We start from the raw sequence: 48,921 nt of genomic DNA, 5'->3' as shown, positions 1-48,921 counted from the left end.
CGCGCTGATCGTGCTGCGCCGCCGCGAGAACGACCCCGCCGCGCTGTCGCTGCTGGCGACGTCCGTGCTGCCGACGCTCATCGCGGCGGTGCTGCTGCCGAAGACGCAGGCGGTGCCGATCACGGCCGGGGCGGGCGTCCTGCTGCTCGCCGTCTGGGCGGCTCGCCGCTGGTGGCCCGGGTTCGCCGGGCAGGTGGCCGGCCTGGCCGGGCTGCTCGCCCTCTTGCAGGCGACGGTGACCCAGTTCGACGGCCCGGCTCGTGCCGGGGTGCTGCTCGGTGAGGCGCTGCTGCTGGTCGTGGCCGCGGTGGGCGGCCGCAACCGCGGCGCACTGGCCGCCGCGCTCGGGTTCGCGGCCATCGGCGGCCTGCTCGGCGTGGTCTTCGACGTCACGCCCGTGCTGTTGATCGTCCCCCGCGCCCACCCGGTCGCCGAGCTGACCGGCGCGCTCGCGGTCGCCGCGCTGATCCTCGCCGTGTCGATCGCGCTGCCGTGGGCCGCCGCGCGGCTGGCGGTGTTCCGCGGGCCGGCCGACGACCTGTCGATCTGGCTGCTCGCCGGGGTTTCGGCGCTGTACGGCGCCGCCGGCGTCGTGCTGTGCGGCGCCCTGCTCGCGGTCCCCGGGCGGACCGGGTTCCTCCTCGGCCACGCGCTGATCACGGTGTCCTGGACGATCGCCGCGCTCGTGCTGCTCCTGCGCGGGATCGACGTCGTCGCGCTGCGGGTGACCGGGCTGATCCTGGTCGGCGCCGCGGTGCTCAAGCTGGTGCTGTTCGACCTGTCGGCGCTCGACGGGCTGGCCAGGGTCGGCGCGTTCCTCGGCGCGGGCCTGGTCCTGCTGGCGGCCGGGACGCGGTACGCGCGGCGGGTCGCGTCGCGTTAAGTCCGGGAAGAAATTGTCGGTGCCCCGTGGTTCCCTGGAGCACAGACCGACGACCAGGGGGCACCGACATGGCAGCACCGAAACTCTCCGAACGCGCCGGCGAGCCGATCGCCTGGCTGACCACGGTCACCCCGAAGGGGCGGCCCGCACCGCGGCCCGTGTGGTTCGTCCTCGACGGCGAAGACATCGTGGTGTTCAGCGAGCCCGGCACCGCGAAGCTCCGGCACATCGAGGCGAACCCCGAGGTGAGCTTCCACTTCAACAGCAACCCCGGCGGCGGCTCGATCCTCGTGGTGAGCGGCAAAGCGCACGTCGAGCCGGGCAAGGCGTCCGAAGCGCCCGGATACCTCGACAAGTACGGCTCCCGCTACGAGGCGATCGGCCTGACCGCGGACGGGTTCGACGCCAAGTACTCCGTCCGCATCCGCGTGGTGCCCGAGCGCAGCTGGGGGTTCTGACTAGAAAACGACGTTCAGGCAGGCCAGCCGGGCACCCGCCGTGCCCGCGTGGCCCGGATCGCTGTGCGTGTGGGTCTCGTGGACGACCACGGACTTCGCCCGCCGGCCGGCGAACGTCCAGTCCACTGTGGACCGAGCGAAGCCGGTGCCGGCCCGGTCGGTGGTGAAATCGAGCCAGATCTCGTTGCGGGGATTGGCGTACGCCGGGTCGACCGACGGCTTCACCGGGTCCGGCACGTGCTGGAAGTGCGGTCCGGCGGCATCGCCGGTCGCGCCGCACGGCTGGGTGTGGGCGTGCGCGCCGTAGGCTCGTCCCGGCCGCAGCCCGGTCACGAAGAGCAGCGTGGTCGTGCCGGCGGCCGAAACGCCGAACACGTGCGCCTGGGCGCCGGCCGGGACGAGGTCGGGGCGGTACGTCACCGCGGGTGCGCCGGGGGCAGCCGCGGTGAACGTGCCGTGCGCGGTCGTGAACCGCACCGGCGACGGTGACGCGGCGGCGACGCCGGGAGCGAGCACGGCGACAGCGGCCGCGGCGGCGAAAGCGGGGAGAAGACGCATTTCCCCTCTTTAGCCAGCCGCCCGGGCCACCGCCATGATCATCACTCGAAAGTGTGACCGATTTGGTGGAAAAGTCACGGTTTTCCCAGTCGGTGGAGCGTCCTGCGCCCGGTTATGGTCGTCTGGTGCCCGAACACACCGGCGAAACCCGCAACGAGCAGCTCACCCGCAACGTCGGCGAGCTCCTCCAGGAACTGCGGGTCGCGCAGGCCGGGGTGCAGATCCTGTTCGGCTTCCTGCTGTCGGTCGTGTTCACCGACCGGTTCCACGACGCCAGCGGGTTCGAGAAGTCGCTGCACCTGTCCGCGGTGGCGCTCGCGGTGGCGGCCACGGCCCTGCTGACCGCGCCCGCGGCGTGGCACCGGCTGCTGTTCCGCACGGGCAGCCGCGAACGGATCCTGACCGTCGGCAACCGGCTGGTGCTGGTCGGGCTGGTCTGCCTGGCCCTCGCCATCACGTCGACGGTCGCGCTGATCGCCAAGGTCGTCTACGGCTGGATCGCCATGGTCATCATGGCCGTGCTGTGCCTGCTGATCTTCGGCGTCCTCTGGTTCGTGATGCCGATCCGGATGCACCCGGGCAACGGCGATCAGCCGACCGGCCCGCCCAAGTAGAGCGTGTCCTCCTGGACGAAGCAGAGCGGGTTGCCGAACGGGTCGTCGGCGTAGAAGGAGCGTTCGCCCCAGAACTGCGTCTCGATGGCGTCGTCGGCCCAGCGCGGCCCGGCGGCGCGCACCCGCTCGAAGGTCTTCTCGACGTCTTCGACCGCGAGGTAGACGATCCGCGGGTCCCGCTGCGGGCGTGGCTCACGGTGCTCGGGCGGCGCCTCGACGCAGGCGAGCACCACGCCGCCGCAGGTGAAGTAGTGCCGGTTGAGCGCGATCCGCTCACCGGGGTCGCCGAACACGGCCGCGTAGAACGCGACGGCGACCTCGATGTCGTCGACGGGCTGGATCAACCGGAACACCCGCGGGCCGCTCATGCGGGCACAGTACCGCTGTTCATCCCGTGTTCGGCAGCAGTTGCCGGGGTGGTCGGAAGCCGCCCGTAGCTTCCCGCCCGTGACTGACACTTCTCGCCGGACCTTCCTCCTCGGCGCCCCGGCCGTCGCTGCCGCGGCGACCCTGCCGAACGTCCTCGGCGCGCCCGCCGCCCAAGCCACCGGCCGGCACCGCCCGGACGCCGAAGATCCGCGCTTCACGCTCGTGGTCATGCCCGACACGCAGTACCTGTTCGACGAGGACCGCGGCGACGCGGCCCCGCTGGACGCCTCGCTGCGGTACGTCCTCGAAGAGCAGGACGACAACGTTGTCTTCCTCGCCCACCTCGGCGATCTCACCCAGAACGGCCGGGCGGACGAGTTCGCCAGGATCAGCCGGTCGTTCCAGGCGCTCGACCGCCGCCGGTTCCCGTACAGCACCCTCGCGGGCAACCACGACATCGACGGCTCGAAGGACGACCAGCGCGGCCCGTCGCCGTACCTCGACGCGTTCGGCCCGCAGCGCCAGCGCAACTCGCCGACCTTCAAGGGCGCGTCCAAGGACGGCTACAACACCTTCCACATCTTCCGCGGCGGCGGCCGGGAATGGCTGCTGCTGGCGCTGGACTGGCGGCCCTCGGCCGGCGGCCTGAACTGGGCGAAGCAGGTCCTCGCGCAGCACCCGACGCTGCCGGCCATCCTCACCATCCACGAGCTGGTCTGGGCCGACGACGACCACCAGGCCCAGTTCTCGACGTTCGGCGAGCTCGTCTGGAAGGAACTGGTGCAGGGCAAAGACCAGATCTTCCTCACGCTCAACGGCCACTACTGGCCGACCGGGCGGACCGTCCGGAAGAACGCCGCCGGCCACGACGTGCACGTCCACATCGCCAACTACCAGGACCGCTACTACGGCGGCAGCGCCATGGTCCGGCTCTACCAGTTCGACCTCGCGCGCGGCGTGATCGACGTCCGGACTTTCTCGCCGTGGCTCGCCGCGCAGGACCACCTGAGCGAGCTGCAGCAGATCGAGGTCGAGCGCAGCGGCTCGGCCGACTACTTCAGCCTGGAGATCGACTTCGCCGAGCGGTTCAAGGGCTTCGCGCCGGTGCCGGTCCCGCCCGCGCGGCCGGCGAAGCAGCTGCTGGTGCCCGGAACCGTCGCGTACTGGCGCTTCGAAGGCGGCCAGGACGGCAAGGCAGTGCCGGACAACGTCGTCGTGCGCGACCAGACCGGCCGTGGCAACGACCTCACGCGCGTCACCGCGCCGGGCAGCGGACCGGACGCGTTGAAGTACTCGAACGAGTTCTCGCCGCGGCAGCCGTCGCGGGCCAGCCTGCGGTTCGACGGCGGTCGCGACCCCAGCCGGGGCGCCTACCTGCGCACGGTCGACACGGCGCCGATCAACAAGCTCAAGTTCGAGCGCGGCTACACCGTCGAGGCGTTCTTCTGGCTGCCGGCGAACTTCAAGGACGGCCACCACGGCTGGTGCGGCCTGTTCGCCCGGCAGGGCAGCGGCGCGGCCGCGGGCAAGACCGGCGACGACCCGCAGGAGTCGGCGGCCACACTGTCCCTTTCGGACGGTGGCGAGCTGCAGTGGGCGGTGTACCCGCTGAACCAGAACCGGACGTCGACGAACTGGGGCCACGAGCTGCCGGTGGAGAAGTGGTGGCACGTGGCCGTGGTCAACGACGGCCGGCGCACGACCGTGTACGTCGACGGCTGCCCGGTGGTCCGGAACCCGGCCACGCCCGCGGTCGGGCTCGCCGACCCGGGCGGCCCGTGGCTGGTCGGCGCATCCTCCTACGGCGGGAAGGTCGACCGCAGTTTCGCGGGGCTGCTGGGTGACGTGCGGGTGGCCGACCGGCCGCTGAACCCGCGCGAATTCATGCTGGGCTGAGGCCCTTGACAGCGGGTGGACAATAAAAAATCGGCGTGCTCTCCGGAAACAATGGGAGCGATCGCCGAACCTGATAAGAGTCTAACCGCTGTGAGGGGAACTTGTCAAACCAGGGGTACGACGAGGAATTGCGGGAAGAACGGGCCTACGTCGCCGCGCTGTACGAGCGGCTCGACCGCGAGCGCGCGGCGGCGCAGGCCCGCTACCACGGCGCACTCGGGCAAACCGGGGTGACGCCGGGGGAACGGGAGACCGACGTCCGCTGCCGGTCGCGGGAGGCGGCCCGGCTGGACGTCGCCGACAACGGCCTGTGCTTCGGCCGGCTGGACGCCCTTTCGGGCGAAACCAGCTATATCGGCCGGCTCGGGTTGTTCGACGCGGAAAACGACTACGAACCGTTCCTGCTGGATTGGCGGGCGCCGGCGGCGCGGCCGTTCTACGTCGCCACGGCGGCACGGCCGGAAAACATGCGCCGCCGCCGCCAGTTCCACACGATGGGGCGCCGGGTCCTCGAATTCACCGACGAGGTCCTGGGCCGTCCCGGGGACACCGATCGCGGGGACGCGGCCCTGCTCGCGGCCGTCAACGCGCCCCGCGGCGAGGGCATGCGGGACATCGTTGCGACCATCCAGGCCGAGCAGGACGAGATCATCCGCCTCGGCCACGCGGGTGTGCTGGTGGTCGAGGGCGGTCCCGGCACCGGCAAGACGGCCGTCGCCCTGCACCGGGTGGCGTACCTGCTCTACACCCGGCGCGAGCGGATGTCCCGCAGCGGCGTGCTGGTGGTCGGGCCGAGCCCGCTGTTCCTCGACCACATCGGCCGGGTGCTGCCGTCGCTCGGCGAGTCCGACGTCGTCTTCCTGACCACCGGCGACCTGGTGCCCGGGCTGCGCGTCAGGGCCGAGGACCGGCCGGAGGTGGCGCGGCTCAAGGGATCGCTCGGGATCCTCGACGTGCTGGCCGCCGCGGTCGCGGACCGTCAGCACGTGCCCGCCGAGCCGGTGCCGGTCGACCTGGGTGACGTCGTCGTGGCGCTCGACGCCGAGCTCGTGTCCGAGGCTCGGCTCGCCGCGCGCGAGTCGGGGTTGCCGCACAACGAAGCCCGCGCGATCTTCCGGGAGCAGGCGGTGTCGCTCGTCGCCGAGCGGGTCGTGGCGAAGATCGGCGAAGGCTGGATGACGCGGGAGGACCGCGGGCTGTGGGCGGATCTGCGCGCCGACGTCCTGGAGGAGCTCGCGGAGCACGAAGCGCTCGGCTCCGCACTCGACGCGCTGTGGCCGTACCTGACGCCGGAGTCGCTGCTGGCGCCGCTGTACGCATCCCCGCGCCGCCTCGAGGCCGCCGGGGCCGACCCGGCGTTGTTTCGCGCCGACGGCACGGCCTGGACCGTCTCGGACGTGCCGCTGCTCGACGAGCTGGCCGACCTGCTCGGCCGGGACGACACCGCCGAACGCGCCGCCGCGCGCCGGCGGGCGGAAGCCGAGGTCGAGTACGCCTCCGGCGTCATGGACCTCATGAAGCTGGACGCCGAGGAACTCGACGAGGACGTCCAGCTGGTCGCCGAGGACCTGCTCGACGCCGAAGACCTGGCCGGGCGGTTCGTCGAGCGTGACGCGCGCGACCTCGCCGAGCGGGCGGCCGCCGACCGCGACTGGACGTACGGGCACGTCGTCGTCGACGAGGCCCAGGAACTGTCCGAAATGGACTGGCGGGTGCTGATGCGGCGGTGCCCGAGCCGGTCGTTCACGATCGTCGGCGACCTCGCCCAGCGCCGCTCGGCGGCCGGGGCGACGGCGTGGGGCCCGGTGCTCACGCCGTACGTCGGCGACCGCTGGCAGTACCGCGAGCTGACCGTGAACTACCGCACCCCGGCGGAGATCATGGCCGTCGCGGGCGCGCTGCTGGCGCAGTTCGCGCCGGACGCGCGACCGCCGGAATCGGTGCGTGCCTGCGGGGTCCGGCCGTGGTCGAGGCGAGTGGCGGACGACGAGCTCGCCGACGCCGTCGACGACTTCGTCCGCGACGAGGCCGGCCGCGAAGGCACCAGCGTCGTGATCGGGCCGCCCGGGGTGCCGGGAACGATCCCGGCCGCGGCGGCCAAAGGCCTGGAGTTCGACGCCGTCCTCGTCGTCGAACCGGAGCGGATCCTGGCCGCGGGCCCGCGCGGCGCGGCCGAGCTCTACGTCGCGCTCACGCGCGCCACGCAGCGCCTCGGGGTGCTGCACCGGGATCCGCTCCCGGCGGCGCTGACCGGCCTCGCCGAGGCCGGGGTGCCCGTGCGGTCCGGGCACCGGCGGTTCCTGTAGCGAACGGGGGGTGGCGGGTGGCGGTACCCGTCATCCCCGCACCGCTACGCCGTGAGCCGGCCCCAGGAGTAGTTCTGCTTGGCCAGCTTCAGGTACACGAACAGCTCCGTCCCGGACACGCCCGGGATCTTCCGGATCTCTTCGCCCAGCACGTCGAGCATGTGGTCGTCGTCCCGGCAGACCAGTTCGGCCAGCAGGTCGTAACGCCCGGCGCACAGCACGACGTAGTGCACGTTCGTCAGCTCGGACAGCTTGTCCGCGACCTCGCGGGGATCGACGCCGTCGACGTTGATGCCGACCATGGCCTGGCGCGTCAGGTCCACGTTGGCGGGGTCGGTCACCGCGACGATCTGCATCAGGTCGTCACGCAGCAGCCGCTGCACGCGCTGGCGGACCGCTCCCTCCGAAAGCCCGACCGCCTTGGCGAGCGCGGTGAACGAGGCCCGGCCGTCCTTCTGGAGCAGGTCGATCAGCGATCTGTCCGTGTTGTCCAGCGCGCGCGCACGTGTTTCGTCACCCATGCCGTCCCTCCCTGTGTTTCGGCATGTGATTTGTCAAGTGCGCAGCGTATCGAGACCTGCGGAGAAAGCGAGCCCTCCGCGCCAGCTTCGCGCGATTCGACGTGCACGTCGCGCTCAGCCGAGGAATCGGTGGTCAAGAGCGAAACTGACGAGGCTTTCCGAGGCGGTTTTGTGCGCCCGCGCACAGCTGGACGCGCTCCCGGGGCCGCGCCAGGTACCGTCTGGCGGCTCTCTCGTCCGCAGCAACCCCAGGAGGACCAACGCATGTCGGAGGCCGTGGCGCTCGGTGCCGCCCCCGCCGTTCCCGCGAAAGGGCTGCGCGGCGGCGCGCTGGGCATGGTGTCGTCGATGGTCATCGGGATGTCGTCGACGGCGCCGGCGTACTCGATCGCGGCCACGCTCGGGCTGATCGTGCTGGCCGGCACCGGGTTCAAAGCGGCCGCGTTCGTGCTGCTCTCGTTCGTGCCGGTGCTGTTCGTCGCCTTCGCCTTCCGCGAGCTGAACACCGCGGAACCCGACTGCGGCACCAACTTCACCTGGGCGGCGCGCGCGTTCGGCCCGCACGCCGGGTGGTTCACCGGCTGGGTCGTCACGGTCGCGCAGCTGCTGGTGATGAGCAGCCAGTCCGCGCTCACCGGCCGGTACACGCTGCTGCTGTTCGGCGCCTCGGACGCGGCGGGCAACCGGTGGGTGACGACCGCGATCGGCGCCGCCTGGCTGCTGGCGCTGTGCTGGCTCTGCTACCGCGGGATCGAGGTGTCCGCGCGGGCGCAGTGGATCCTGCTCGGCGTGGAACTCGCCGTCCTGGTGCTCTTCTCGGCCGTCGCGCTGGTCCGCGTCTTCGACGGCACGGCCGGTCCGCAGGCGTCGCTGCCGCGGCTGGACTGGCTGTGGCCGGGCGGGGTGTCGGCCGGCACCGCGGTTTCGGCGGTGCTGCTGGCCGTGTTCATCTACTGGGGCTGGGAAAGCTCGCTGTCGGTCAACGAGGAGTCCGCCGATCCGCGGCACGCACCGGGCCGCGCGGCCGTGCTGTCGACGGTGTTGCTGGTGCTGAACTACCTGCTCGTGACGGTCGCCGCGCTCGCCTTCGCCGGGGTGGGCGAAGACGGGATCGGCCTGGCGAACGAGGCCAACTCCGAGGACGTGCTGGCCGGCCTGGGTGGCGCGGTGTTCGGCGACGGCGGAGGCGGCAAGGTCCTGGGCGTGCTGCTGATCGTGTCCGTGCTGACCAGCGGCGCGGCGACCAGCCAGGCGACGATCATGCCGGCGGCGCGCACGACGTTGTCGATGGCCAGCCACGGCGCCCTCCCGCGCGTCTTCGGGCGCGTGCACCCGCGGTTCCGGACGCCGACCGTGGCGACCTGGGCGTTCGGGCTGGTGTCGCTGGCGGTGTACGTCCTCCTGGCGCTGATCAGCGACAACGTCCTGGCCGACTCGGTCGACGCGGTCGGGCTGACCATCGCGATCGAGTACACGATGACGGCGCTCGCCTGCGTCTGGGTGTTCCGCCGGACGCTCTTCGCGAGCGTCCGCAACTTCGTGCTGCGCGGGCTGCTGCCGTTCACCGGCGGCGTGTTCTTCCTGGCGGTGCTGGTGTTCGCGCTGATCGAGTACGCGCGGCCGGACGCGGGCGAGACGACGGTGTTCGGCATCGGCGGTGTCGCGGTGATCGGGGTCGTGTCGATCGTGCTCGGGGTACCGCTGATGTTCGCGGTCCACCGCGCCTGCCGCGACTTCTTCGCCGGCCGCCGCCTGCCGCGCGGGTTCGTGCCGCGCGGCGGCGACAGCATCGTCAGCCCAGATCACGCCGGCTGAGGTCCTCCTCGGTCTCGCGGCGCACGAGCAGCGTCGCGACGCCGCCCCGCACGCCGACCAGCGGCGGGCGGCCGATCTGGTTGTAGTTCGAGGCCAGCGAATGGTGGTAGGCGCCGGTGCACGGCACGGCCAGGAGGTCGCCGGCGTGCAGGTCGGCGGGCAGGCTGATGCCGTCGGCGAGGATGTCACCGGCTTCGCAGTGCCTGCCGACCACGGTCATCGGGACGCGCTGCGCTTTCGACCGCCGTCCCACCAAGCGCGTCGTGTAGCGGGCGCCGTAGAGGGACGGCCGCGCGTTGTCGCTCATGCCGCCGTCGACCGCGACGAACGTGCGGCTGCCGCGCTTGACCGCGCACACGCGGTAGACGGTGATCCCGGCCGGCCCGACGAGCGCCCGGCCGGGCTCGATCGTCAGGCGGGGCAGCGGGAAGCCGTGCGCGGCGCATTCGTAGGCCAGCGCCACGCGCAGTCGCCGCGAGTAGCCGCCGAGGTCGAACGCGGGCTCGCCGCCGACGTACGGCACCGCGTGCCCGCCTCCGAGGTCGAGCTCCCGCAGCGTGACGCCGTGGGTGTCGCGGATCCGGACGAGCACCTCGGCCATCCGCCGCGCGGCCGCCTCGTAGCGGTCGACGCGCGACACCTGCGAGCCGATGTGGCAGTGCAGGCCTTGGAGTCGCAACCCGGGTTGTCGCTTCACGGCTTCGACGGCGGCGTCGACGTTGTCCGGAACGCCGTCGAGCAGCGAGAAGCCGAACTTCTGGCCTTCGGCCCCGGTGCTGATGGCGGCGTGCGCCCCGGCCGCGACGCCCGGCGTCACCCGGATCATCACCTGCTGAGCGCCGTGGGCGAGCGCGCCGAGCTGCTCGATCTCGTCGAGCGAGTCGACGACGATCCGCCGGACGCCGTAGCCGAGCGCGGCCTTCAGGTCTTCGGGCGTCTTCGCGTTGCCGTGCAGCAGCATGCGTTCCGCGGGGAAGCCGACCGAACGCGCGACGGCGATCTCACCGGCGGAGCAGGTGTCGAGCGACAGCCCCTCTTCGGCGACCCAACGCAGTACGGCTCGCGTACAGAGCGCCTTGCTCGCGTACGCGACTTCGACGTCCGGCAGCGCTTCGCGGTACTCGCGCGCGGTGTCGCGGACCTGCTGTTCGTCGAGCAGGTAGGACGGCGTCCCGAAGCGGGCGGCGAGGTGGCTGACCTTGGCGCCGGCGAAGAGCAGCTCGCCGTCTTCGCCGAGTCGGGTGCTTCGCGGCCAGACTCCTGGCTCGAGGTGATCGGCGGCTTCGCAGCCGAGGCTGGGAAGAAGCTCGCTGAGCGTCACGGGTGCCTCCGGGCATCACGGCGGATCGGACCCCGCCAGGACACCGCCGCGAGCGGGCCCGGAGATCACCCGTGAATGCCGTCCTGACGCCTTTGGTTTGTCCGCTTACTCCTTATTAACGCGCCAGTAACTTGCGTCACCTACGACAGCCCCCACGACGACAGCAGCCCGAAGAGCTGCTCCCGCTCGGGTCCGGTGAGCAGCCGGCTCGGGGGCCGGACGTCGGGGCGGCACAGGCCCAGCTGCCCGAGGGCGTCTTTGACCACGCTGACGTTGTTCGCGTTCCCGTTGGCCGCCCGGAGCTCCTCGAACGGGCGGATCCGCTCCCAGACGGTCATCGCCGCCGGGTAGTCCCCTGTGGACAGTGCGTGGAACATCTCCAGCGAGATCGCCGGGTCGACGTTCACCAGGCCGGACGTGAAGCCGGTCGCGCCGACGGCGAAGTAACCGGGCGCCGAGAGCTCCGCCAGGCCCGCGATCCACACGAACCGGTCGAAGCCGGCATCGCGGGCGACCGAGCCGAAGCGCACCGGGTCCGGGACCGCGTACTTCACACCGATGACGTTCGGCGCCACCTCGCCGAGCGCGTGCAGCTGTTCGCCGGTGATCGCCGGGTTGCGGACGTAGAGCACGACGCCGAGTTCCGGCACCGCCGCGGCGATCGCCGCGTGGTAGTCGACCCAGCCGTCGCCGGAGATGTACGGGTGCACCGGCTGGTGGATCATGATCAGGTCCGCGCCGGCCTCGCGCGCGTGCACCGCCGCTCGCGTCGCCGACGCGACATCGTGCCCGATCCCGGCGAGCACGCTCGCCCGGCCGGCCGTGGCCTCGACGGTGACCTCCAGGCACTGCCGCGCTTCGTTCGCGTCGAGCGCGTAGAACTCGCCGGTGTTGCCGTTCGGCGTCACGACCTCGATGCCGCCGGTGATCAGCCGGTCCACCAGCTTCGCGTACGTCTGGCCGTCGACGGCGCCGTCGGCGTCGAACGGCGTGACCGGGATGGCCACCACCCCGGACAGCCGCCGCCTCTGCTCCTCGAACGTCATCGGGCCCCCTTCGGATCGCCGGTCTCGGTGGTGCGCTCGCCGGGCAGCCCGAAGGCGACCCGGTCGATGAAATCGGTGATGTGCTTGCGCAGCAGGTGTTCGGCCTGCCGGGCGTTGCCGCTCTCGGCGGCGTTCAGGATCGCCCGGTGTTCGGCCGCCTCGCCCTGCCAGGTGGGGCTGATGCCCCAGCCGGTGACGGTGATCAGCGCGGCCTGGTCGCGCAGCCCGTCGAGGACTTCGACCAGCAGCGGGTTCCCGCAACCGGCGTAGAGCGCGCGGTGGAACAGCCGGTTGGCCAGGCTCGCCTTCGCCCGATCGCCGGCCGCGGCGCCGGGCTCGACCCCGGCCAGCACCTGCCGCGCTTCCGCGAAGTCCGCGCCCTCTTCGACGGCCCGCCGGAGGGCTTCGGGCTCCAGCAGCGCGCGCAGGTCGTACACCGCGTACGCACTCTCGGCGTCCATAACGCGGACCGCAGCGCCCTTGTACGTGCTCATCGTGACCAAACCGGAACCGGCCAGGATCCGGAGTGCTTCGCGCACCGGCGTCTTCGACACCCCGAGCAGGGCGCCCACCTCGGCTTCGACGAGCGTTTCGCCCGGCCCGAACTCCCCGCTCAAGATCGCTTCCTTGATCGCGTCGCGCACGAAATCCGTCCGCGAGACGGGCGGCGGCGGCCTCCGGGCCGAAGAAGTGCTCGCCACTGGCATGTCCGATCTGATATACGATGCGACATACAACATTATCACGGACCTAGGGAGCAGCCATGCAGCGTTGCACCGGCTTCCGATTCCGACGAGTGTTGCTGGCGGTGAGCCTCGCCGCGGGCCTGGCGGCCTGCGGCGCGCCCGGTGGTGACGGCGGCCAGGCGGCCGATCCCCAGGCCGTGCCGGACAAGCCGGGCAAGCCGGTCGAGCTGAACATCCTCGACGTCGCGGGCAACCTGCAGCTGACCAAGCAGATGATCGAGAACTTCAAGGCCGCGCACCCGGAAGTCCTCGCGAAGGTCACCTATTCGACGGCGCCCGCCCCGAGCATGGCGGGCAAGCTCAAGGCCGAGCAGGACGGCGGCGTCGCCCAGACCCACCTGGTGCTCAGCGGCACCGACGGCCTTTCCGCCGGCATCGCGAACGGCACCCTGGCCAAGGTCTTGCCGGACTTCTCGAGCCGGTTTCCCAATCTGATGCAGAACTACCTCGAGCCCGCGGCCAAGATGCAGGAGCTGGCCAACGGCTACGGCATCGAGGTCGTGTACTACCCGTCGGGCCCGCTCCTGGAGTTCAACCCCGGCGCAGTGCCCGCCGCCCCGGCGTCCCCGCAGGAGCTGCTCGACTGGGCGAAGGCGCACCCGGAGAAGTTCCAGTACGCCCAGCCGTCGAACTCCGGCCCGGGCCGGACGTTCCTGATGGGCCTGCCGTACCTGCTGGGCGACAAGGACCCGAAGGACCCGGACAAGGGCTGGGACAAGACCTGGGCGTTCCTGCAGGAGCTCGGCAAGTACGTGAAGTACTACCCGTCGGGCACCACGGAGACGATGAAGAACCTCGCGTCCGGCTCGGTGGACATGATCATGTCGACGACCGGGTGGGACATCAACCCGCGCAAGCTCGGCACCGTGCCCAACATGGTCAAGACGGCGATCATGCAGCCGATGCACTGGGTCACCGACGCCCAGTACGCCCTGATCCCCAAGGGCCTCTCGCCCGACCAGGAGTCGGCGATCTTGCAGCTGGTCGCGTGGATGCTCAAGCCGGACCAGCAGGCGATCGCCTACGACGACGGCTATTTCTACCCCGGCCCGGCGGTCAAGGACGTCACCCTGCAGATGGCGCCCCAGAAGAGCCAGGACACGATCAAGCAGTTCGGGCGCCCGGAGTACGAGCAGTGGATCGCGCAGTACCCCAAGGAGACGTCGCTGCCGGCCGAGCAGCAGGTCAAGGCGTTCGACAAGTGGAACCAGCTGGTCGGCGGCTCGAAGGTCGGCAAGAAGTGACGTTCGGGCAGCTGCGGCTGGACGGCGTCTCGCGCAGCTTCGGCACCGCGAACGCCCTGCGCGGCCTCGACCTCGCGATTCCCAGGGGCGAGTTCGTGGCTCTGCTCGGCCCGTCCGGCTGCGGCAAGTCGACGGCGCTCAACTGCCTGGCCGGCCTGCTGCCCCTGACCGCGGGCAGCATCTGGCTCGACGACACCCGCATCGACGGGCAGCCGCCGGAGCAGCGCGGGTTCGGGATGGTGTTCCAGAACTACGCGCTGTTCCCGCACATGTCCGTGCGTGCCAACGTCGGCTTCGGCCTCAAGATGCGCAAGGTCGGCCGCGCCGAAGCCCGGCGGCGGGTCGACGAAGCGTTGCGCCTGGTGCAGCTGACCGAGCACGCGGCGAAGTTCCCCGCGCAGCTTTCCGGCGGCCAGCAGCAGCGCGTCGCCATCGCCCGCGCCGTGGTGCTGGAGCCACCGGTCGTCCTGATGGACGAGCCGCTGTCCAATTTGGACGCAAAGCTCCGCCTCGAGATGCGGATGGAGATCCGCCGCCTCCACCAGACGCTCGGCCTGACCACGGTGTACGTCACCCACGACCAGGAGGAGGCCCTGTCGCTGGCCGACCGCCTGGTGGTGCTGCGCGAGGGCGCGGTCCAGCAGGTCGGCACACCCGAGGAGGTGTACGCCCAGCCGGTGAACAGCTACGTCGCATCGTTCATGGGCTACCGCAACCTCCTCGACGTGACGGTGACGGGAGCGGCCGGCTCCTCGGTCACCGTGGAGGGCGCGGGCGTCCGCCTCACCGGCCGCGGTCCGCTCACGGAGGGCGCGGCGAAGGTGGCGATCCGCCCGGAGGACTTCGTGATCGGCGACGGCACCGAGAACGCCCTCGACGTCACGGTCGAGATCGTCGAGTACCACGGCCGCGAGCTGTCGATCTCCGCCCGGCTGGCGACGGGCGTGCCGGTCTACTTCCGGACCGACAAGCGCCTCGCGCCGGGCGACACGGCGAAGATCGGCGTCCCCGCCGAGCGGGTCCTGGTGTTCGCGCCGTGACCGCCGGGATCGCGACGAGGGTGGGCGCTCGGCGGTGCGGTGGTTTCGCCGCCGGCTCGCCGAGTGCCGATGTTGGCGGCGGCGCGGTGGTGGCCGCCGCGGGGAGTGGTGTCGCTCGCGGCGCGGTGGTGGTTGCCGCCGCGCGGGCAGTTGCTGCCCGCGGTGCAGTGCCGGCTGCCGCCGTGGTCGTCGGCACGATCTCGGCCTCCCGTGGTGGGGAGGTCGCGCCATGACCGCCGTTGCAAGTGCCCGTCCGGCGCTGCGGCACCGCCTCGCCGAACGCGGCATCGACCGCACCCTGCTGCTCCTGGTGCCCGGCCTCCTGGTGACCGCCTGCCTGTTCCTGTACCCCTTCCTCTACGGCCTCCAACTGTCGTTCGCGCCGCGCAAGGGCGGCGTCTTCGCGAACTACGCGCGGTTCTTCGGCGACCCCTACCTGCGCAACACCATCTGGACGACGCTCGGCATCGCCCTCCCGGCCACCTTCATCAACGTGCTCGCCAGCATCCCGATCGCCTACGTGATGCGCGGCCGCGTCCGCGGCAAGCGCCTCCTGACGACGATCCTCGTCGTGCCGATCACGCTCGGCACGGTGCTCACCGCGCAGGGCCTGATCATGTACGGCGGGCCGGCGGGCTGGCTGAACAAGGTGCTCACCGTCCTCGGCGTCACCGACCAGCCGCTGCCGCTGATCCACAACTACACCGGCGTGCTGCTCTCCCTGGTGATCACCGGCTTCCCGTTCTCCTTCCTGCTGACATTGTCCTATCTGTCGGGTATCGACCCCTCCCTGGAAAAGGCGGCCGCCACGCTCGGTGCGAACGGCGTCCAGCGCTTCCGGCGGATCACGCTGCCCCTGCTGGCACCCGGCCTGGCGATCACCTTCTGCCTTTCGTTCGTCATGGCGTTCTCGGTCTTCCCGAGCGCGCAGCTCGTCGGCGACCCCGCGAACGAGACCCGTGTCATCTCGATCGCCGCCTACCACGCCGCGTTCGAGGAGTACGACTACTCGATGGGCTCGGCCGTCGCGATGCTCATGGCGGTGGTCATGCTGATCGTGATCGGCCTGGTCATGGCGTGGCGCGGCACGCTGTACCGCGGAGCGACCGGAGGCAAGGGATGACCGGTTGGGTCGCGCGTCCCGGACGTTGGGTCGTCTGGACCGTCGTCGCGTTCTTCTTCGTCAACCTCGCGGGCGTGGTGTTCTCGGTGGTCGTCGACTCGTTCGGCACCCAGTGGTTCGGCACCTGGCTCCCGGACGGCTTCACCACTCACTGGTACGCCGACGCCTGGCGCGAGTTCGGCCTTTCCGACGTCCTCCTCACGACGGCGATCGTCGCGCTCGTGGTGATCGCCGTGTCGGTGGCCGTCGGCGTCCCGGCCGCCTACGCGCTGGCGCGCCGCTCGTTCCCCGGCAAGCGCCTGGTGATGCTGCTGTTCGTGCTGCCGATCCTCATCCCTCCCATCACCTACGGCATCCCGCTGGCCACCGTGCTGTACAAGTTCCACCTGGCCGGCACCATCACCGGCGTCATCCTCGCCAACCTCGTGCCCTCGGTGCCGTTCGTCGTGCTGACGATGACGCCGTTCATCGAGCAGATCGACCCGAAGATCGAGGCCGCGGCCCGCATGTCCGGCGCGCGGACCGTCTCGGTGTTCACCCGGATCCTCGGCCCGCTGCTGCTGCCGGGCATCCTGGCCGCGTCGATCCTGGTGCTGGTGCGCACGGTCGGCATGTTCGAGCTGACGTTCCTCACCGCCGGCCCGGACTCGACGACCCTCGTGGTGGCGCTCTACAACTCCGTGTTCGCCGCCGGCATCCGCGCCAACCAGTCCGTCGACGCCATGGCGACCATCTACACCGCGTCCATGCTCGTGCTCCTTCTCATTGCGTTGCGGTTCGTGAACCCGACCCAGCTGGTGACCCGGATCCGGGAGGAGGCCTGACTCGTTCGCTCATGCGTTCGACTGTACCGCGAAAAGTCGAACGCATGATCGACACGATCGAGCGAACCCGCAGGTCTTGCGCCTCCCCCGAGGGGAGCTGCCACGCTGGTGGCATGCGGTACTCCATCGGCGAACTCGCCCACCGGACGGGCCTCACGGTCAAGGCCGTCCGGTTCTACTCGGATCGCGGCCTCGTGCCGCCATCCGGGCGCAACACCGCGGGCCAGCGCCGTTACGACGACGCCGCGCTCGCCCGGCTCGACATCATCCGCGTCCTCCGCGATCTCGGCGTCGACCTCGCCACGATCCGGCAGGTGATCGACGGCGAGACCACCGTCGCGGAGGTGGCGGCGGAGCACGCCGCGGCAGTGGAGGTGCAGATCGGCGTGCTGCGCCGGCGAAGGGAGGTGCTGAACGCAGTGGCGAACCGTGGCTCGCGCTCCGAGGAAGCGAGTTTGGCGAACCGGGCGAACGGTGCCTCGCGCTCTGAGGAAGCGAGTCTCGTGCGCGAGGTAAGCCGTGGCTCGCGCCGCGAGGATGCGAACCTCGCGCACCAGGCGACGTCCCCCGTGGAAGCGAGTCTCGCGCACCAGCGGGCCGTGCTGTCCGAAGTGGAACGACGATGCCTGATCGGCGACTTCCTCGCCGAGGCCTTGGGTGACCGCCCCGAGCTGGCGGGGATCGCCCGGACCTTGACCCCCGACCTGCCCGAGCACCCCAGCCCCGAGCAGGCCGAGGCGTGGCTCGAGCTGGCCGCGCTGATGCGGGACACGGACTTCCGCGCGAACCTGCGCCGGTTCGCGGACAGTCACGAACCCGGGCTGCGTCGTGACCTGGCGGCCGAGGTGCGGGAGGCCGTCACCCCGGCCGTCGTGGCCGGGATCGTGCCGCAGTCGCCGGCGGCGAAGGCGATCGTCGACGGGCTGGGGCGCGATCCCGGCGAGCTCCGGGACTGGCTCGGCGTCGCCAATGATCCGCGCCGCGAGCGCTACCTACAACTTCTGGGGGTGATCAACGGCTGGGCGGCACCGGAAAGCCTGGCTCCCGCCTTCGACTGGCTGGCCGAGGCGATGGCAGCCTGACCGCCTCGACGATCGATGCCAGCGCGGCCTCCACCGGTCGGGCGTCGGCCCGGCTTCCGTCGCGCAACCGGACGGAAAGCTGGCCGGCGGCGACCTCCTGTGGCCCGATCACGGCTTGAAACGGCACCAGGCGACCGTCGCGGATCCGGGCGCTGAGACTGCCGTCCGCGGCGATCTCGGCCCGCAGGTCGTCGCAGCGGTCCAGGATCTCGCGCGCGTACGGCACTTCCGCGGCGGACACCGGCAGCAGCCGGAGCTGCACCGGTGCGAGCCAGGCCGGGAACGCGCCGCCGTGGACCTCGATCAGCTGGGCCACCGCGCGCTCGACGCTGCCGATGATGCTCCGGTGCACCATCACCGGGCGGTGCTTCGCGCCGTCCGCGCCGACGTACTCGAGGCCGAACTGCGCGGGCTGGTGGAAGTCGACCTGGACGGTGGACAGGGTCGATTCGCGGCCCGCGGCGTCCGCGATCTGGACGTCGATCTTCGGCCCGTAGAACGCCGCTTCACCTTCGCCCTCGTCGTACGGGAGGTCACCAAGAACCGAACGGAGGATGTCCACCGCGCCGGACCAGTCCCCGGGCACGTACTTCCCGCCGGGGCCGGGGAGCGAGAGCCGGTAGCGGGCCGGGCTGATGCCGAGCGCGTCGTACGCCTGCCGGATCAGGGCCAGTGCCGCGGCCGCCTCGGCTTCGACCTGGTCGAGGGTGCAGAACACGTGCGCGTCGTTGAGCTGGATCGCGCGTACCCGGGACAGACCGCCCAGCACGCCGGACGGCTCGCTGCGGTACATGCCGCCGATCTCCGCGAGCCGCAGTGGCAGCTCGCGGTGGCTGCGGCCGCGCGAACGGTAGATCAGCGCGTGGTGCGGGCACAGGCTCGGGCGCAGCACGAGCTGCTCACCGCCGACGTCCATCGGCGGGTACATGTCGTCGCGGTAGTGCGACCAGTGCCCGGAGATCTCGTACAGCTCGCGTTTGCCCAGCACCGGCGAATGGACGTGCCGGTAGTCCGCGCGCCGTTCGAGGGCGTGGACGTACTCCTCGAGGCGGTGGCGGACGATCGCGCCGTCGGGCAGCCAGTAGGGCAGGCCGGCGCCGATCAGCGGGTCGGTGCCGAACAGGCCGAGTTCGCGGCCGAGCTTGCGGTGGTCGGGCATGGTGGACTCCCTCGTGGACGGCGAGGCGGGGAGACCACAAGACGAAGCCCGGGGCACCCGCCCCGGGCTCGAAACGTCGTTCAGCGCGCCGGGACACTCCTCGGCGTCGTCGTCACTGCAGCGCGCTTCATATGGTCGACGGTAGCAGCCGCGGTCAATACTTTTGGTCCTCCGGCAGCCGGAACGTGTCGAACCGCGGTTTCCCGGCGGGGCGCAGCACGAGCACGTTCACGCCCGCGGCGGTCTGCCGGGTTTCGACGTGCTCGAACGCCTTGGGAACCACGCCGTCCGGGAAGAGCCGGCGGCCCTTGCCCAGCACGATCGGGTACAGCCACAGCCGGTACTCGTCCACCAGGTCGTGCGCGATCAGCGTCTGCAGGAGGTCGCCGCTGCCGTGGACCTGGAGTTCGCCGTCCAGCCGGGCCTTGAGGTCGCGGACGAACCCGGCGACGTCACCATCCACAATGGACGTGTTGGCCCACGACGGGTCCGCCAGGGTCCGCGACGCCACGTACTTCGGCAGGGTGTTGAGGCCGGACGCGACCGGGTCGGCGGGGTCGGTGACCTTCGGCCAGTGCGCGGCGAAGATCTCGTACGTCCGCCGTCCGAGCAGGAAGGCGTCCGCGCGGGTGAACCACTCCGCGACGAACCGGCCCATGTCCTCCTCGTAGTACGGCTTCACCCAGCCGCCCAGGTCGAAGCCGCCGGAAGTGTCCTCTTCCTCACCTCCCGGTGCCTGGTAGACGCCGTCGAGGGTGAGGAACGTCGTCACGGTGAGTGTGCCCATGGGTGTCTCCTTCGGGTCGGTCCTGCCTGTCCCGTCGGACGGGGCACCCTCGGATCGACAAACCGGCCGGAGAATTTCTCAGGAGCTCAGGAACAGCTCCAGCTGCTCGACGACGAACGCGTGGTCCTCGGCCTGCGGGAGCCCGGAGACGCCGACCGTGCCGACCGGCCCGACCCCGCGGACCAGCACCGGGAAGACGCCGCCGTGGGCCGCGTAGAGGTCCTGGTCGAGGCGGGAATGCTCCTCGAACGAGCCGCCCTTCGAGCGGAACTGCGTCCCGATGTAGAACGAGCTGTGGCCGTAGCGGTCGACGACGCGGCTCTTGCGGTCGATCCAGGCGTCGTTGTCGGCCGACGTCCCGGGCAGCGCGGCGTGGAAGAGGCGCTGGCCGTTGCGCCGGATCGAGATCGTCACCGGCAGCCCGCGGTCCCGGGCGGCCGTCAGGAGCTGCTGGCCGAGGGCGAGGGCGGTCTCGTTGTCGAACTTCGTGAACTGGAGGCGTTCCTCCTGCTCGGCGAACTGGGCGAGGCGGTCGGCTTCGTTCATGAGGCTATTAAATCAACACTGTTGTTTAATTACCAGCGAACTCGGTCAGCGACAGCACGTTGCCGTCCGGATCGGGGAACCAGGCGATCCGGCCGCCCGGCGTGGTCCAGATTTTGTCGGTGTCCTGTGGCAGCGTGGCGTAGGTGAGGAATTCGACGCCACGGCCGCGCAGCTCGGCCACCGCGGCCCGGATGTCGGCGACAGCCCAGCCGAGCACCGTGAACGGCTGCGGCGTGAACTCGGCGACGGCGGTGACACGCAGCATGGTCGCGCCACTGCGGAACACGCACGCGAAGGGGGTTTGCTCGATGAACTCGAGCCCGATGACATCCGTGTAGAAGGCACGTGAGCGATCGAGGTCGGTCGACGGTGCGAAGGCGACCAATTCCGCTGAGTTGAGCATGGCTTCACCTCTCTCGGTGGCGAACGTACCCCTCCGGCCGAGCCGCGACCGGGGGACGAGGAGGTGGGCATGGGCCGGATCCGTCGGCGCACGGTGCTGGGCGGCGCGGCCGCGGCCACCGTCGCCGGCACGCTGCCGGTCGCCTGCGCCCCGGCGCCGCGGACGGGCACGATCGACGACGTCCGCCACGTCGTCGTGCTCATGCAGGAGAACCGGTCGTTCGACCACTACTACGGCACGATGGCCGGCGTCCGCGGCTTCGGCGACCGCGCGGCCCTGCGCGACGTCTTCCACCAGCGTGGCGACAAGGGCGGCCCGGTGCTGCCGTTCCGGATCGACACGTCCGTTGTGGACGGTCAGGACCTCGGCGAGCTGCCGCACGACTGGAACAGCACGCACCGCGCGTGGAACGGCGGCGGCTACGACCGCTGGATCGCGGCGAAGAGCCCCATGACGATGGGGTACTTCACGCGCGACGACCTGCCGTTCCAGCACGCGCTGGCGAGCGCGTTCACCCTGTGCGACCACTACTTCTGCTCGATCCAGGGCCCGACGCACCCCAACCGGCTCTACCACTGGACAGGCACGATCGACCCGGACGGCCTCGCCGGCGGCCCCGCGACACACAACGCGCCCGACTACGAGCCCTCCTTCCGCTGGACGACCTACCCCGAACGCCTCGAGGCCGCGGGCATCACGTGGCGGATCTACGCGAACGACGAGGAGCGCGGCGTCCCCGAGCACTTCGTCGGCGACTACGGCGACAACCCGCTCTGGCTGTTCCAGAACTTCCACGACGCGCTGTACTCGATGGACCCCGTCAAACGCCGGCTGGCCGAGCGCGGGAACCTGCGCAAGAAGCTCCTGCCCGACTCGGGGAAGGGCAAGGACCTCGACCACGTGCTGGCCGAGTTCCTCGCCGACTGCGCGGCCGGCACGCTGCCTGCCGTGTCGTGGGTGGTGGCCCCGTACGGCTACTGCGAGCACCCGGCCGCGCGGCCGGTCGACGGCGCCGCCTACCTCCAGCGCATGCTGAAGGCGTTGTGGGACAAGCCGGAGCTGTGGGAATCGACCGTCGTCTTCATCAACTACGACGAAAACGACGGCTTCTTCGACCACGTCGTCCCGCCGACGCCGCCGCCCGGCACACCCGGTGAGTACCTGCCGGGCCACCGGCCGGAGAAGGGCGAGCCGTCCGGGCCGCCCGTCCCGATCGGGCTGGGCCCGCGGGTGCCGATGACCGTCGTTTCGCCGTGGAGCCGCGGCGGCTGGGTGAACTCGCAGGTCTTCGACCACACGTCGGTGCTGCGCTTCCTGGAGACCTGGACCGGCGTGCGCGAGCCGAACATCTCGGCCTGGCGCCGGGCCATCTGCGGCGACCTGACCAGCTGTTTCGACTTCCGCGCGCCCGACACGACCATCCCGCTGCTGCCGGACGCGGACGCGTTGCGCGCCGAAGCCGACCGCACGCAGCGACGCCTCCCGAAGCCGGGGCTGGGGCCGGCCGCGCTGGTGCAGGACCCCGGCACAGCGAAGGCGCGCCCGCTGCCGTACCAGCCGGTCGCCTGGGTGACGGCCGAGGCGAACGCCCTCAAACTGCACCTGACCAACCACGGGACGCAGGCGCTGCAGCTGGCCGCCTACGCCTACCACGCGGGCGGGACGTCGCAACGCTTCGACGTCGGCCCCGGCGCCTCCACGGCCGGCGAGGTCGCGCACGGCGGCACGTACGACGTCGCCATCCACGGCCCGAACGGCTTCGTCGTCGAGGCTTCGGGCGGCGTGGGCCTCGACGCGGCGGTCACGTTCCTCGACACGCCCGCGCTGCGGGTCACGGTGACCAACAGCGGGCCGGCGCCGGTCACGCTGAACGACGTCACCCTCCCGCCGGGCGGCACGCACGACTTCCCGGTGCCGGCGAGCAACGGCTGGTACGACGTCACGTTCGAGACGGCGGGGTGGCGCCGCCGCTTCGCCGGGCACCTGGAGGACGGCCGCCCGTCGCGGACCGGGCCCTAGCGGAGGGCGTCGAGCGCGAAGGCGGCGAGCATGGCGACGCCGTGGGGCATCGCGTCCTCGTCGAAGAGCACGCGGTTCGAGTGGTTCGCCGCCGCTTCGGCCGGGTCGACGCCGGGCGGGCACGCGCCGAGGAACGCGTACGCGCCGGGGACGCGTTGCAGGACGTAGGAAAAGTCCTCCGCACCCATCAGCGGGTCGGCGAGCAGTTCGACGTTCTCCGGCCCGAGCACCTCCGCGCCGAGTTCCAGGACCTCGGCGGCGATCCGGTCGTCGTTCACCGTCACCGGGTAGCCCGGCTCGACGTCGGCGACCACGCGGCAGCCGTAGGCCGCGCCGACCTGCTCGCACACCTTCGGCAGCTCGGCCCGGACCAGCGCGCGCGTCGGCTCGGACAGCGTGCGGATGGTGCCCTCGAGCTCGGCGGTCTCCGGGATGATGTTCGACGTCGTGCCGGCCTGGATGCGGGTCACCGAGAGCACCGCGGGGTCGAACACGCTGACCCGGCGGGTGATCATCGTGTGCAGCGCCCCGACCATCGCCGCGGCGGCCGGCACCGGGTCGATCGTGTGCTGCGGTGCCGAGCCGTGGCCGCCCTTGCCGGTGACGCGCACGTGGAACGAGTCCGCCGACGCCATCAGCGGGCCGGGCCGCAGCTGCAGCAGCCCGCTGCGCGCGTTGGCGAGGATGTGCACGCCGAACGCGCGCTGGACCCGCGTCCCGGCCGCGTCGAGCACGCCCTCGTGGATCATGAACCGGGCGCCGTGGTGCCCCTCCTCGCCCGGCTGGAACATGAACACGACCGACCCGGCCAGCTGGTCCCGGCGCTCCGCGAGCAGCCGCGCCGCCGAAGCCAGCATCGCGACGTGCGTGTCGTGCCCGCACGCGTGCATCGACTCCGGGTCCTCCGACGCGAACTCGAGGCCGGTCTCCTCGGTCAGCGGCAGCGCGTCCATGTCGCCGCGCAGCAGCACCGCCGGACCGGGCCGCGCGCCGCGCAGGACGGCCGTCAGCGACGTCGTGGCCCGGCCCTCGGTGATCTCGAGCGGCAGGCCGTCGAGGGCCTCGCGGATCGCCGCCTGCGTGCGCGGCAGGTGGAGGCCCTGTTCCGGGTGGCGGTGCACGGCCCGCCGGAGCGCGACCGTGCGGCCTTGCAGCGCCCGCGCGTCATCGAGGAGCCCGGCGAACGGCGTGCCGGGCAAGGTGGGCAGGTCAGTGGGGCCGGTCATGGTCCCGATAGTGCCCCATGCGGCGCTTCGGGCGCACCGTGCGTGCGCCGGATCGACCGGCGGAATACGGTGTGCGCATGGCGGTGGATGAGCCGGTCACGGGCTTCGCGGTGGCTGTGGTCCGGGAAGACGGTCGGTGGCGGTGCAGTGCGCTCGACCCGGGGGCGTTGACCGAGCTGGACGCAGCGATCACTGAACTGGGCAAACTACGTTCCACCGGCGCGAGCTTCGGGCTGCTGGCGGTCGACGACGAGTTCTTCGTGATCGTCCGGCCGAGCCCGCGGGGGCCGTCGTTGCTGCTTTCGGACGCGGCGGCGGCGCTGGACTACGACATCGCGGCGGACGTCCTCGACGTCCTGCGCGTCGACCCGCCGGACGAGGAGGACGACTCCGTCTGGCCCGAGGGTGACCTGGAGATCCTCGCCGATCTCGGGCTGCCCGGGCCGGAGCTGGAGGTCATCGTCGGCGAGGTCGACCTGTACCCGGACGAGCAGCTGCAGATGGTCGCGCAGCGCTGCGGGTTCGGCAGCGAGTTCGGCAAGCTCCTGGACGAGCTCTGAGACGCCCGTCCGACACCGAGGCCGTGGAGGCCGCGCTGGAAGCGGCGCGCGCCCCCGGCGCGGACGTGCCGATCGGGGCGGTCGTGTTCGGCCCCGACGGCGTGCCCTTGGCGGCGGCGCGCAACGCCCGCGTCGAGCTGGGCGACCCGACAGCGCACGCGGAGATCCTCGCCCTGCGCGCGGCGGCCCAGGTGGCAGGCGACGGCTGGCGGCTCGAGGGCTGCACGCTGGCGGTGACGCTGGAGCCGTGCACGATGTGCGCGGGCGCGCTGGTGCTGGCCCGTATCGCCCGGCTGGTGTTCGGGGCGTGGGAGCCCAAGACGGGCGCGGTGGGGTCGCTGTGGGACGTCGTGCGTGACCGTCGTCTCAACCACCGGCCTGAAGTGCACGGAGGCGTCCTGGTCGAGGAGTGCGCGGGGCTGCTGGAGACGTACTTCGCTACGCGCCGCTGAGTTTTGGGTACTCCTCCCGGTATGACGATGAAGCACCGGATCCAGCAGGCAGTGGGCAGCGCTCGCGAGAAGGCCGGCATGGCGACCGGCAACCGCCGTCTGGAGGCATCGGGCCGCGCCCAGCGGCGCTCGGCCCAGCTCCGCTCAACGGCGTCCGACGTCCGCCGCCGGGCCACGCGCGCGGTACGGGAGGCGCAGGTCAGGCTGCGCGGCGAGCGGCCGGTCGACCCCAGGTGAGACCGGCACCGGCCCTCGGGTATTGTTCTTCGCGGTGGCGTGTCCGAGCGGCCGAAGGAGCACGACTCGAAATCGTGTGACGGTTAATCCCGTCCGTGGGTTCAAATCCCACCGCCACCGCTCCTGAACGCCCGGTGCCTCTCGAAGGCGCCGGGCGTTTTGCTATGAAATGCGCATGACGCAGGTGTGGCTCGCGGTCCTGTCCCTGATCGGCGTGGTGCTCGGTGGTGGCCTTTCGTACCTGGTGCAGACCACCGTGCAACGGCGCAACGAGCGCAGTGAGCGGCGGCGGCTGGCCGCCGAGCGCGTCGAGAAGCGGCGTGAGGAGCAGGTGGAGCTGTTGCGCCAGTTCATCCGCGTCGCCCAGCAGGCCGAGCGGGCCGCCGAGGATCGCGAAGACGACGATGAATCGTGGAAGACGGCCGCTCTCGATGTCGTCGACGAGCTGTGGGTGTGCGAACGGATGATCCACGTCCTGTTCACCTCGAACCTGCACGGCCTGGCCCGCGCCTACGTGAAGGCGCTGGACCACGTCATCTGGCAGAAGGTCGACGACGGTTCGCTCTGGGACCACCTCAGGGGCCCGAAGGTCGCCTTCCTCGACGCGGCGCGGGATGAGCTGAGCCGTCCGCTTGACTTGAAGGGCTCTTGAAGTGTGACCGTGGCGGCATGACCATTCTCGTCACCGGGGCCACCGGCCACACCGGACGGCACGTCGTCGCCGGCCTCCGCGCCGCGGGCGTCACCACCAGAGTCCTCGTCCGGGATCCCGCGAAGGCGCCCCAGGGCGTCGACGTCGTCCAGGGTGACATCACCGATCCCACCGAAGCCGCCGAAGGCGTCGACGCCGTCTACCTGCTCTGGCCCTTCTTCACCGCCGACGGCATCGAACAGGCCGTGGAACCCTTCCGGGGCAAGAAAATCGTCTACCTCTCCGCCATGTCCGCCGAAGACGGCGGTGTCTGGGGAGACGTCGAAGCCGCCGTCGAAAAGGTCACCGACGACTGGACCTTCCTCCGCGTCACCGGCCTCGCCACCAACGCGCTCGCCTGGGCGCAGCAGGCCGGCACCGGCGTGGTCCGGGCGGCCTACGGGCAAGCGAAGCGGTCGGTCGTCCACGAACGCGACGTCGCCGACATGGCCGTCAAGGCGCTCACCGAGGACCACGCGAAGCAGATCTACCTCGTCACCGGCCCGGAAGCCGTCGCGCAGGCCGACCAGGCCCGGCTCATCGGTGCCGCGCTCGGAACGCCTGTCACGTGGGAAGAACAACCGCCGGAAGAGGCGAAAGCGCAGCTGAGTTCCTTCATGGGACCGGAATTCGCAGCCGGCGCGGTGGACCATTGGGCGTCACTCGTCGAGGACCCGGAACCCGTGTCGCTGGACGTCCCCCGCGTCACCGGGCACCCCGCGCGGCCCTTCGCGGACTGGGCCCGCGAGCACTTCAGCTGAGTTCGACGACCGGGGCCGTCAACGGCTCCAGTTCGGCCGCCAGCGCGGTCAGCGCCGCGATCTTCTCCTGCACGGCCCGGATCACCGCCGCGCACGTGGCGCTGACCTCGCTCACCACATCGGCCGAGCGGTCGCCGGCCAGGACCGCCGAAACGGGGGCCGCGGCGTCGGCCGCGAGCGCGCAGACCTCCTCGGCCGCGGCCAACGCCAGCTCGTCCAGCCGGTCGGCGAGGCGGGCGCCCAGCATCGCCGTCGAAGCGGCCGCCCGCGCCGCGGCGGCGTACTGACCGTCCACTGTGTCCGCCCAGGTACCGAAAGCCTCGGTGCTGCCGCCGTTTTCGGCACGCTCGACGCCGGCGCGGAACTCGGCCTGTGCCGCGGTCACGCCCAGCGCGCCGGTGTCGACCGCCGTCGCGGACGCGCGGATCGACGCCGGCGCGCAGTCGAGGTGCCGCAGCGCCGCCACCGGGTCCGCGACGCCGAGCCGGCCGGCCGCCGCGCGCAACGGGGCCAGCTGCGAAGCCGCCGACACCAGCGCCGGGTGTTCGAAGACCTCGACGGTCATGGTGCCACCGCTAACCGCCCCCGGAACCCGGTGCTCCGCGTGCTCACCGCCGCCATGCGCAGCCGGCCCGCCAGGTCCGACGTCGCGTCGCCGAGGACGCGCGCGTCGGCCTCGCGCGCCGCCAGCGCCGCGGTCCAGCGCGCCGCCAGCTCACGCGCCTGCGGCGAGATGCCGAACGGCGTCGAATCGACGCGCGCTTCGGCGAACCTGCCCGCGGCCTTGTCGTCGGCGGCGGCCGCCTGGTCGAGCAAATCGGCGGCGGCGCGCAGCCGATCACCGCTTTCCTGGGGATTCCGGGTGGCGAAGCCCCCGGCCCCGGGGCGCAGCCCCGGGTCGTCACTGATCCGCGAGCCTCTGCCTTCCGGCATGGGGACCTCCGTCATCAAGGGCGCTCACCCGATCGGGGAAGATCTTGCCTCATGCTCCCGAGCCGCCCGCATCGCGGTGACCTGCGGCGTTGCCAGCGTTCCACCAAGTGGACGTCTTGACCGCGCATCGGGAAGAAGGCGACCATGAACACATGCCCGCCACCTCGGAAAGCACGCCGATCCGGGCCCTCGCGCGGTCGATCGGGGAAGGCATCGCGGAGCTCCTGCTGCGCCGCGGCCGCCTGGGTTCGCCGCCCGCCTGACGCGAATCCGGCGTCCGATTTCCCCGAAAACCCTTGGAGCACAACCATGTCCGTAGATGTTCCTGCCCGGATTCAGCTGCGCGGGGCGGTCACGCCCGCGGATGGCATCGTCGAAGGCCCCCGAATTCTCCGGGAACCGCAGCGGAGGCCGTACGAGCTGTTCGCCCTCCGCCCGCTGGGCCGGGTGATCGGCGCCGAGGTCGACGGCGTCGACCTCGGCGCGCCGGTCGGCTCTGACCTGCGTGAAGAGCTCAACCACGCGCTGCTCGAGTGGAAGGTGCTCTTCTTCCGCGACCAGCGGATCACCTCGGCGCAGCAGCGCGCGTTCGCCGCGAACTGGGGCGAGCTGGAGACCAACCCGTTCATCGCGCGGGGCGAGGACGAAGCGGTCACGCGCTTCGAGCGCACCGCGAGCATGCCGGGGTACGAAAACATCTGGCACACCGACGTCACCTGGCGGCCCGAACCGGCGCTGGGCTCGGTGCTGCGGCTGATCGAGGTGCCGCCCGTCGGCGGCGACACGATGTGGGCCGACATGGCCGCGGCCTACGACAACCTGCCCGAAGACGTCCGCGCCCGCATCGACGGGCTCACCGCGGTGCACGACTACCTCCCCGGCTTCGACCGGTTCTCCGATCCCGCGCTGCTGGCGCGGTGGCAGGACCGCTTCCCGCCGGTGGAACACCCGGTGGTCCGGACGCACCCGGAGACCGGGCGGCGCACCCTGTTCGTCAACCAGGCGTTCACCACGCACATCGTGGGTCTGGACCGGGCCGAGAGCGACCGGCTGCTGCGGTACCTGTTCCTGCAGGCTCACACGCCCGAGTTCCAGGTCCGGTTCAGCTGGCGGCCGAACTCGGTCGCGTTCTGGGACAACCGCGCCACGCAGCACTACGCGGTCAACGACTACCACCCGCACGTCCGGATCGCGGAGCGCGTCGCGATCGCGGGCGACCGGCCCCGCTGAGCCGTAGCCTGAGGTCATGACCGATGAACCCAAGGTAGTGGTGACCGGTTTCCTGGAGGCCCTCGAGGACCTCGACGTCGACCGGGCGCTGACGTTCGTGGCGAGCGACATCGTGTACCAGAACGTGCCGTTGCCGCCCGCCCGCGGCGTCGCGGCGTTCGAAAAGCAACTGCGCGTCATGGCCAAGTACGGCTCCGGGTTCGAGGCGCGGACCCACCACATCGCCGCGGACGGCAACGTCGTGCTCACCGAGCGCACCGACGTGCTGCGCCGCGGCGCGTGGGAAGCCGAGTTCTGGGTGTGCGGCACGTTCGAGGTCGAGGCAGGCCGGATCGTGCTCTGGCGCGACTACTTCGACTGGACGACGGTGCTGGCCGCGAGCGCGAAGGGTGCCGGGCGGGTCGCCCTGGCCGGCGCGCGCACGCTCCTCGGCCGGTACAAGGCGAGGCAGCCGGTGCGCTAGACCCGGTGTTCGCCGCGGTCGTGGTCCCTGAGGTCCACGACCGCGGCTATCCCCAGCACCAGCACGAACACGCAGCTGAAAACAATCAGCCCCCACATGATCATTTTCCCTCCCCCCGTGTCGTGCCTACCGTGAGCTGTCGGGGAGTGGTCTTTGCCACTTTTCCGGCGGCTCACGCAGACCGTACCGCCGCTTCACGCAGGTTGTTCCGACCCTTGACCTTCATTTAAGGCAGATGCGCCGGATGGGTGACACGCCGGTGTCCGGCTGTCACAGAGCGGGCGCAATCCGTTACGCGCCAACGGATACCGATGCGATTCCGCTCTGGACGGTCACCGTGGAGGAACGCAGCGTCGACACCTCCGCGACGTACCGCAGCACCTGGTCCGCTTCATCCCCGCCGAGCGGCTCGCACTCGTTGGCGGCGTTCCGCCGGACCGGGATCAGCTCGAGCCGCGGTTCGTCGCCGAACACGCACCCGGCGAGCAGCCCGTCCGGCCGGTCGGCGGCGAGGTGGCCGAGGCCGTAGAGGATCGGACGGCCCCGGTGCACCTCGACGGCCTGGATCGTGGGCGAGCCGTGCCCGGCCACCAGGTCGGCGCCGGCGTCGATCGCCGCGCGCCCGTAGGTGACCTGGTACTCGGCGAGCTCCGCGCCCGGCAGGCCCCAGTGCATCGAGACGACGACGTGGTCGTGGTCGTTCTTGGCCCGCTTGACGTCCGCGACCAGCCGGTCCAGGTGCTCGGGCACCGGCGTGGTGCGGACGAGCGGCGGGCGGCCCGGGATCTCCGCGACGTGCGGATCAGGCTGGTACGCCGTCGTCGCAAACGCTTGCGCGACCACCGGGAGGTCCGGTTGCGCGGCGAAGGGGCGGCGAAGTGACGTGTACGCGAGAAATGCGACCTTTTCGCCGGATTGCTCGATCACCGCGGGGGTGTGTGCGGCGACGGGATCCGGCCCGGCGCCGCAATACGCGATTCCGGCGTGGTCGAGGACCGCCAGGCTCGCCGGCGGGTGGGGCGCGTCGTTGGCGACCGAGACGACGTCGATGCCGATCGACTTCAGCGCTTCGGCCGCCGCCGCGTCGACGGGGCCTTCGAGGTTGGCGAACCGGAGGTCGGCGCCCTTGAGCAGCGGTTCCAGCTGCTCGAAAGACGGCGTCGGCCGGCCGTGAAGAGTGACGTCTCCGCCCAGTACCAGCGTGATCACGAAACCTGCTCTGCCGAGTGAGTGACGACGAAAGTAGTTGTTACGAATCGTTGCATCTTTGTCTTCCTCCTCCTCACTTGTTCGGGGGACTATGCCACGACTGTTCAAGCACAAAGGGGACTCAGGGTGACCAAGACCCACAGATCCAAGGCGGCCTTCACGCTGGCCGTCGCGTCGGGCCTGGTGCTCGGCGGCGTGGCCGCACCGGCCGCGCTCGCCACACCGAGCGCCGACGCGGTCATCGCCGAGGTCTACGGCGGCGGTGGCAACTCGGGCGCAACGCTCGTCAGCGACTTCGTCGAGCTCGCCAACCGCGGCGCCGCCGCCGCGAGCCTCGCCGGATTCAGCGTCCAGTACCTGCCCGGTTCGGCGAGCCCGTCGAGCACCTGGCAGGTGACGCCGCTGGCCGGCAGCGTCGCGCCGGGCGGGCGTTACCTCGTCGCCGAGAGCAAGGGCTCCGGCGGCACCGTCGCGCTGCCGACGCCGGACGCGACCGGCGCGATCGCGATGTCGGCCACCGCCGGCACGATCGCCCTCGTCTCCGGAACCACCGCGCTGACCTGCAAGACCGCCGCCGACTGCGCCGCCGACGCGCGGATCAAGGACCTCGTCGGGTTCGGCACGGCGACCGTGCGCGAGGGCAACCCGACCGCGGCGCCGTCGAACACGACGTCCGTCGCGCGCGGCACGGCGCTGGCCGACACCGACGACAACGCCGCCGACTTCACCGCCGGCGAGCCGACCCCGACCAACACCGCGGGCGAGTCGACCGGCGGGGACCCCGGCCCGGCGCCGACCCCGGCGAAGATCCACGACATCCAGGGCACCACGCGCATTTCGCCCTTCAAGGACCAGAAGGTCTCCGGCGTCACCGGGGTCGTCACCGCGACCCGGACGTTCGGCTCCCAGCGCGGGTTCTGGCTGACCGACCCGAACCCGGACAGCGACCCGCGCACCAGCGAGGGCCTGTTCGTCTTCACCGGCTCGACGACCCCGGCGGTCGCGGCCGGCGACGCGGTGACCGCGACCGGCACCGTCCGCGAGTTCTACCCGGACGCGCCCGCGACGTCGAACTTCCAGTCGCTCACCGAGCTGAGCAGTGCACAGTGGACGGTCGACTCGCACGGGAACGCCCTCCCGGCGCCGACGGTGCTGAACCCGGACACCGTGCCGGCGACGTACGCGCCGTCGCCGGGCGGCAACATCGAGCCGCTCACCCTGGAACCGGCGAAGTACGCGCTGGACTTCTGGGAAGCGCACGAGAGCGAGATCGTTTCGGTCACCGACGCGCGGGTCGTCGGGCCGACGAACTCGTTCAACGAGTTGTACGTGACGTCGAAGCCGGACCAGCACAAGTCCGTCCGCGGCGGCAGCGTCTACCTGGGGTACGACCAGCTCAACAGCGGCGTGCTGAAGGTTTCGTCGCTGATCCCGTTCGCCGAGCGGCCGTTCCCGAAGCTCAACGTCGGCGACGTGCTGACCGGCGTCACGTCGGGCCCGGTCGAGTACGACGACTTCGGCGGCTACACGCTGTTCGCGAGCGTGCTCGGGACCGAAAAGGACAACGGGCTGCAGGGCGAGACCACGCGCAAGCAGCGGACCGGCGAGCTCGCCGTCGCGACGTACAACGTCGAGAACCTGGCGCCCGGCGACCCGCAGGCGAAGTACGACCGGCTCGGCGAGGCGATCGTGACGCACCTGGCGACGCCGGACATCGTGAACCTGGAGGAGATCCAGGACAACACGGGCGCGACCGACGACGGCACCGTCGCCGCCGACCAGACGCTGCAGAAGTTCACCGACGCGATCGTTGCCAAGGGCGGCCCGCGCTACCAGTGGCGCTCGATCGACCCGGTGAACGACCAGGACGGCGGCCAGCCGGGCGGCAACATCCGGGTGGCGTTCCTGTTCAACCCGGCTCGTGTGTCCTTTGTGGACCGTCCGGGTGGGACGTCGACGACGGCGGTCGGGGTCGTCCGGGAGCACGGCAAGGCGCACCTGACGGCGTCGCCGGGCCGCGTCGACCCCGCCAATGAAGCCTGGACGACCAGCCGCAAGCCCCTGGCCGGCGAGTTCGTCTTCAAGGGCCGCACGGTGTTCGTCATCGCCAACCACTTCAACTCGAAGGGCGGCGACCAGCCGACGCACGGCCGCTTCCAGCCGCCGACGCGCAGTTCCGAGATCCAGCGGGCGAAGCAGGCGACGGTGCTGCGCGGGTTCGTCGATTCGTTGCTGGCAGCCGATCGCAACGCGAACATCGTGGTGGCGGGCGACCTGAACGACTACCCGTTCTCGCCGGCGGTCCAGACGCTGACCGCGGGTGGCGCGCTGAAGGACTTGATCGCGTCGGTGCCGGAGGCCGAGCGGTACAGCTACGTGTTCGAGGGGCAATCCCAGGTGCTGGACCACATCCTGGCGTCGCGGGCGCCGCGCGGGGTGGACTACGACGTCGTCCACATCAACGCGGAATTCGCCGACCAGGCCAGCGACCACGACCCGCAGGTGATCCGGTTCCGGCCGGGCGCGGGCAACCCGTTGGAGGACGCGTTCTACGACTTCCTCGACTGGTTGGAGCAGGTTTTTGTGAAGTAGGTCTGTTCGCGACGAGGCCACCTCCGGGCGCATTGCCCGGAGGTGGCCTTTCTCGTTTTCGCCACTCCGATGGGTGACCACGGAACCGCGGAGCGTTGACGGCCGTCTTACGGTTGAAGGCACCACAAGGGGAGGGGTGGCGTGGACGGGTATGCGGTGAAGGTCGAGGAGCTGGGCAAGCTCATCGGCGACCTCGACACGGCGGCGGATCGCATGTCGAGCGCCAACAAGAAGCTGGGCGGCGGCGGAGCGTTCGGCGCACTGGGGACGGCGGAGCTGGACAAAGCCGGCGTCGAGTTCGAGGAGGCCTGGCGCTTCGGCATCGCCCGCCTCGGCGAGGCGGCTTCGGAGGTGACCGAGCGGCTGAAGACGGCGAAGCAGAAGTACGAGCAGATCGAGGCCCAGTTCGGCGGTGAGCTGGCCAAGTTCGGCTCGGCGGTGTTCGGAGGTGACCCCCCTGGTGGGGAGCTCACGGGTGGGGTGAAGGGAAAGCACCCGCGGATCGCGCAGCCGGCCGAGGGGCCGGTGGGCGGCGGGTACACCGGTGGAGTGCCGGGGATCGGCGACCTGGCCGAGGGACCGGCGGGTGGGATCGGCGATCTCCCGTCGAAGAGGGGCCGCGAGGGGCCGGCCGGGCGGACTGATTCGGTCACTGAGCCGGGTGAAGCGCCGGTCGGTGGCGGCGTGACGGGCATTGGTCGGCTGGCGGAGCCTGGTGGCCCGGCGGGGCGCGGTGACGGTCCGGTGGGTGGCGGCGTGACGGGCGGGGTGCCGGGGATCGATCGGCTGGCCGAGCTCGCTGACCCGGCGAAGCGCGGCGACCGCCCGCCCGGTGGCGGCGCGACCGGCGGCATCACCGACCTCCTGAACGGCCTCGACCGGTGAGCGCCCGCGACTTCCCGGCACTGGGCTTCGACCCGGCGCCCGGCGACCTCGACGGCAGCACCGACCTGGCCGGCAAGTACCGCGCGGTTGCCGACGACCTGACCGAGGCCGACGACTCGCTCCGCCGGATCGTCCGGAAGCAGGGCGTCTGGCAGGGCGAGGCGAGCGAGGCCTTCGCCCGGCGCGTCGGCCCGCTGCCGGAGTACCTCGACGGTGCCGCCAAGTCGATGAGCCGAGCCGCCGACGCGCTCGAAGGCTGGGCGCAAACCCTCGGCGACCTGCAGAAACGCGCAGCCGACCTGGAGGCCAGAGCGGAAGCGGCGGCCCGGGCGGCCGAGCAGACGCGGGCGAATCCGGACCTGGCCCTGGCGAACCGGACGTTCCCGGATCAGCAGTCTCTGCAGATCGCCCAGCGCCTCCTGGACAACGCCGGCCAGCAACTCCGGACGGCCATCGACGGCTGCCAGAACGTCCAAGACGCGGCGAAGCAGCTCCAGCAGGAACACCAGGACGCCGCGGCCCGGGTCGCGGAGCTGCTGCGGAAGGCCAAGGAGCTCGCCCCGGACGAGCCGGACCTCCTCGACAAACTCGGTGACGCGGTCGGCGGGGCACTTGTCGACTTGTCGAACACCCTCGCGGACGGGTTCGACGAGGCGTGGAACTTCGTCCAGGACCACGCGGAGCTGATCTCCAAGGTCTCGGACGTGACCGGAGACATCGGAAACGCACTCGGCTTCATCGGCGAGTTCCTCCCGTCGCCGGCTAAGGAGGTGGTGGGGGCCGTCGCGACCACCTTCGGGGAGGCAGCGATGGAAGGGCACGCCGTAGCCAAACTGGCGGGCGCCGATGTCGCTCCGGAAACCTTGATCTTCGACGGAATCGGAGCGGGGACCTCGTTCATCGGCAGCTTCTTGCCGACGGGAGGCGAAGCGGTGATGAAGGGCCTCGGGTACGGCGCCTTCGGCGCTCAGTTCCAGGCCGATGCCGGCGCGCGGATGATCGGCACGGACTTCGAGGGGCCGATCGGAGACCTCCTCAACTACTGGGTGCCGAAGGACGTGACCGAGGCTGCCGCTTCGCTCGTGTCGCCGGCCGGAGTGGCGTACTGGAACGCTGCCGAAGCCGGGATGCAGGCTGACAACGCGCCGGAGCGACGGCGTCAGCGTGCGGAAGACGAGGTGTGGAACTGATGCCTCTGGAAATCGACCTGCCGCCCGGGTTCGCCGGCATGCCGGTGGGCACTGACGACAGGCTCAACCGCAGCCACGCCTGGATGGTCGCCGAAAACGTGGCGTCCGGCACGAGCGTCGAGGAGTTCGGCAGCTACCTGATGGCGCTGGTCCCGACCATGCAGGCCAACGGCATCCGCGTGTTCGGCAAGTTCGCGGTCGGCCGGCGCAAGGGCGACGTCGCGACCCTGACGCTCGGCGTGGCGCAGTGGCCGGACACCGCACCCGGCAACCGGGACGCCGTCGTGGCGGCGTTGGCCGAGGAGTACCGCGGCCGCCACAAGCGGGCGGTCGTCCAGCCGGTCCGGCTCCCGATCGGCCCGGCCATCGTGGCGATCAGCGGTGGCGAGTTTCACGTTCCCGAACGGGACGTGCGCACCCAGGTCAAGGCCGAGTACCAGATCCCGCTACCGGACGGCCGGTCCGTGGTGATCCTGTCGGTGGTCGCGGAGTCCGAGGACGCCTGGCCCGCGGTGGCCGAGGCGACCGCGAAGGTGGCGTGGAGCCTGCGCAGCGGGGAAACGCCGTGATCACCGAGTTCGTCTTCACGCCGCACCAGCCGGGGGGACTCGCATGACCGACAACGCGCAGCTGATCGAGGAAATGCGCTGGCAGCTCCGCCGGATCGAAGATCGCAAGGCCGAAAACCAGCGCGTCCTGGCGGCCATCGCGGGGAGCGACCACGCCACTGTCACGTCAGCGGACCGGTCCGTCACCGTGCTCGCCGGGCCCGGCGGGGTCGTCAGCGAAGTACGGCTCGCGCCCGAAGCCATGCGGTTCGACGCCGTCACGCTGAGCCGGACCATCACCGCGGCCATCCGGGAAGCCGTTGCCGCCGGGCGGGGAGCCACCCCGGAACCGGCGGCCGCTCCGGTCCCGAAGGCAGCGCCGCGCAGGCCGGCTCCGGCGGACGACGACGATCCCTACGACACGGTGTTCGATGTCTAGCCCGGTGATGGTGCCGGCCGCGCGCTCGGGCAGCGCCACCGATCTGCTGCTCTGGCTGATGCTCACCGTCGTGCTCGTCGGCCTCATGGCCGCCAGCCTGACGTTACCCGTCAAGCGGGCGGCTCCCCGCGCTGCTTGGCCGCCGCCCGCTTGGCTCGCCAGCCCAGTGCCAACACCGCCTGCACCAGCTCCTGGTAGCTCGGCTTGACCTCCTCGAGGTACCGCTCCAGGTACGCCGCGCGGGCCGTCGACACCGGGCGCGGGTCGTCGCCCGGGGCGAGCCACGTCAAGCCCTGGATGTTGTGCAGCGCCATCTTCCACCAGCGCGTGGCGCGCTCGGCCGCCCTCGCTTCGCGCTCGGTGGCCACTTCGATCGCCGTCGTGGCCGCCTCGATCTCCGTCTCCAGGGCCTCGGCGCGCGCCAGTTCCCACTCGCGCAGGTTCTCCGCCGAACCGCGGGAGAGGGCGATGATCTCCTTGTACCGCATGGCCGCGGTGGCGTCGTCGGTCATCGGTCGTTCTCCGGACGCTGGAACGGGATGATCACTTCGGGTGCGCCGTGCGTCGTGCGGTCGAAGAACAACGCGCGGCCCGGCCGTGGCGACCAGTGCACGACCTGGCCCGCCGCGAACGGGGACAGCTCGTTGCCCTGGACGTCGAGCGCCGCCCAGGTGCCGATGTCGTCCGTGCCGCCGAAGCCCAGCGTGTCCTTGAGCCGGGCGATGCTGCGCCACCAGCCGATCGTGTGGATGCCGTGACCCGGCCCCTGTTTGAGCACCACCCGCAGGTGGTCGAGGCCGCTCTTCAACTGACCGACGGCTTTCGCTTCCAGCACCGGCAAAGCCGCGTCGACGCCGTACAGCAGCAGCACCTTCGCGCCGCCCGACATCGAGCCGGTCAGCGACTCCAGGACGCCGGTCAGGTCGTCCACCAGGGACGCCGCATGGTCCGCACGCAGGCGCTCGGTCAGCTCCATCGCCGCGTCGGCGCACGCTTCGATCGGGCAGCTCAGGATGAACTCGACTTCGCCGGGTTCGTACTGCCGGGCCAGCGACCGCGCCGCCGAGTCCATGATGGACAGTGCCTCGGCGGTCGCCGAGCCGAGCACCGCGACGTTGCGGCCCGGGGCCCGGGGGAGGTCGACGCCGCACGCCGTTTCGGTCACGTCGATCGACTGGCCGAGCAGGGCCCGCGGCTTCGTGCCGGGCTTGAGGTCCAGGTACGCCGGGAACCGTTCCAGGACCGGCTGGTGCGCGCCGTCGAACAGGCGCGGCCGCGGGAAGTGGCCCGCGTACTCCTCCCACAGCCGGTGCTGCAGGCGGACGAACACGTTCTTGCTGCTCGCGTCCGGGATGTGGGCCAGCTGGTTGCCGTGCGCGACACCGGAGTCGTGGTTGATCACCGCGTGCCACTTCGGCGCCGACACCGCCGCGTTGTTCGTCTCGGCCAGCACGCGCCGCGCCTTCGGCATCGCGATCCGCAGCGTGCACTGCTCGAACACCGCCGGCTTGCCCCAGAACGCCTCGATGCCGGCGACGTCCTGACTCGCCAGCACCAGGTGGATGCCCTGCGAGCGGCCGCGCCGCGCGATGTCCTCCAGCAGCTGCGTCGCCGTCGCCGTCACCTGGTCCCGGCCGGCGAACAGGTACTGGAACTCGTCGATCACCGCGACGATCCGCGGCCAGTGCCCGCCCGGATCGGCGTCGCGCAGGTCGGCCAGGTTGGTGACCTCGTGTTCCTTCGCGGCGGCGGACCGGCGGCGCAGCTCGTCGGCCAGGAACCGCAGCAGCGCCAGGCCGAACTCGCGGTCGGTGTTGACGTTGACGCCGACGAGCCGCGCGTGCGGCAGCCAGCTCGCGTCCTTGCGGCCCGGCGCCAGACCGGCGAACGAGACGCCTTCCTTGAAGTCCAGCAGGTACAGCGCCAGCTCGGCGGGCGTGTACCGCGCCGCGAGGCTGCCGAGCAGCGCGTACAGGAAGTTCGTCTTGCCCGAACCGGAGGGGCCGCCGATCAGGGCGTGCGGGCTCGCGTCGCCGATCACGACCTCGACCGGCTCGCCTTCGAAGAACCCGACAGGGGCGCGCAGCTCGCGTGCCGAGTTCTCTTGTCCGAGCTCCGCGGGCAGGAGGTCGTCGAACGACCGCGGCCCGCCCTGCTTGGCGATCAGTGCCTTGGCGATCTTGTCGACGGCCCGGATCACCTGCGCGGACGGCATCGCGGCTTCGAGGTCGACGACCAGGTCGGTGCCGGTCATGCTGCTGATCGCGTGCCTCTCGTCGAGCAGGCTCAGCGTCTCGACGGGTGCGCTCACCGCCGTCGGCACGTCGACCATGATCAGGCAGATGCCCGCGGCCAGCGCGCCGCTCGCGACGCGCTTGAGGTCGCGGGCGCGTTCCGGTTCGAGGGTCTCGCCGTTGCCGTAGAGGACGACGATGCGGTACGGCTCGCCCCGCTGCTGGTTGTGCTGCCGCATTTCCCGCAGCGACGTGAAGCCGGCGGACATGCAGCTGGCGTGGATGCGGCGGATGTGGCCGGCCAGCTCGTCGAGGAGGTCCTCCAGCCGGCCGGGGTCGTACAGCGAAAGCGCGCTGGTGTGGCTGAGCGGGTAGAGGTCCGGCAGGATCGCGGTGAGCTGCCCGATGTCCCACAAGTGCACGCGGACCGCGCCGGGCTCGAACGTCGAAAGCACGCGGACCAGCAGGTTCTGCACGATACCGTCGATCACCGGCCGGGTCTTCGGCGCCGACGTGATCGCCAGGTGCGACTCGTCGAGCAGCGGGACGGCGACGTCGAACGTGCGGGTCGCGTCCCCGCCGGCGGCGGTCGCCGAGCCGACGCGCCACAGCCCGGGCGACGTCAGGCCGGGGTTGTGCCCGACCGTGCCGAGCCAGTCGCCCGGAGGCAGCCCGGCTGGGCCGGGTGCGTTCTGCGCGACCAGTTCCCGCAGGGTCGCGGGGCCTTGGCTCCAGTCGGTGTAGAAAGCGCTTCGCACCGTCCCGAGCGCGCCGAACACTTCGTGCGCGGCGGGATGGCGTGACCACTCGTTCTGCTGCTCGGCACTGGCGTGGTTCATGCCGACCTTGACGATGTCCTGCTCGAGCTGGAGCTTGGCGAGGTCGGCCTCCGCGGCTTGGCGCGCGCCGGCCGCCGCGCCCAGCACCAATCCGATCTGGTGGCGGACCCGGTCGAGCGCGGTCTCGACCCGGTTGCGTTGCTCGGCTGACTTGTTGGCCATCGGCGTCCCCAAGAAAAGGTGTCCCCGGAAAAGGATTACAGGCGCGACCGGTATCCGCTCACCAGATCTTCGGCAGCGTGCAGGCGGACGAGGAGCTGGTCCAGCCCCTCGCCGGCCTGTGCGTACTGCAACGGAAGCCAGGGATCGGCCTTGGCCTGGGCATCCACGAGAGCTTGCCGGGCTTCTCCGAGCAGGCTTGTGGCCCGTTCGGAGTGGGCGCGCGCGTCGGCGAGCCCGGTCACGGCAGCGGTGAGCAGCTGGTGGAGTTCGGCGAGCGTCATCCGGCTTACAGACGCGCCGAGTAGGAGTCGGCGGAGGAAATGCTTGCTTGGACGGTGCTCTGCAAGCCGTTGATGCCTTGCAGGGCTTCCGCCAGGAGTCCGTGCGCCTGGCTCACTTCGTGCTGGCTGCTCCCCTGCGTCGCCTGTGCGAGCGACTGCTGGGCTTCTTCGAGAGACTGCGCTGCCTGCTGCAGGGCGGCGATGCTCGCGGACGCCTTCTCGTTGGCGAGCGCGATGCCAGCGCGGATCTCTTCGACTCCGGCCATCGGGCCTCTACTCCTCGAAATCTGGTGTCGTACGGGGGACGGATTCCATTGAAACAGATCCAGCGACTCAGCGTGATCATCAGACTTTGCCGAGTGATCGCGGGCCCGGAATCAGCAAGGCCCCGGACGTGGGAACGTCCGGGGCCGGGCCGATCACGGTCTGTGCGGGGGTCGTCCCGACGCCAGTACCGCACCTTGAAGTCGCTGGCCAGCGCTACCCCAGGTCAGAGCGGTTTCAGTGCCACTGCTGGCCTTTCTCGACAGGGGCGGGCGAGGTGCTGGTGAGACTAGCGCGACCGGAGTAACCGCTTGCGGTCAGCCCTGTTCGTAACTCCCCGTACAGGCGCAGAAATTCCCAGCACCGAAGGCATTTCACGTTCCGGTGGGCCGAAAGTGCCGCGCAACTGTGTCCCGGACATACCCACGGTGGGTCGCGCGAGCGGCCGACGGAGGCCGAGACGACGAAACGCCGGGCGGCCCGTGAAAGGCCGGCCCGGCGTCCGTCTGATCAACCGGCGGAGGATACAGGATTCGAACCTGCGAGGGCGTGAACCCAACACGCTTTCCAAGTCTGCACGCGGCCGTATGCGGGGGTTCGGTCAGTCGAAAGCAGCAGGTCGGAGCGTTGTCTGCTCCTCGGTGGACGCCTATGGACCGGCGTGAATGAGACTAGAAGTGAGACTGGCTCACGTGTCGGGCGGCTGAGCCGGCTGACGCGGATCAGCGCGGCCCGGGGCCGGGTGTCACGGCCACCTGTCACGCTATGATTTCAGATGGGTGCTCTAAGTAGCATGTGCAAGCGATCGACCGCATGAGGTGATGTGTACCTCATCCTCGGTGAAGCACAAATGCTCCTAAGATGCTCCTAACCGAGGAGGACGGGAGCGTGTAGTGGACGAGGCGCAGTTAGCCAGCCTCATATGGTACCTCCAGGGCTTTGGGGCCGAGGAGTCAGGAATCGAGGCTAAGCGTGCGGCAGACAAGCTTCCGACCAGCGTAGTTGACACGCTCAGCGCGTTCGCCAACACGCCCGGAGGCGGCACACTCCTCCTGGGTATTGACGAGGCCAACGGGTTCGCCGTGACCGGCGTAGCGGATCCCGGCAAGATGCAGGCAGACCTCGCGGCGATGGCTCGGACGCAGCTGACGCCGCCACTGCAGCCAGTGATCAGCTTGGCGAGCATCGACGGCAAGTCGGTCGTTGTTGCAGAAGTTAATGAGCTTCCGCGCGCCGAGAAGCCTTGCTACGTGACCGCCCGTGGCTTGAACCGAGGGAGCTACATACGGGTAGCTGATGGTGATCGTCGCCTTACAAGCGAGGAGATCCAGCAGCTGATGGCGGACCGAGGGCAGCCTCGGTTTGACCATGAAGTAGTCGCCGAGGCTTCTGTCGATGACCTTGAATCAAGCAGTGTTGAAACCCTTCTCGAACGCGCGCGTGACTCAAACCCCCGAATTTTCGGGGATACGGACGATGTATCTGTACTGAAGATGCTCGGAGTTCTCAAGGTTGACTCCGATGGTGAATTACATCCATCGCTAGCTGGCGTTTTGGCTCTAGGCCGGTACCCGCAACAATTTTACCCACAGTTGTGTCTCACGTTTGTCCATTACCCCCACAAGGTGGGCGACGTTGCGTCCGGAAGTACAAGGTTCCTGGATAACGTCAGAATTGACGGCCCCATTCCGTACATTGCACGCGAGGCGCTAGCGGTTGTTAGGCGAAACATGAGCCGACGCGCCCTGATTAGCGGCAGTGGCAGGGAGGATGTTTGGGAGTATCCGCCGGAAGCCCTGCGTGAGGCAATTGTAAACGCATTGGTTCATCGTGACCTGAGTCCCGGCTCTCGTGGGACGCAAGTCCAAGTGGAGATGTATCCGGATCGATTGCGTATCTTGAACCCTGGTGGCCTATATGGATCTGTTGATATCAGCCGTCTTGGCGAGGAGGGTGTCTCGTCCTCGCGAAATGGATTGCTTCTAAGAATCCTGGAGGACGTGCCGATTCCCGGCGAGAGTCGCACCATTTGCGAAAACCGTGGTTCAGGGATTCGTACGATGCGGCTCGAGTTGGCTCGCGCAAGCATGAGTCCGCCAGAATTCAAGGATAAGGTTACCTCTTTTGAGGTTGCAATGCCGAATCACACTCTATTTGACGATGACACCGTAAGGTGGCTTAGTCGAATCGGTCCGGAGGGGCTTCGGGATACGCAGCGAACTGCTCTTGCATTGATGAGGCGGGGCGGAATCCTTGATAACGCTCGCTACAGAGCGGCGACGGGTATCTCTGATAGTCGTGTTGCAACCGGTGAACTACAAGACTTAGTAGCACGGGAACTAGTGGACCAGCGCGGCGAGCGAGGTGCAGCAAAGTACTTTTTGAGCGAGTATGCGAAGTCTATCGGATCAACCGAGGAGCGGCGCCATCGCCCCAATCGCCGAAAGCAAATAAAGGACCTACTGGCGCTTCGCGGCGAGATGTCAAAGGCGGAGATTAGCGTTGCACTGAACATCAACCCAAAAACCGCCGAGCATTGGCTGGGCCGCCTCAAAAAAGAAGGCGAGATAGAGTTCACCGAAGCGGGACGTGGTACTAAGAATACAAAATACAGGCTCACTGCCAAAGGAAGTCAGCCTGAACTGTTCTCGGCTGCCGAACTAGATGATGTGGAATGAGGCCAAAATGGGCCGGTTCTGGAACCTGATCGATGGAATCTCGCGGAGTCTGACGACTGCGCGGGGTGTGGGACAGTGCGCCTCTCGCTGACGAGGGTATCCAGGCTTATCCTGTTATGAGGGTGTGGCCCGGTGAGATTCGAACTTCATACTGGACGGGTTTTGAGTGGATCTCTGATACCTGGCCTGGCCTGCTACGACGTGGTGTTCGGACCGTCCTGGGGGGCGATGGGGGAGTCCTGGGTCTGCTCGCCGCCGTCTGGCGACTCGGTCGCCGTGGTGCTGGCGGCTCGCCGGCGCGGTGGGCCGAGCGGTTCCTGTTGAATGCCAAGGAGCCAGAACAGATCGTCGAATCGGGTGAACCCAGAAATCTGTCGTACGCCAGTGGTGGATTTCGTGTACTCCATGAGGGCCGGAACTTCTGGCTGTGTCTCAAGAACCAGATCTCTGAGTCGCATGAGGTGCTCTTCTAGCTGGGGGCGGTCAATCTCAAACAATGCGTCGGTTATTTTCTGGAATCCGGACATTGCGTCGTCGATTGCTTCGGGAAGCGGTATGCGTTCTTCTGGGTGATCTTCTAAGTCTTGCTTAAGTATCTTGGGCATTTTTCCGGACTCCAGAAGCGGAGTCTTAGAGAGTGTGATCGTGGGAGTGATGACAACTTCGTTGGGTTGAGTTCCTCTGCTCTGTTGAATGTTTCCGGATATGGGCGGCATTGCCCGATGGGCGACGTAGTTGCGAAGGCCCTCGACCAATCTGTATCCGAAGTGCTCGTCGTATGCCTGCTTGGTTGCAAGAGTGAAGTTGCTGAGTTGTTGGGAGTCTTTTCCGAACCGGTCGGAGATATCATGCCGAGCTTGGTCAATGCACAGTCTCCAGATGAGAACAAAGGAGACAATTGATGCATTGAGCTCTTCAGCTGTCTCTCTGACTTCGTTCTCGCGAAGATATCCTCCTAGTTTTCCGACGATGTGGTCAAAAGTCATTTTTGCGCCCACGACTAGGCGAGTTGATAGCCTGGCTGCGTAAGATCGACAGTAACTGATGGCACCTCGAATTTCCCGCTCTTCATCCTCCAAGACGGGCCGCAAAATTCCGACGGACATGTCTGAGTTGCCAGTTCCGTGTCCTAGCTTTACTAGGGATAATGTCATTAGTTCCTTCTAGTTTGGTTGAGAAGAGTCTCGCGAAAGCGCCATGCTCGCTCTAGAATGCATGCGCCAGGGGATGCCATCGGTTCCTGTGTGAGTAGTCTCTTCACGCTCGCGTCTGTGAAGGGCACACCATCTGAGACCGTCGATGACTCTGAGGCTGTCACGAGCACACCCTCGGCGTTGACGTCGACGGCGCCGCCAAACAGTTCGTCAAAGACGTCATCGTTAATCACGGCAACGGTCAAGATGGTTGCTGTGAGGGTGAGAGTGTCGAGTCCTATCCCAAGGCAGTAGGCGGTAACACTGCCATTCTCCCGCGCGGCCTGCAGGTCGCGGTAAAGCGACCAGTTTTCATAGTCGAGCGGCTCGCCCTGGCTGCCGTCGCGCTCCGGCTCGCCGAGGATCTCCTCGGAGTACTCCCGGACCATGCTGCGCCACAGGTCGAAGTCGTTCTCCTTGTCCCATGCCGCCACCGAAGACGGCTGGAACTCGCCAGCCGGGATGAGGCCGTAGATGCCAGCGGCCGTCGCCACCTTCGCCGGGTCGCGCCAATGCAGGAGGAACGTCGCCTTGCCGGTGTCGCGCTGGCGGCGGAGCGTCAGGGTCTCGATCGCGGGCATGACCGGCCGACGCTCCAGGTCGAACGGGTCGCCGATCAGGCCGCGCAGCGGAAGTTCCGACCAGTCCGCGCGCGGCATCTTCCGGTTCGGTGCCTGTGCGACAGCCAGCTCGTGCGCGATGGCCTCGGACAAGTCGAGCTTGTCGAAGTACGTCGCCAGGCCGAACGTCATCCGCTCGTTCGACTGCGTCAGGTCGACGTCCAACAGTCGGTAGCTCGTGCGGTTCTCGAACAGCGACGGCGGGTCCAGGTACTTGATCGCCGACGTGTAGCGCTCGAAGCGCCGGCCAGGCGCGCGGAGCGGCAACGCCTTATCCGCCTCGGGTTCGGTGCCGGTGACCGTGATCGGGACCCGGTGGTCCGACCACTCAAGCTTGATGTCCTCCAGGCGCACCGGCGCCGGCGGCATCCACTCGCGCCGGGCGATCAGCGGTGCCTTTCCGATGCGCGCCTCCGGCCGGTACAGCGACGCGGCCGCCTCGGCGAGCTCGCGCCTCCGCGTGTTGAGCTCGCGCCGCATCCGACGCCACTCCTCCTGGCTCACTGCGACCGGGTCGACCTCGTTGACCAGCGCGGACGTCGACGGCGGAGCGACGGGCTGAAGCAGTTCCTTGGACAGCCCGAGGCGCGAGGGGGAGATGCTGAGCTGGTTGGCGACCCGCAGCAGCGTGTCCAGGTCTCGGACCTGCCGTTGACCGGTCTCGATCTTCGAGATGTACGACTGGTCCATGTTGAGGATCTGGGCCAGATCGGCCTGGTTGAGCCCGTTGGCCTTCCGGTACTCCTTCAGGACCTCGGCAAGCAGGCCGGTGTTCAGTTCGACCTCGGTTGTCGACCTCGGCGAGAGCCACGGCTGGTCTGCTTCCACTGGGGGCAAGTCCCTTCGTTTCGATCTTTCTCGGCTGCGATCGGACGGAATGGATGGTGCTTGACCTGCGGTTATGCCTGGCTGTCATGCGGGAGCGGCGTTAGGACTGTCCGGCCTTGGACTGTGGTGGTGCTCACGGGCGAAGCTAGCTCCATGATCACGAACCACGGACCGAACGGCCGGACATCACGACCGCTTCTCAAGCTCCTCTACCCGCCGGCGGAGGTCGGCAACCTCGGCTCGGAGAGCGGAGACGTCATCGGCGGGCGCGCTCTCATCCGGGAGGCTCCGGACGAACGTGCCTCGCCCGGCGGCGGACTCGAGGACGCCGGCGTGCTGCAGCTCGCGGATGGCGTTGTGGACGGTCAGCTCGGCGACTTTGTACGTGCCGGCCAACGCCTTGAGCGACGGAATCTTCTCGCCGAGCGCGAACTCGCCGGCCCGGATGCGTCGGACCAGGTCATCCCTGATCTGTGCGCCTAGCGGCTGCGCTCCCTGCTGATCGATAGGCATCTCGCCAGGGTACGCAGAAAACCAACATCACCCTAATGCGCCACACGTGCGACCTTGACTTACCTGAGAACCATAAGGTGCACTAAGGTGCAGCAAGGCACTCAAGCGAAAGGCTCCTCATGAAGTCCGCGCACATCACCAACCGCATTGTCCGTGCCGCTGTGGACGGCGTCTCCGCTGTTCACCAGCACTGCCCGGACGGGCTGGACGAGTCCGCCATCGACGCGCTGATCGCCGAGGTCGACCAGGAGTTGACCGCCGCGACGGCCGTGGCCGAGATCCGCACCCGGCACACGTTCACCGACCCGCAGCACGCCAACCGCACTCGCCGACGCACCAGCCGCGCGGCGCTGAGGGTCCTGCCGTTCCGGCTCGACACCGCCGAGGCGACGGAGAGCGGTGAGGCCGCATGACCGTCCGACTCGTCATCTCCGCATTTGGCCCCGACACGGCGGCTCATCCCGCCAAGAACGCGCACGCCGCGTCGGGTCTCCCGATCAACCACCACGCAGGTAGCTACTCGGAGAGGTCTCCCATGGTAAGCACCCTGACTCCCCGCGCGATCGAGCGTTTGGCGATCCGCCGGTTCACCGACACCGGCCAGTCCTGGGCCAAGGCTCCCGCCGCCACACGCCGGACCTGGCTCGCGGAAATCGAGCCCGTTATCCGCGCCGAACACGGCATCGCGCTCGACGCCGTCTGGCACGGCGGCGGCTGGCAGGCATCCGGCCAGACCGACCTGTTTGACGTCTCGGAGGTGGCCTGAGATGTCCACGCAGATGCTGATGGTCCTCGGTGGCCTCGCGCTGGTCGGCGTGTTCTCCGTGTGGCGCTCCGGCCGCAAATCCGCGGTACGGGCTCAGAAGGGCGTTCGCGAGGTCACCCGCATGACGGGCAACACGATCCGGCTGGTCCTGGCCACGGCGATCATCGCGTTCGTTCAGTGGCTGGTGATCGTGAAGATCCAGAACACCACCGCCACCTGGATCGCGTTGCTCGTGCCGGCGTTGCTGGCCGCCGCCACGATCGTGCGGCTGATGGCCATCACCGAAATCGTCCACACCACCCGTGGGGGTCGTCGCTGATGTTCGGCAAGAAGAAGACCGAAGACGACGCCATCGCGGCCGCCGTCGTCCACACCCTCTTGTCCGGCCTTAAGCCGGAGCACCGCAGTGGCGTCCTCGGTGAGCTGACCGACGACCAGCGCCGCCTGGTCCTCGACGCCGAGTTGGAAGGGCGTCAGGACCGTTGGAACCGCACGCACGACACGAAGTGGGGGGAGAGCTGATGAGCACCGAAACCCTGGTCCCGCAGGACGCGAAGCATCAGCCGCTGACCGAGGCCGACAAGCTCGCTCAGGACGCCGCCACCGCCGCGAAGGTCCGCCGGCTGTCCAACCACCCCGACGTCGTGGCGCTACGGGTGGAGAAGGTCCGCACGCAGATCGACGCCGTGATCTGGCTCGGGATCTTCCTGGGCCTGGCCTTTACCATGGTCAACGTCCAGTCCTTCGCTGCCGCCGGCGCGGCCACCTGGTCGCTTGGGTGGCTGGCCGGGTGGCTGCTGGACCCGATGGTGTCGCTCGTGCTCGTGGCGGTGCTGCGGGCGGAGCAGGTGACCGCCCGGTACCAGGTCGACACCGGCCGGTGGGCGCACCGGACGAAGTGGTTCGCGTTCCTGGCCACCTACGTCATGAACACCTGGAAGTCCTGGACGCACTTCGACGTCGCCGGGGTGGTGCTGCACTCGGTGCCGCCGGTGCTGGTGTTCCTCGCGGCGGAGACCGCGCCGGTGCTGCGGGACAAGCTCACCGAGGCCGTCATGGCCGCCGCCGGCACCGCGTTCACGGGACAGCCCAACGCCGACGCTCCCGCCGCCACGCCTGCTCCGGCGGAGGACCGCGTGGGGGAGAAGCCCGCTCCGGTCGCCCGGCCGCGTCGTCGTCCGGCCCGCAAGCCCGCCGCGAAGCCCGCGCGGAAGCTGCGCGGGGACTACCTGGCCGACGCCCGCGCCGCGTGGGCACCGGGCATCGAGATCACCCCGGCCTGGGTTCGGTCCGTCTGCCCGGAGATCTCGCGCGGCACCAGCAAGAACGTCGCCGACGACCTGATCGCCGAAACCGCCCGCCCGGCAGCCCTGCCGGTGCCCGCCGACCAGCCCGTGACCGTCGACCAGGAGGAGGCCGCCTGATGTCCACCACCGCCGACCACACCCCCGAGTCCGTGAACGGACCCGACCCCGAAGGACCTCTCTCCGTGAACAGCACGCCCGACCCGTCCAAGAACACCCCGGTCGACGCGCCCGTGAACGGCCCCGTGAACACCGACCCGGCCGCCACCGACACCGCCGTCACCCGCGCCGGGAACGTCGTCCCGATCCGCCCCGACACCGCCCGCACCCCAGAGGAGATCCCGGAGCAGGACCGGCCCGCCGCCGACGCGGCGGAGCCCGGCACGGTCCGGCTGGTCGACCCGCCGGTGACCAAGGCGACGTGGTGGGAGACCGCCGGCCACGCCACCGCCCGGCCGCTTGTCGCGCGCTGGCTGACCTCCGCCGAGGAATTCAAGTCGCGGGCCCGGTTCCTGGTCCGCTACGCCGCCCACACCACGGCGTTCCACGCGCTGCGGGTGCCGGTGTACGTGCCGACCGCGTTCCTGCGCTCGTTCGGCGCGACCGGACGCCTGGTCGCCCGCCTGCGCGCGTGGGTGTACGACGCGGAGTCCCACCCGGTCCGCATGAACGCCCGCGACCGCGCCGACGCCGAGCTGTACATGAAACTGCGCGAGATCCGCAACGACACCGTGCGCCGCCGCATGGGACCGGTGATGTTCGCCGTGGTCGTGCTGCTGGCGATCGTCTACCTGTGCATCACGTTCGTCACGCCGTTCTGGAACTGGACGGCGTTGGTGGTCGCGATGACGCTCGTGGGCTGGTGGGGCGCACCGGCGGACAAGCCGGTCGCCGGCCGCGCCGTGGACTCGGTCAAGACACCCAAGCTGACCTCGTCGATGATCGAGGACGCCCTCTGCTCCCTCGGCATCGGTGGCCTGAACCAGGCCTACGCCAAGGGCAAGCGCATCGAGTTCCCGAACCCGATCGCCCGCGACGGCGACGGCTGGCGCGCCGACGTCGA

The 48,921-nt window shown here is 69.8% G+C and carries 51 protein-coding genes, 1 tRNA gene and 1 pseudogene; 32 read left to right on the top strand and 21 right to left on the bottom strand.

Features of this window, described 5'->3' with window-relative positions; translation table 11 throughout:
- Together ACWEVN_RS13125 and ACWEVN_RS13120 are read left to right on the top strand one after the other, a co-directional pair.
- A partial coding sequence (locus tag ACWEVN_RS13125) for a DUF2339 domain-containing protein (protein WP_452051362.1) occupies positions 1 to 883 on the top strand: 883 nt, incomplete at its 5' end.
- Positions 884 to 951: 68 nt separating this feature from the next.
- Positions 952 to 1,341 carry a TIGR03667 family PPOX class F420-dependent oxidoreductase gene (locus ACWEVN_RS13120; protein ID WP_449681884.1) on the top strand — a complete coding sequence of 130 codons (390 nt, stop codon included), beginning with the start codon at positions 952 to 954 and terminating at the stop codon, positions 1,339 to 1,341.
- Here the strand turns inward: ACWEVN_RS13120 and ACWEVN_RS13115 are convergent, their stop codons facing one another.
- Complete coding sequence (locus ACWEVN_RS13115) at positions 1,342 to 1,899, bottom strand: superoxide dismutase (protein WP_452051361.1); 558 nt, start codon at positions 1,897 to 1,899, stop codon at positions 1,342 to 1,344.
- A gap of 125 nt (positions 1,900 to 2,024) precedes the next feature.
- On the opposite strand from ACWEVN_RS13115, the gene ACWEVN_RS13110 reads away from it, so the two are divergent.
- Complete coding sequence (locus ACWEVN_RS13110) at positions 2,025 to 2,513, top strand: DUF6328 family protein (RefSeq protein WP_452051360.1); 489 nt, start codon at positions 2,025 to 2,027, stop codon at positions 2,511 to 2,513.
- On the opposite strand, the gene ACWEVN_RS13105 is transcribed toward ACWEVN_RS13110, so the two are convergent.
- Positions 2,489 to 2,881, bottom strand: coding sequence for a VOC family protein (locus tag ACWEVN_RS13105; protein WP_449681887.1), 393 nt, complete (start codon positions 2,879 to 2,881; stop codon positions 2,489 to 2,491). The two genes, ACWEVN_RS13110 and ACWEVN_RS13105, sit on opposite strands and share 25 nt — an antisense overlap.
- A 79-nt stretch (positions 2,882 to 2,960) precedes the next feature.
- Between ACWEVN_RS13105 and ACWEVN_RS13100 the strand changes: the two genes are divergently transcribed.
- Positions 2,961 to 4,778, top strand: a complete 1,818-nt coding sequence (locus ACWEVN_RS13100) for a LamG-like jellyroll fold domain-containing protein (RefSeq protein WP_452051359.1) — start codon at positions 2,961 to 2,963, stop codon at positions 4,776 to 4,778.
- Between the two features lie 101 nt (positions 4,779 to 4,879).
- On the top strand, positions 4,880 to 7,084 hold the full coding sequence (gene helR, locus ACWEVN_RS13095) for an RNA polymerase recycling motor ATPase HelR (protein ID WP_452051358.1): 2,205 nt from the start codon (positions 4,880 to 4,882) through the stop codon (positions 7,082 to 7,084).
- Positions 7,085 to 7,128: 44 nt separating this feature from the next.
- On the opposite strand, the gene ACWEVN_RS13090 is transcribed toward helR, so the two are convergent.
- On the bottom strand, positions 7,129 to 7,605 hold the full coding sequence (locus tag ACWEVN_RS13090) for an Lrp/AsnC family transcriptional regulator (RefSeq protein WP_086845095.1): 477 nt from the start codon (positions 7,603 to 7,605) through the stop codon (positions 7,129 to 7,131).
- 264 nt (positions 7,606 to 7,869) lie between these two features.
- Here ACWEVN_RS13090 and ACWEVN_RS13085 point away from each other — a divergent pair, with 264 nt between their 5' ends.
- Positions 7,870 to 9,420: an APC family permease gene (locus ACWEVN_RS13085; RefSeq protein WP_452051357.1), complete on the top strand. Its 1,551-nt coding sequence runs from the start codon at positions 7,870 to 7,872 to the stop codon at positions 9,418 to 9,420.
- Here ACWEVN_RS13085 and lysA read toward each other — a convergent pair.
- The 3 genes from lysA to ACWEVN_RS13070 form a co-directional block, all read right to left on the bottom strand.
- Positions 9,398 to 10,741, bottom strand: coding sequence for a diaminopimelate decarboxylase (gene lysA, locus ACWEVN_RS13080; RefSeq protein WP_452051356.1), 1,344 nt, complete (start codon positions 10,739 to 10,741; stop codon positions 9,398 to 9,400). The genes ACWEVN_RS13085 and lysA overlap by 23 nt on opposite strands.
- Positions 10,742 to 10,881: 140 nt before the next feature.
- Positions 10,882 to 11,787, bottom strand: coding sequence for a dihydrodipicolinate synthase family protein (locus ACWEVN_RS13075; RefSeq protein WP_452051355.1), 906 nt, complete (start codon positions 11,785 to 11,787; stop codon positions 10,882 to 10,884).
- Positions 11,784 to 12,488 carry a GntR family transcriptional regulator gene (locus ACWEVN_RS13070; RefSeq protein ID WP_452051363.1) on the bottom strand — a complete coding sequence of 235 codons (705 nt, stop codon included), beginning with the start codon at positions 12,486 to 12,488 and terminating at the stop codon, positions 11,784 to 11,786. The genes ACWEVN_RS13075 and ACWEVN_RS13070 overlap by 4 nt, the downstream gene beginning before the upstream one ends.
- A 62-nt stretch (positions 12,489 to 12,550) precedes the next feature.
- Here ACWEVN_RS13070 and ACWEVN_RS13065 point away from each other — a divergent pair, with 62 nt between their 5' ends.
- The 5 genes from ACWEVN_RS13065 to ACWEVN_RS13045 all read left to right on the top strand — a co-directional run bounded on the left by ACWEVN_RS13065 (position 12,551) and on the right by ACWEVN_RS13045 (position 17,846).
- Positions 12,551 to 13,777: an extracellular solute-binding protein gene (locus ACWEVN_RS13065; protein ID WP_452051354.1), complete on the top strand. Its 1,227-nt coding sequence runs from the start codon at positions 12,551 to 12,553 to the stop codon at positions 13,775 to 13,777.
- Positions 13,774 to 14,817 (top strand): ABC transporter ATP-binding protein, encoded by a 1,044-nt coding sequence (locus ACWEVN_RS13060; protein ID WP_452051353.1) that lies wholly within the window; start codon positions 13,774 to 13,776, stop codon positions 14,815 to 14,817. The genes ACWEVN_RS13065 and ACWEVN_RS13060 overlap by 4 nt, the downstream gene beginning before the upstream one ends.
- Before the next feature lie 229 nt (positions 14,818 to 15,046).
- Positions 15,047 to 15,940 (top strand): ABC transporter permease, encoded by an 894-nt coding sequence (locus ACWEVN_RS13055; protein WP_310969388.1) that lies wholly within the window; start codon positions 15,047 to 15,049, stop codon positions 15,938 to 15,940.
- Positions 15,937 to 16,764, top strand: coding sequence for an ABC transporter permease (locus ACWEVN_RS13050; RefSeq protein WP_449681895.1), 828 nt, complete (start codon positions 15,937 to 15,939; stop codon positions 16,762 to 16,764). Before ACWEVN_RS13055 ends, ACWEVN_RS13050 begins: the two co-directional genes overlap by 4 nt.
- A 113-nt stretch (positions 16,765 to 16,877) precedes the next feature.
- Positions 16,878 to 17,846, top strand: a complete 969-nt coding sequence (locus tag ACWEVN_RS13045; RefSeq protein WP_449681896.1) for a MerR family transcriptional regulator — start codon at positions 16,878 to 16,880, stop codon at positions 17,844 to 17,846.
- Here ACWEVN_RS13045 and thrS read toward each other — a convergent pair.
- The 4 genes from thrS to ACWEVN_RS13025 form a co-directional block, all read right to left on the bottom strand.
- Positions 17,776 to 19,062 carry a threonine--tRNA ligase gene (gene thrS / locus ACWEVN_RS13040; RefSeq protein WP_452051352.1) on the bottom strand — a complete coding sequence of 429 codons (1,287 nt, stop codon included), beginning with the start codon at positions 19,060 to 19,062 and terminating at the stop codon, positions 17,776 to 17,778. The two genes, ACWEVN_RS13045 and thrS, sit on opposite strands and share 71 nt — an antisense overlap.
- 97 nt (positions 19,063 to 19,159) lie before the next feature.
- Complete coding sequence (locus ACWEVN_RS13035; protein WP_449681898.1) at positions 19,160 to 19,792, bottom strand: dihydrofolate reductase family protein; 633 nt, start codon at positions 19,790 to 19,792, stop codon at positions 19,160 to 19,162.
- A 78-nt stretch (positions 19,793 to 19,870) separates the two neighbouring features.
- Positions 19,871 to 20,338 carry a heme-degrading domain-containing protein gene (locus ACWEVN_RS13030; RefSeq protein ID WP_449681899.1) on the bottom strand — a complete coding sequence of 156 codons (468 nt, stop codon included), beginning with the start codon at positions 20,336 to 20,338 and terminating at the stop codon, positions 19,871 to 19,873.
- 25 nt (positions 20,339 to 20,363) lie between these two features.
- Positions 20,364 to 20,741 (bottom strand): VOC family protein, encoded by a 378-nt coding sequence (locus ACWEVN_RS13025; RefSeq protein ID WP_449681900.1) that lies wholly within the window; start codon positions 20,739 to 20,741, stop codon positions 20,364 to 20,366.
- Between the two features lie 69 nt (positions 20,742 to 20,810).
- Between ACWEVN_RS13025 and ACWEVN_RS13020 the strand changes: the two genes are divergently transcribed.
- Entirely contained in the window at positions 20,811 to 22,760 is a 1,950-nt protein-coding gene (locus tag ACWEVN_RS13020) for a phosphocholine-specific phospholipase C (protein WP_452051351.1), read from the top strand.
- On the opposite strand, the gene ACWEVN_RS13015 is transcribed toward ACWEVN_RS13020, so the two are convergent.
- Positions 22,757 to 23,986 carry a M20 metallopeptidase family protein gene (locus ACWEVN_RS13015; RefSeq protein WP_449681902.1) on the bottom strand — a complete coding sequence of 410 codons (1,230 nt, stop codon included), beginning with the start codon at positions 23,984 to 23,986 and terminating at the stop codon, positions 22,757 to 22,759. The two genes, ACWEVN_RS13020 and ACWEVN_RS13015, sit on opposite strands and share 4 nt — an antisense overlap.
- Before the next feature lie 77 nt (positions 23,987 to 24,063).
- Between ACWEVN_RS13015 and ACWEVN_RS13010 the strand changes: the two genes are divergently transcribed.
- The 6 genes from ACWEVN_RS13010 to ACWEVN_RS12985 all read left to right on the top strand — a co-directional run bounded on the left by ACWEVN_RS13010 (position 24,064) and on the right by ACWEVN_RS12985 (position 26,687).
- Positions 24,064 to 24,546 (top strand): tRNA adenosine deaminase-associated protein, encoded by a 483-nt coding sequence (locus ACWEVN_RS13010; protein ID WP_400867089.1) that lies wholly within the window; start codon positions 24,064 to 24,066, stop codon positions 24,544 to 24,546.
- Positions 24,547 to 24,569: 23 nt separating this feature from the next.
- On the top strand, positions 24,570 to 24,998 hold the full coding sequence (locus tag ACWEVN_RS13005) for a nucleoside deaminase (RefSeq protein ID WP_449681903.1): 429 nt from the start codon (positions 24,570 to 24,572) through the stop codon (positions 24,996 to 24,998).
- Positions 24,999 to 25,019: 21 nt separating this feature from the next.
- Positions 25,020 to 25,235, top strand: a complete 216-nt coding sequence (locus tag ACWEVN_RS13000) for a CsbD family protein (RefSeq protein WP_449681904.1) — start codon at positions 25,020 to 25,022, stop codon at positions 25,233 to 25,235.
- Between the two features lie 33 nt (positions 25,236 to 25,268).
- Positions 25,269 to 25,355: transfer RNA gene (locus tag ACWEVN_RS12995), tRNA-Ser, on the top strand.
- Between the two features lie 55 nt (positions 25,356 to 25,410).
- On the top strand, positions 25,411 to 25,887 hold the full coding sequence (locus ACWEVN_RS12990; RefSeq protein ID WP_452051350.1) for a hypothetical protein: 477 nt from the start codon (positions 25,411 to 25,413) through the stop codon (positions 25,885 to 25,887).
- Positions 25,888 to 25,904: 17 nt separating this feature from the next.
- Entirely contained in the window at positions 25,905 to 26,687 is a 783-nt protein-coding gene (locus ACWEVN_RS12985) for an SDR family oxidoreductase (protein WP_452051349.1), read from the top strand.
- On the opposite strand, the gene ACWEVN_RS12980 is transcribed toward ACWEVN_RS12985, so the two are convergent.
- Together ACWEVN_RS12980 and ACWEVN_RS12975 are read right to left on the bottom strand one after the other, a co-directional pair.
- Positions 26,680 to 27,252 (bottom strand): hypothetical protein, encoded by a 573-nt coding sequence (locus tag ACWEVN_RS12980; RefSeq protein WP_452051348.1) that lies wholly within the window; start codon positions 27,250 to 27,252, stop codon positions 26,680 to 26,682. The two genes, ACWEVN_RS12985 and ACWEVN_RS12980, sit on opposite strands and share 8 nt — an antisense overlap.
- Positions 27,249 to 27,620 carry a hypothetical protein gene (locus ACWEVN_RS12975; RefSeq protein WP_452051347.1) on the bottom strand — a complete coding sequence of 124 codons (372 nt, stop codon included), beginning with the start codon at positions 27,618 to 27,620 and terminating at the stop codon, positions 27,249 to 27,251. Before ACWEVN_RS12975 ends, ACWEVN_RS12980 begins: the two co-directional genes overlap by 4 nt.
- Before the next feature lie 309 nt (positions 27,621 to 27,929).
- Between ACWEVN_RS12975 and ACWEVN_RS12970 the strand changes: the two genes are divergently transcribed.
- Together ACWEVN_RS12970 and ACWEVN_RS12965 are read left to right on the top strand one after the other, a co-directional pair.
- On the top strand, positions 27,930 to 28,850 hold the full coding sequence (locus ACWEVN_RS12970) for a TauD/TfdA dioxygenase family protein (RefSeq protein WP_449681909.1): 921 nt from the start codon (positions 27,930 to 27,932) through the stop codon (positions 28,848 to 28,850).
- 16 nt (positions 28,851 to 28,866) lie between these two features.
- Positions 28,867 to 29,313: a limonene-1,2-epoxide hydrolase family protein gene (locus ACWEVN_RS12965; RefSeq protein ID WP_310969361.1), complete on the top strand. Its 447-nt coding sequence runs from the start codon at positions 28,867 to 28,869 to the stop codon at positions 29,311 to 29,313.
- A 291-nt stretch (positions 29,314 to 29,604) separates the two neighbouring features.
- Here the strand turns inward: ACWEVN_RS12965 and ACWEVN_RS12960 are convergent, their stop codons facing one another.
- Positions 29,605 to 30,522, bottom strand: a complete 918-nt coding sequence (locus tag ACWEVN_RS12960) for a CapA family protein (protein ID WP_452051346.1) — start codon at positions 30,520 to 30,522, stop codon at positions 29,605 to 29,607.
- A gap of 126 nt (positions 30,523 to 30,648) precedes the next feature.
- On the opposite strand from ACWEVN_RS12960, the gene ACWEVN_RS12955 reads away from it, so the two are divergent.
- The 5 genes from ACWEVN_RS12955 (at position 30,649) to ACWEVN_RS12935 (ending at position 36,176) form a co-directional block, all read left to right on the top strand.
- Positions 30,649 to 33,114 carry an endonuclease/exonuclease/phosphatase family protein gene (locus tag ACWEVN_RS12955; RefSeq protein WP_449681911.1) on the top strand — a complete coding sequence of 822 codons (2,466 nt, stop codon included), beginning with the start codon at positions 30,649 to 30,651 and terminating at the stop codon, positions 33,112 to 33,114.
- Positions 33,115 to 33,255: 141 nt separating this feature from the next.
- On the top strand, positions 33,256 to 33,999 hold the full coding sequence (locus ACWEVN_RS12950) for a hypothetical protein (protein ID WP_452051345.1): 744 nt from the start codon (positions 33,256 to 33,258) through the stop codon (positions 33,997 to 33,999).
- Positions 33,996 to 35,189: a putative T7SS-secreted protein gene (locus ACWEVN_RS12945; protein WP_452051344.1), complete on the top strand. Its 1,194-nt coding sequence runs from the start codon at positions 33,996 to 33,998 to the stop codon at positions 35,187 to 35,189. Before ACWEVN_RS12950 ends, ACWEVN_RS12945 begins: the two co-directional genes overlap by 4 nt.
- Positions 35,189 to 35,758, top strand: coding sequence for a hypothetical protein (locus ACWEVN_RS12940; protein ID WP_452051343.1), 570 nt, complete (start codon positions 35,189 to 35,191; stop codon positions 35,756 to 35,758). The genes ACWEVN_RS12945 and ACWEVN_RS12940 overlap by 1 nt, the downstream gene beginning before the upstream one ends.
- A gap of 43 nt (positions 35,759 to 35,801) precedes the next feature.
- Positions 35,802 to 36,176 carry a YbaB/EbfC family nucleoid-associated protein gene (locus tag ACWEVN_RS12935; RefSeq protein ID WP_449681916.1) on the top strand — a complete coding sequence of 125 codons (375 nt, stop codon included), beginning with the start codon at positions 35,802 to 35,804 and terminating at the stop codon, positions 36,174 to 36,176.
- Positions 36,177 to 36,286: 110 nt separating this feature from the next.
- On the opposite strand, the gene ACWEVN_RS12930 is transcribed toward ACWEVN_RS12935, so the two are convergent.
- From ACWEVN_RS12930 to ACWEVN_RS12915, 4 genes are read right to left on the bottom strand one after another with little or no spacing between them, the layout of a single operon-like run.
- On the bottom strand, positions 36,287 to 36,688 hold the full coding sequence (locus ACWEVN_RS12930) for a hypothetical protein (RefSeq protein WP_449681917.1): 402 nt from the start codon (positions 36,686 to 36,688) through the stop codon (positions 36,287 to 36,289).
- On the bottom strand, positions 36,685 to 39,411 hold the full coding sequence (locus ACWEVN_RS12925; RefSeq protein WP_452051342.1) for an FtsK/SpoIIIE domain-containing protein: 2,727 nt from the start codon (positions 39,409 to 39,411) through the stop codon (positions 36,685 to 36,687). The genes ACWEVN_RS12930 and ACWEVN_RS12925 overlap by 4 nt, the downstream gene beginning before the upstream one ends.
- A gap of 35 nt (positions 39,412 to 39,446) precedes the next feature.
- On the bottom strand, positions 39,447 to 39,692 hold the full coding sequence (locus ACWEVN_RS12920) for a hypothetical protein (RefSeq protein WP_086849216.1): 246 nt from the start codon (positions 39,690 to 39,692) through the stop codon (positions 39,447 to 39,449).
- A gap of 5 nt (positions 39,693 to 39,697) precedes the next feature.
- Entirely contained in the window at positions 39,698 to 39,958 is a 261-nt protein-coding gene (locus ACWEVN_RS12915; RefSeq protein ID WP_003056176.1) for a hypothetical protein, read from the bottom strand.
- A gap of 891 nt (positions 39,959 to 40,849) precedes the next feature.
- Here ACWEVN_RS12915 and ACWEVN_RS12910 point away from each other — a divergent pair.
- Complete coding sequence (locus ACWEVN_RS12910; protein ID WP_452051341.1) at positions 40,850 to 42,634, top strand: ATP-binding protein; 1,785 nt, start codon at positions 40,850 to 40,852, stop codon at positions 42,632 to 42,634.
- Between the two features lie 194 nt (positions 42,635 to 42,828).
- On the opposite strand, the gene ACWEVN_RS12905 is transcribed toward ACWEVN_RS12910, so the two are convergent.
- The 3 genes from ACWEVN_RS12905 to ACWEVN_RS12895 all read right to left on the bottom strand — a co-directional run bounded on the left by ACWEVN_RS12905 (position 42,829) and on the right by ACWEVN_RS12895 (position 45,788).
- Positions 42,829 to 43,620 (bottom strand): hypothetical protein, encoded by a 792-nt coding sequence (locus ACWEVN_RS12905; RefSeq protein ID WP_452051340.1) that lies wholly within the window; start codon positions 43,618 to 43,620, stop codon positions 42,829 to 42,831.
- A gap of 167 nt (positions 43,621 to 43,787) precedes the next feature.
- Positions 43,788 to 45,275, bottom strand: coding sequence for a helix-turn-helix domain-containing protein (locus ACWEVN_RS12900; protein WP_452051339.1), 1,488 nt, complete (start codon positions 45,273 to 45,275; stop codon positions 43,788 to 43,790).
- A 186-nt stretch (positions 45,276 to 45,461) separates the two neighbouring features.
- A complete protein-coding gene (locus tag ACWEVN_RS12895) occupies positions 45,462 to 45,788 on the bottom strand; it encodes a GntR family transcriptional regulator (protein WP_452051338.1) in 327 nt (108 codons plus the stop codon).
- 119 nt (positions 45,789 to 45,907) lie between these two features.
- Between ACWEVN_RS12895 and ACWEVN_RS12890 the strand changes: the two genes are divergently transcribed.
- The 6 genes and pseudogenes from ACWEVN_RS12890 to ACWEVN_RS12865 form a co-directional block, all read left to right on the top strand.
- On the top strand, positions 45,908 to 46,201 hold the full coding sequence (locus ACWEVN_RS12890; protein WP_452051337.1) for a hypothetical protein: 294 nt from the start codon (positions 45,908 to 45,910) through the stop codon (positions 46,199 to 46,201).
- A complete protein-coding gene (locus ACWEVN_RS12885) occupies positions 46,198 to 46,554 on the top strand; it encodes a hypothetical protein (protein ID WP_452051336.1) in 357 nt (118 codons plus the stop codon). The genes ACWEVN_RS12890 and ACWEVN_RS12885 overlap by 4 nt, the downstream gene beginning before the upstream one ends.
- 1 nt (position 46,555) lies before the next feature.
- The gene (locus tag ACWEVN_RS12880; protein WP_360164213.1) at positions 46,556 to 46,873 is read left to right on the top strand and encodes a hypothetical protein; all 318 of its coding nucleotides are present in this window, start codon (positions 46,556 to 46,558) and stop codon (positions 46,871 to 46,873) included.
- The gene (locus tag ACWEVN_RS12875; protein WP_328645305.1) at positions 46,873 to 47,076 is read left to right on the top strand and encodes a hypothetical protein; all 204 of its coding nucleotides are present in this window, start codon (positions 46,873 to 46,875) and stop codon (positions 47,074 to 47,076) included. The genes ACWEVN_RS12880 and ACWEVN_RS12875 overlap by 1 nt, the downstream gene beginning before the upstream one ends.
- A complete protein-coding gene (locus tag ACWEVN_RS12870) occupies positions 47,076 to 47,978 on the top strand; it encodes a hypothetical protein (protein ID WP_452051335.1) in 903 nt (300 codons plus the stop codon). Before ACWEVN_RS12875 ends, ACWEVN_RS12870 begins: the two co-directional genes overlap by 1 nt.
- A 65-nt stretch (positions 47,979 to 48,043) precedes the next feature.
- Positions 48,044 to 48,921 (top strand): annotated as a pseudogene (locus tag ACWEVN_RS12865) (cell division protein FtsK); the annotation flags it as partial.

It is taken from the genome of Amycolatopsis sp. NPDC003861, assembly GCF_053605405.1.
This window is presented reverse-complemented; position numbering and strand designations above follow the sequence as displayed.

Bases quoted from the DNA above. Each gene is read 5' to 3' on its own strand.
- ACWEVN_RS12885 (WP_452051336.1), top strand. From the start codon at position 46,198: ATGACCGTCCGACTCGTCATCTCCGCATTTGGCCCCGACACGGCGGCT.
- ACWEVN_RS13015 (WP_449681902.1), bottom strand. From the start codon at position 23,986: ATGACCGGCCCCACTGACCTGCCCACCTTGCCCGGCACGCCGTTCGCC.
- ACWEVN_RS13090 (WP_086845095.1), bottom strand. From the start codon at position 7,605: ATGGGTGACGAAACACGTGCGCGCGCGCTGGACAACACGGACAGATCG.
- ACWEVN_RS12895 (WP_452051338.1), bottom strand. From the start codon at position 45,788: ATGCCTATCGATCAGCAGGGAGCGCAGCCGCTAGGCGCACAGATCAGG.
- ACWEVN_RS13055 (WP_310969388.1), top strand. From the start codon at position 15,047: ATGACCGCCGTTGCAAGTGCCCGTCCGGCGCTGCGGCACCGCCTCGCC.
- ACWEVN_RS13030 (WP_449681899.1), bottom strand. From the start codon at position 20,338: ATGAACGAAGCCGACCGCCTCGCCCAGTTCGCCGAGCAGGAGGAACGC.
- ACWEVN_RS13000 (WP_449681904.1), top strand. From the start codon at position 25,020: ATGACGATGAAGCACCGGATCCAGCAGGCAGTGGGCAGCGCTCGCGAG.
- ACWEVN_RS12905 (WP_452051340.1), bottom strand. From the start codon at position 43,620: ATGACTTTTGACCACATCGTCGGAAAACTAGGAGGATATCTTCGCGAG.
- ACWEVN_RS12930 (WP_449681917.1), bottom strand. From the start codon at position 36,688: ATGACCGACGACGCCACCGCGGCCATGCGGTACAAGGAGATCATCGCC.
- ACWEVN_RS12975 (WP_452051347.1), bottom strand. From the start codon at position 27,620: ATGCCGGAAGGCAGAGGCTCGCGGATCAGTGACGACCCGGGGCTGCGC.
- ACWEVN_RS12940 (WP_452051343.1), top strand. From the start codon at position 35,189: ATGCCTCTGGAAATCGACCTGCCGCCCGGGTTCGCCGGCATGCCGGTG.
- ACWEVN_RS12925 (WP_452051342.1), bottom strand. From the start codon at position 39,411: ATGGCCAACAAGTCAGCCGAGCAACGCAACCGGGTCGAGACCGCGCTC.
- ACWEVN_RS12990 (WP_452051350.1), top strand. From the start codon at position 25,411: ATGACGCAGGTGTGGCTCGCGGTCCTGTCCCTGATCGGCGTGGTGCTC.
- ACWEVN_RS13075 (WP_452051355.1), bottom strand. From the start codon at position 11,787: ATGACGTTCGAGGAGCAGAGGCGGCGGCTGTCCGGGGTGGTGGCCATC.
- ACWEVN_RS12965 (WP_310969361.1), top strand. From the start codon at position 28,867: ATGACCGATGAACCCAAGGTAGTGGTGACCGGTTTCCTGGAGGCCCTC.
- ACWEVN_RS12970 (WP_449681909.1), top strand. From the start codon at position 27,930: ATGTCCGTAGATGTTCCTGCCCGGATTCAGCTGCGCGGGGCGGTCACG.
- ACWEVN_RS13045 (WP_449681896.1), top strand. From the start codon at position 16,878: ATGCGGTACTCCATCGGCGAACTCGCCCACCGGACGGGCCTCACGGTC.
- ACWEVN_RS12935 (WP_449681916.1), top strand. From the start codon at position 35,802: ATGACCGACAACGCGCAGCTGATCGAGGAAATGCGCTGGCAGCTCCGC.
- ACWEVN_RS13085 (WP_452051357.1), top strand. From the start codon at position 7,870: ATGTCGGAGGCCGTGGCGCTCGGTGCCGCCCCCGCCGTTCCCGCGAAA.
- ACWEVN_RS13025 (WP_449681900.1), bottom strand. From the start codon at position 20,741: ATGCTCAACTCAGCGGAATTGGTCGCCTTCGCACCGTCGACCGACCTC.
- ACWEVN_RS12920 (WP_086849216.1), bottom strand. From the start codon at position 39,692: ATGACGCTCGCCGAACTCCACCAGCTGCTCACCGCTGCCGTGACCGGG.
- ACWEVN_RS12980 (WP_452051348.1), bottom strand. From the start codon at position 27,252: ATGACCGTCGAGGTCTTCGAACACCCGGCGCTGGTGTCGGCGGCTTCG.
- ACWEVN_RS13035 (WP_449681898.1), bottom strand. From the start codon at position 19,792: ATGGGCACACTCACCGTGACGACGTTCCTCACCCTCGACGGCGTCTAC.
- ACWEVN_RS12880 (WP_360164213.1), top strand. From the start codon at position 46,556: ATGTCCACGCAGATGCTGATGGTCCTCGGTGGCCTCGCGCTGGTCGGC.
- ACWEVN_RS13115 (WP_452051361.1), bottom strand. From the start codon at position 1,899: ATGCGTCTTCTCCCCGCTTTCGCCGCCGCGGCCGCTGTCGCCGTGCTC.
- ACWEVN_RS12985 (WP_452051349.1), top strand. From the start codon at position 25,905: ATGACCATTCTCGTCACCGGGGCCACCGGCCACACCGGACGGCACGTC.
- ACWEVN_RS12875 (WP_328645305.1), top strand. From the start codon at position 46,873: ATGTTCGGCAAGAAGAAGACCGAAGACGACGCCATCGCGGCCGCCGTC.
- ACWEVN_RS13010 (WP_400867089.1), top strand. From the start codon at position 24,064: ATGGCGGTGGATGAGCCGGTCACGGGCTTCGCGGTGGCTGTGGTCCGG.
- ACWEVN_RS13120 (WP_449681884.1), top strand. From the start codon at position 952: ATGGCAGCACCGAAACTCTCCGAACGCGCCGGCGAGCCGATCGCCTGG.
- ACWEVN_RS12870 (WP_452051335.1), top strand. From the start codon at position 47,076: ATGAGCACCGAAACCCTGGTCCCGCAGGACGCGAAGCATCAGCCGCTG.
- ACWEVN_RS13050 (WP_449681895.1), top strand. From the start codon at position 15,937: ATGACCGGTTGGGTCGCGCGTCCCGGACGTTGGGTCGTCTGGACCGTC.
- ACWEVN_RS13020 (WP_452051351.1), top strand. From the start codon at position 20,811: ATGGGCCGGATCCGTCGGCGCACGGTGCTGGGCGGCGCGGCCGCGGCC.
- ACWEVN_RS12915 (WP_003056176.1), bottom strand. From the start codon at position 39,958: ATGGCCGGAGTCGAAGAGATCCGCGCTGGCATCGCGCTCGCCAACGAG.
- ACWEVN_RS12890 (WP_452051337.1), top strand. From the start codon at position 45,908: ATGAAGTCCGCGCACATCACCAACCGCATTGTCCGTGCCGCTGTGGAC.
- ACWEVN_RS13105 (WP_449681887.1), bottom strand. From the start codon at position 2,881: ATGAGCGGCCCGCGGGTGTTCCGGTTGATCCAGCCCGTCGACGACATC.
- ACWEVN_RS13065 (WP_452051354.1), top strand. From the start codon at position 12,551: ATGCAGCGTTGCACCGGCTTCCGATTCCGACGAGTGTTGCTGGCGGTG.